The following is a 56825-nucleotide window of genomic DNA, read 5'->3' on the forward strand; positions in this document are numbered from 1 at the left end:
GTGCTTCCAGTTGACCTCGCGTCCGGTCGGTGCTCCGAAGTCGGACGGTTCGAACGAGTGCGGCCGCTCGGAGCGGGTCTGCACCGGGACGAAGCCCGCCGCCGCGACCTGAGCCGCAGGGTCGATGTGCGCGTTCGTGTGCTGCGCCTCACTGGGCGCTGTCGTCGAGGCCGCCATTTAGCCGACCGATCCTTCCATGCCCATCTCGATGAGCTTGTTCAGTTCCATGGCGTACTCCATCGGCAGTTCTCGGGCGATCGGCTCGATGAAACCACGCACGATCATCGCCATGGCCTCGTCCTCGGGCATACCGCGGGACTGCAGGTAGAAGAGCTGCTCCTCGCTGACCTTGGAGACCGTGGCCTCGTGGCCCAGCTGCACGTCATCGACGCGGATGTCGATGGCCGGGTAGGTGTCGGAGCGCGACTTCGTGTCCACGAGCAGGGCGTCGCAGCGCACGGTGTTCGCGGAGTGGTGCGCAGCGGCATCGACACGGACCTCGCCGCGGTAACCGGCACGGCCGCCTCCGCGTGCGATCGACTTCGAGACGATCGACGACTGCGTGTACGGCGCCATGTGGATCATCTTCGCGCCAGCGTCCTGGTGCTGACCGGGACCGGCGAAGGCGACGGACAGGGTCTCGCCCTTCGCGTGCTCGCCCATCAGGTAGATCGACGGGTACTTCATCGTCACCTTGGAGCCGATGTTGCCGTCGACCCACTCCATGGTCGCGCCTTCGTAGGCCACGGCACGCTTGGTGACGAGGTTGTACACGTTGTTCGACCAGTTCTGGATCGTCGTGTAGCGCACACGGGCGTTCTTCTTCACGATGATCTCGACGACGGCCGAGTGCAGGGAGTCCGACTTGTAGATCGGGGCCGTGCAGCCCTCGATGTAGTGGACGTAGCTGTCCTCGTCGGCGATGATCAGGGTCCGCTCGAACTGGCCCATGTTCTCGGTGTTGATGCGGAAGTAGGCCTGCAGCGGGATCTCGACGTGCACGCCCTTGGGGACGTAGACGAACGATCCGCCCGACCAGACAGCGGTGTTCAGCGCGGCGAACTTGTTGTCACCGGCGGGGATGACCGTGCCGAAGTACTCCTCGAAGAACTCGGGGTGCTCGCGCAGAGCCGTGTCTGTGTCCATGAAGATGACGCCCTGGGCCTCGAGGTCCTCGCGGATCTGGTGGTACACGACCTCGGACTCGTACTGCGCGGCGACTCCGGCGACCAGGCGCTGACGCTCGGCCTCGGGGATCCCGAGACGCTCGTAGGTCTCGCGGATCTCGGCGGGGAGGTCTTCCCACGTCTGCGCCTGCTTCTCGGTGGAGCGGACGAAGTACTTGATGTTGTCGAAGTCGATCTCGCTGAGGTCTGCACCCCACGTCGGCATCGGCTTGCGCCCGAAGAGCTGGTATCCCTTGAGTCGGGTCTTCAGCATCCATTCGGGTTCGTTCTTGAGGCTCGAGATCCCCCGGACGACATCTTCGGAGATGCCGCGTTTCGCGATGGCACCCGCAGCATCCTCATCGTGCCAGCCGAATTCGTACACCCCCAGACCGTCAAGCTCCGGGCGGTCGATCAGCACATCCGACATCCAACACTCTCCTCACAGGTCCCAAACGGTGTCATCCGCCCCGACACACCTGATCCCCGTCGAGTCTGCGGGAGCGGGTGCCGTTGGTGGGCCCTCATCACCGGCGCTTCCATCGCGCCTAAACTGTTGACGATGCTTCAGCGCTGTCAGCGCCCATCGCAACAATCCGATTCTACAGGTTCCGCCTGGCGGACGGGCCATGCCCGCCACGTCTCGCGCGGTCCGGAGGACTTATGCCCGAGACGTTGATCCCCACCACCTCGACGACGCGAGGGGTCGCTCCTCGTTCCGCGTCCTGGGGGCGTGCGTTGACGGTCTTCGCGTGGTTGTCGTTCCTCAGCGAGACCATCATCATCGGCACCGGCGGAGCCGTCCGCCTCACCGGTTCGGGCCTCGGATGCTCGGACTGGCCGCTGTGCACCCCGGACTCCCTCGTTCCCATCCTCGAGGTGCAGGGCATCCACGGGATCATCGAGTTCGGCAACCGCCTGATGACCGGTGTCGTCGGGATCATCGCCCTCGTCGTCGTGCTGCTGGTGCTGCACCTGTTCACCGGAAAGCGCGGCCTCGTCAACGCGCTCTGGTTCGCCTTGGGCGGGATCGCCGCGGCTGCCGCCGCGTTCGCCATCGCCGCTCCTCTGCACTTCCCCGCCTCGCCGATCGCCCTGGGGGTGCTGCTGGTCGCCGTGATCGCTGCGGCAGTCCGCTCCGTGCGCTCGACTCCCACCAGGCGCGACCTCGTCCTGCTCGCCTGGCTCGTGCTGATCGGCGTCGTCGCGCAGGCCCTCGTCGGCGGCATCACCGTCCTGACCGGGCTGAACCCGTTCATCGTCGGTTTCCACTACACGTCGTCGCTGCTGCTCGTCTGCATCACCGCGGCGTTCCTGGTGCGGCTCCAGACGCCCGCCGGCCCGCGAGAGCGCGCAGTGCCCGCCTGGTTCGCAGCCGTGACCCACGTGACGGGCCTCGCACTCGCCGTCACGATCGTGTTCGGCGTCCTCACGACGGGGTCGGGACCGCATTCCGGTGACGCCGACGTCCTGCGCCACGGCTTCGACGCGACGGTGCTTGCGCACGTGCACTCCTGGCCCGGCTACATCCTCGCCGCGCTGGTCGTCTTCCTGACGGTGACCGCCTGGGCACAGCGTCTGGAGCCCCGCCGCTGGCTCCTCGTCCTCGTGCTCGCGATCCTCGTCCAGGTCGGTGTGGGCGTGTGGCAGGCACGAGAGGGCCTCCCCCCGCTCCTCGTCGGGATCCACATGGTGCTGGCCTCGCTCTCGGCAGCCACCTACACGGTCGTCGTGCTGCATCTGAAGCGCACTGCCGCCGTCGAGGACTGATCTCCGCACAGTCGACTCATAGCTCCCGCATCGCGGGCTCATCAGCGCATCCGCAAGGGTGGGTGTCATGAACAAGTCACTCACTCGAAGCATCGGATTCTGGCTGCTCCTGGTCGTCTCCCTCGCCACGACGGCCGTCGGCGCCTGGCTGATCTCCGGTCAGATCGCCACGATGACGACCACGCTGCTGGATGGCACCGCCACCGGCGTCGAGGTCTACGTCGGACAGTCGCTCGTCGTCGTGGGTGCCGGAGTGCTCGCCGCAGGGATCGTCGGCATCCTGCTCACGCTCGGACTCGTCGCCGCCCGCGCGCTCGTCGCGTCCCCCGCTCCTGCAGTCGTCGAGGCGATCGACTGGACCGCCGCCCCCGACGAGACGCACGCTCCTGTCACGGACACCGCTTCGACAGTCACCGACACTGCGGCGGACGCCGACGCGGGGTCCGACGCCGCTGCGGCGCCGGCGGCCGCGCTCGATGACGCGCCGGCGAAGGACGCGAACTCAGACGACTCCCCGTCGATCACCCGCTGAGCGCCTGTGCGCAGGTGATCCCTGAGCACAGAACGACGGAGCGGCGCCGAGGACATCCTCGGCGCCGCTCCGTCGTTCTGGGAGACCAGCCTCCCTGCGTCAGGTCAGAAAGGAAGCAGCGGGTCGACCGCGACCGCGACGAAGATCAGCGTCAGGTATGTGATGGACGCGTGGAACACGCGCATCGGACGCGGCTCGGTCCCGTGGACGGCGCGGTTGTAGAGACGGTGCGATTCGTAGATGAACCATCCACCGAACACGGCGGCTGACACCGTGTACACGAGCCCCATGCCGGCGATCGGCACCAGGAGGAGCGAGCAGGCGACGGTGGCCCACGCGTAGAGGATCACCTGGAGACCGACCTGGGAGGCGTTGCGCGTGACACCCAGCATGGGGACGTCGACGTCTTCGTAGTCGTCCTTGTACTTCATCGACAGCGGCCAGTAGTGCGGCGGCGTCCACAGGAAGACCAGGAGGAACAGGATGAAGGCGGGCCAGTCGAGCGAGCCGGTGACCGCCGACCACCCGATCAGCACGGGGAAGCAGCCGGCGATACCGCCCCAGATGATGTTCTGCTCGGTACGGCGCTTGAGGATCATCGTGTAGATCACGACGTAGAAGAAGATGGCCGTCGCCGACAGCGCAGCGGTGAGCCAGTTGGTCGTCAGCAGGAGCCAGCCCGTGGAGGCGACCGCCAGCGTCCAGGAGAAGATCAGCGCGCCGCGCGGGCTGACCTCGCCCGTGACGAGCGGACGGTTCTCGGTGCGATGCATGTGCGCGTCGATGTCGCGATCGAGGTACATGTTGAAGGACGCCGCGGAACCGGCGCTCATCGAGCCGCCGATGACGGTGGCCAGCACGAGCCACAGGTTCGGCATTCCTCCCTGCGCAAGGAACATCACCGGCACGGTGGACACGAGCAGGAGCTCGAGGACACGCGGCTTGGTGAGGGTGATATAGGCCTTCACCGTGCGACCGACGGACGACTTCCTCACGGTCTGATCAGACATCGTCGAGATCTCGATCGCCTCCTCCGCACGTGTGACCGGACAACCTCTCCAGTGTATGACACGGGATGACGTGTTCCGGCTCCCGGTCCCGCGTAGTGCGACTCACGTCACCGCTATGCTGAAACCACTCGCGCGCCCGGCGATGTGCACCTCACCGTGAAGTCGCGGACCTGCCAGGGAATACGGGCGCCCTCGAAACTGTCGGAAAGGGCATGAACGTGTCGGAATTGCAGTGGGATGAGATCGATCGACGCGCGGTGGACACCGCACGGATCCTGGCGGCCGATGCCGTCGAGAAGGTCGGCAACGGTCACCCCGGCACCGCGATGAGCCTCGCTCCCGCCGCGTATCTCCTGTACCAGCGCGTTCTGCGCCACGACCCGACCGATGTCGACTGGCTGGGGCGCGACCGCTTCATCCTGTCGGCCGGCCACTCGTCGCTCACCCAGTACGTCGAGCTCTACCTCGGCGGCTTCGGGCTCGAGCTGGACGACCTCAAGGCCCTCCGTACGTGGGGTTCCCTCACGCCGGGCCACCCGGAGTACGGCCACACCAAGGGCGTCGAGATCACGACCGGTCCTCTCGGGCAGGGCCTGGCCTCCGCCGTGGGCTTCGCCTACGCCGCACGCTACGAGCGCGGCCTGTTCGATCCCGAGGCCGCGGCGGGCACGAGCCCGTTCGACCACTTCGTGTACGTGATCGCCGGCGACGGCGACCTGCAGGAGGGCGTGACCAGCGAGGCCTCGTCGCTCGCGGGCCACCAGCAGCTCGGCAACCTGATCGCGATCTACGACTCCAACCAGATCTCCATCGAGGACGACACGAACGTCGCCTTCACCGAGGACGTCGCCGCTCGCTACGAGGCCTACGGCTGGCAGGTGCAGGTCGTCGACTGGAAGAAGTCCGGCGAGTACGTCGAGGATGTCGCCGAGCTGTACGCGGCGATCGAGGCTGCGAAGGGTGAGACGTCGAAGCCGTCGCTGATCATCCTCAAGACCATCATCGGCTGGCCGTCGCCCGGCAAGCAGAACTCCGGGAAGATCCACGGTTCCGCGCTCGGTGCGGATGAGCTCGCCGCGACCAAGAAGGTCCTGGGCTTCGACCCCGAGGAGCACTTCGCGGTCGCCGACGACGTGATCGAGCGCACTCGCGGGCTCGCGGCCCGTGCCGCCGAGGTGCGTGCGTCCTGGCAGGAGTCGTTCGACGCGTGGGCCGCCGCCAACCCGGAGAAGAAGGCCCTTCTCGACCGCCTCGAAGCACGCGAACTGCCCACCGACATCGCTGCCGCGCTCCCCGTGTTCGAAGCCGGCAAGGAGGTCTCGACCCGCGCCGCGTCCGGTCAGGTCATCAACGCCCTCGCTGCGGAGCTTCCGGAGCTGTGGGGCGGTTCCGCCGACCTCGCCGAGTCGAACCTCACCACGATCAAGGGCGCCCCGTCGTTCATCCCCGCTGAGTGGTCGACGCATGAGTGGTCAGGAAACCCCTACGGTCGCGTGCTGCACTTCGGCATCCGTGAGCACGCTATGGGCGCGATCATCAACGGCATCGTCCTGCACGGCCCGACCCGGGCGTTCGGTGGTACGTTCCTGATCTTCAGCGACTACATGCGTCCGCCCGTCCGTCTGGCCGCCCTCATGAACGTGCCCAGCATCTTCGTCTGGACCCACGACTCCGTCGCCCTCGGCGAGGATGGCCCGACGCATCAGCCGATCGAGCAGCTCGCCACGCTTCGTGCGATCCCGAACTTCACGGTCGTGCGCCCGGCTGACGCGAACGAGACCGCTGCGACCTGGTTGGAGATCCTCCGTCGTCACGAAGGCCCCGCCGGCATCGCACTGACGCGTCAGAACATCCCGGTGTTCGAGCGCGGCGATGGTGCTGCCGAAGGCGACACCTTCGCCTCCGCCGACAACGCCGCAAAGGGCGCCTACGTTCTCGCCGAGGCGCCGAACGGCACGCCGGACGTCATCATCGTCGCCACCGGGTCCGAGGTGCAGCTGGCGGTCAACGCCCGTGAGGCTCTCGCCGCCGAGGGCGTGAACGTGCGCGTGGTCTCCGCTCCGTCGCTGGAGTGGTTCGACGAGCAGGACGCCGAGTACCGCGAGAGCGTGCTCCCGGCAGCAGTCACCGCCCGCGTGTCGGTCGAAGCGGGCTCCGTGCTCAGCTGGCGCGGCATCGTGGGCGACCGCGGCCGCTCGGTCGGCATCGACCACTTCGGCGCCTCCGCCGACTACAAGACCCTCTTCGAGAAGTTCGGCATCACCACCGAGGCCGTCATCGCGGCCGCCCGCGAGACCATCGCGGCCAACAGCACCAAGGAGAACGCATGAGCACCCCCACCGCGCAGCTCGCCGCCGCAGGCGTCAGCATCTGGCTCGACGACCTCTCCCGCACCCGCATCTCCTCCGGCAACCTGCAGAACCTCATCGACACGAAGAATGTCGTCGGCGTCACCACGAACCCGACGATCTTCGCCAACGCGATCACCGACAAGAACGACACGTCGTACGACGCGCAGGTCACTGAGCTCGCCGGCTCCGGTGCCACCGCGGAGGAAGCGGTCTTCGCTGCCACCACGCAGGACGTCGCCGCAGCCCTCGACGTGTTCCGCCCCGTGTGGGAGGCCTCCGACCACGTCGACGGCCGCGTCTCGATCGAGGTCTCCCCCGACCTCGCGCATGACACCGCGGGTACCGTCGCGCAGGCCAAGGAGCTGTGGGCCAAGATCGACCGCCCCAACCTGCTCGTCAAGATCCCCGCGACCAAGGCGGGGCTTCCGGCCATCGCCGAGGCCATCGGCGCCGGCATCAGCGTCAACGTGACGCTGATCTTCAGCCTGGAGCGCTACGCCGAGGTCATCGACGCATACCTGACAGGGCTCGAGACCGCGAAGGCGGCGGGCATCGACCTGTCGACCATCCACTCGGTCGCCTCGTTCTTCGTGTCGCGCGTCGACACCGAGACCGACAAGCGCCTCACCGCGATCGGCACTCCCGAGGCGGAAGCACTCAAGAGCAAGGCAGGCCTCGCCAACGCCCGCCTCGCGTACGAGCTGTTCGAGAAGACGTTCGCCGGAGATCGCGCCACGGCGCTGCTCGGCGCGGGGGCGAATCTGCAGCGCCCGCTGTGGGCGTCGACCGGCGTCAAGGACCCGGCTCTTCCCGACACCCTCTACGTCACCGAGCTCGTCGCCCAGGGCGTCGTCAACACCATGCCGGAGAAGACGCTCGACGCCACCTTCGACCACGGCGTCGTCACCGGTGACACCATCACCGGCGGCTACGACGACGCCCGCGCCGTGTTCGCGGGGATCGCCGAGCTCGGCATCGACTTCACCGACATCACACAGGTGCTCGAGGACGAGGGGGTCGCGAAGTTCATCGACTCCTGGCACGATCTGCTCGCGCAGGTCACCGAGGCTCTGGAGTCGCAGCGATGACCTTCTCGATCCACACGTCCGGCGCCGCGCGCGCCGCGATCGACGAGACGGTTCCCGCCCTCGTCCACGACCTCGTCGCCTCCCGCATCACCAGTGGCGACGCGACGCTCTGGGGTCCTGCGGCGGAGGCGGAAGCGTCTGTGCGACTCGGATGGGTGGAGGCCGTCTCCGTCTCGCGTCCCCTCGTCGCCGAGATCGTCGCGCTCCGCGCCGACCTCAACGCCAAGGGCGTCACCCGGGTCGTGCTGGCCGGCATGGGAGGCTCCTCGCTCGCGCCCGAGGTCATCGCGCAGACGGCCGGCGTGCCGCTGACGATCCTCGACTCGACCGCTCCCGGCCAGGTGCTCGCCGCCCTCGATGAAGGGCTCGCCGACACGGTGCTGGTCGTGTCGTCGAAGTCGGGCTCCACCGTCGAGACCGACTCCCAGCGCCGCACGTTCGAAGCCGCGTTCCGCGATCTCGGGATCGACCCCGTCGAGCGCATCGTGGTCGTCACCGATCCCGGCTCACCGCTCGACGCCTCCGCCCGCGAGGCCGGATACCGCGTCTTCAACGCGGACCCGAACGTCGGCGGCCGCTACTCGGCGCTCACCGCCTTCGGGCTGGTGCCGTCGGGACTCGCCGGCGTCGACATCGACGAGCTTCTGAACGAGGCCGAGGCTTCGCTGCTCGAGGTCGCCGTCGACTCGGCCGAGAACCCCGCTCTGCGACTGGGGGCGGCGATCGCGGCCACGAACCCGCGACGCGACAAGCTCGGTCTGATCACCGATGGCACGCACATCAAGGGCCTGCCGGACTGGATCGAGCAGCTCATCGCCGAGTCCACCGGCAAGGAGGGCACGGGGATCCTCCCGGTCGTGCTGCTCCCCGTCTCCCCCGAGCTCGATCCGGTCCCGGCCGACCTCCAGATCGTGCGACTGGTAGACGACGCCAACGAGTTCCACCTCCACGAGCGTCATGAGGGCGAGATCCTCGTCAGCGGGACGCTGGGCGCCCAGCTCATCGTGTGGGAGTACGCCACCGCGATCGCCGGACACCTGCTGCACATCAACCCGTTCGATCAGCCCGACGTCGAGTCGGCGAAGGTCGCCGCCCGCGGACTGCTCGACGCTCGCCCCGAGCCCACGGCGCCGGCGTTCGTCGAGAACGGTGTGGAGGTCCGGGTGTCCGACCCCGCCCTCGCCGCCTCTGGCACGGTCGAAGGCGTGCTGGACGCCCTCTGGGCCCAGCTCCCCGCCGACGGCTACGTGTCCATCCAGGCGTACGTCAACCGTCTCGAGGTTCCGCAGCTCCAGGGCCTGCGTGAGCTCGTCGCAGCAGACTCCGGGCGGCCGACCACGTTCGGGTGGGGACCCCGATTCCTGCACTCGACCGGCCAGTACCACAAGGGCGGCCCCGCGCAGGGAGTGTTCCTGCAGATCCTGGAGCGCACCGAGGTCGACCTCGAGATCCCCGACCGGCCCTTCACCTTCGGGCAGCTCATCCAGGCGCAGGCCGCCGGTGATGCCGCCGTGCTCGCCGAGCACGGGCGTCCCGTCGTCACCCTGACGATCACCGAGTCCTCGGACGACGTGCTCGCCCTCTTCGAAGCCGCACAGAAGTAACAGCAGGAGAATCCCCCACCGATGTCTGTTCCCATCTCGCGCGGGCACAACCCGCTGCGTGACCCCGATGACCGCCGTCTCAACAGGATCGCGGGCCCCAGCGCCCTCGTGATCTTCGGCGTCACCGGAGATCTCTCACGCAAGAAGCTGATGCCAGCGGTCTACGACCTCGCGAACCGCGGTCTGCTCCCTCCCGGGTTCGCCCTGGTGGGATTCGCCCGACGCGACTGGGAGGACCAGGACTTCGCCCAGGTCGTCTACGACGCCGTGAAGGAGCACGCCCGCACGCCGTTCCGCGAAGAGACGTGGACCCAGCTGCTGCAGGGCATCCGCTTCGTCTCGGGTGAGTTCGACAACCCGGACTCCTTCCGCAAGCTGCGCGACACCATCGAGAAGCTCGACGTCGAACGGGGGACGATGGGCAACCACGCGTTCTACCTGTCGATCCCGCCGAAGGACTTCCCGCTGGTCGCGAAGCAGCTCAAGGAATCCGGTCTCGTCGGCGAGAACAGCGACGATGACGAGCGCTGGCGTCGTGTCGTGATCGAGAAGCCCTTCGGACACGATCTCGAGTCCGCGCGGGCTCTGAACGCCGCTCTCGAGGTGGCCTTCCCCGCGGACTCGATCTTCCGCATCGACCACTACCTCGGCAAGGAGACGGTTCAGAACATCCTGGCCCTGCGCTTCGCCAACGAACTGTACGAGCCGATCTGGAACCGCAACTACGTCGACCACGTGCAGATCACGATGGCCGAGGACATCGGCGTCGGCGGGCGTGCCGGGTACTACGACGGTATAGGCGCCGCACGAGACGTGATCCAGAACCACCTGCTGCAGCTGCTGGCGCTGACAGCGATGGAGGAGCCGATCAGTCTCTCGGCCGAGCACCTGCGCGCCGAGAAGGAGAAGGTCCTCGCGGCCGTGCATGTGCCCGACGACCTGTCGCTCGCGACCGCCCGCGGGCAGTACGCGGGCGGATGGCAGGGTGGCGAGAAGGTCACCGGCTTCCTGGAAGAGGAGGGGATGAACCCCGAGTCGACCACGGAGACGTACGCCGCGATCAAGCTCGAGATCGACACCCGTCGCTGGGCGGATGTGCCCTTCTACCTGCGGACGGGGAAGCGTCTGGGCCGTCGTGTGACCGAGATCGCCGTGGTCTTCAAGCGCGCGCCTCAGCACCTGTTCGGCCGCGGCAACGCGTCCGAGCTCGGACAGAACGCGCTCGTCATCCGCGTGCAGCCGGACGAGGGCGTCACGATCCGCTTCGGCTCGAAGGTGCCCGGCAGTGGCTCCAACGTCCGCGACGTGACGATGGACTTCGGCTACGGCCACGCCTTCACGGAGGCGAGCCCTGAAGCGTACGAGCGTCTGATCCTCGACGTCCTGCTGGGCGATCCGCCGCTGTTCCCGCGGCACGAGGAGGTCGAGCTCTCCTGGAAGATCCTCGACCCGGTCGAGAAGTACTGGGCCGCCCAGGGCGGTCCGGTGGAGCAGTATGCGCCCGGCTCGTGGGGACCGGCATCCGCCGACGACCTGCTGGCCCGCGATGGACGAGTCTGGAGACGCCCGTGATCATCGACCTTCCCGACACGACCGTCAGCCAGGTCGCGAAGCAGCTGGTCAAGGTGCGCGAGGAGGGCGGAGCTGTCGCCCTCGGCCGCGTGCTGACCCTCGTCATCGCTGCCCGCAACGGAGTGGCGGAGGCGGCGATCGACGCCGCCAACGACGCTTCGCGGGAGCACCCGATGCGTGTGATCGTGATCACCACAGGTGAGGGCGAGTCCCGTCTCGACGCGCAGATCCGTGTCGGCGGAGACGCCGGCGCCAGCGAGGTCGTCGTCCTGCGCGCCTTCGGGGATGCCGCGAGCAACGAGGAGAGCCTCATCACGGGCCTCCTGCTGCCCGACGCCCCCGTGGTCGCCTGGTGGCCGGAGTCCGCGCCCGTCGCACCGGCGCAGTCCCCGCTCGGCAAGATCGCTCAGCGCCGCATCACCGACGCCGCGACGGCGCACGATGTCCGCGACCGGCTCGCGCTCCTCGGTGAGACTCATGCCCCCGGCGACACCGACCTGGCCTGGACGCGCCTGACCCACTGGCGCGAGCAGCTCGCGGCCGTGCTCGACCAGCCGCCGTACGAGCCGATCACCGGGGTCGAGGTGCGCGGAGCCTCGGCATCCCCGTCCACCGCGCTGCTGGCCGCGTGGCTGCAGATGGCTCTCGATGTGCCGGTGCAGTGGTCGTACGAAGACCCCGACCAGTGGGCTGAGGGCATCAAGTCGGTGCGCCTGACGCGTGATTCGGGAGACATCCTCCTCGAGCGCCCGACGCCGGGCGTCGCCGTGCTCACGCAGCCGGGCCAGCCGAACCACGACCTGCACCTTCCCCGACGCACACTTCGCGAATGCCTCGCAGAGGAGCTGCGTCGACTGGACCCCGACGTCCTGTACGGTCGGGTGATCACCGAGGGCTGGGAGAAGCTGGGTCCGCCCGAGACTGGAGAGTGACGTCGATGACGACATCGTCCGCAGAGAAGCGCGTGGTGGTGGAAGCCACCCCCGCTGCCCTCGCCACCCGTGTGGCCGACCGATTCCTGACGCGGGTGCGTGCGCGCACCCGCAACGGTCGGCTCGCACACATCGCCCTCACGGGAGGATCGATGGGTGGAGCGGTGCTGCGTGCCGCGTCCGAACACCCTCGTGCCGCCGAGATCGACTGGTCGCTGGTGCACTTCTGGTGGGGCGACGAACGCTTCGTCCCGCGCGACGATGTCGACCGCAACTCTCTGCAGTCGCGACAGGCGCTGCTCGACCACATCGCCGTGCCCGCGGAGAACGTGCATGAGGTCGCCGGCCCCGACAGCGGCCTGACCCTGGACGAATCCGCCGCGGCTTACGCCGAAGAGCTCGCACGGTTCGGCACCGACGAGCACCCGTGGCCCTCGTTCGCCGTGTGCTTCCTCGGTGTCGGCCCCGACGGCCACGTCGCCTCGCTCTTCCCTGATCGCGAGGAGGTCACGGTGACGGATGCCGCCGTTCTCGCCGTGCGGGACTCCCCCAAGCCTCCGCCGGAGCGCGTCACTCTGACCCGCCCCGTGCTCAACTCGTCCAAGCGCGTATGGCTCGTGCTGACGGGCGCGGACAAGGCCTCCGCGCTGGGCCTCGCTCTTGCGGGCGCCAGCTACACGAGTGTCCCTGCAGCCGGGGCGAAGGGCCGCAAGCGGACGGTCTTCTTCGTGGACGAAGCTGCCGCCTCCGAGGTCTCCGCCGACCTCATCGACCAGGCCTACTGAGTCCTGCGAGCACAGCCCCTCCCGGGGACTGCGTCACGGGTGTTCCGAGGATCCATCGCCCCGCTGCGGCGCATCCGGCCCGACGGTGCCGTCGGCGCGCTCGGGAGCGCCCATCGCCGAGGGCGATGCCGTGGAGTCCTCCTGCCCGCTCCGCCCGGGGGCGCCCGGCGCACTGCCGCGCGGTATCCCCAGTTCCTGGCTGTCGCTGAGCACCTGGGGATGGTACCGGGCGAGCCCGACGACACCCCATACGGCGATCCCGCCGGCCACGGCGAAGATCACGAGCACCCACCACGGCGCGGCGGCTGCTTCGCCCAGCACGACCATTCCGATGAGCACCGCCACGAGCGGGTCGACGACGGTGAGTCCGGCGATCACGAGGTCGGGCGGACCCGAGCTGTACGCCGTCTGCACGAAGTAGGCACCGACAGCCGCAGCCGAGATGAGGGCGAGCACGCAGATGGCGGTGATCCACTCGAACTGGCCCGCCTCGATGCGCTTGATGACGACCTTGGCGAGCGTGGCCACGAATCCGTAGAGGATGCCGGCGCCGATCACGTAGAACAGCGCACGCATGCGGCGACGCAGGATCAGCCAGCATGCGCCGAGGACGATGATGACGGCGAGCAGGAGCGCCAGGATGGTGAAGAGCTCGCGGTCGGTCACCTCTTGCTCTGTCGCGTAGATCGCGGCGAAGAACACGAAGAGGAAGATCCCGCCGACGCAGCAGATGATGGCGGTCAACGATTGCCGTGTCGGCGAGTGGCCGGAGATCCGCGCATTGAGCAACGTCGTGATCACGAGCGCGATCGCTCCGAGCGGCTGAACCACGATCAGCGGCGCCTGCACGAGCGCGGCGAGCTGACAGATGACGGCGAGCCCGAGCATGAGCGTGCCGATGAGCCACGACGGGCGGGTCAGGAGCCGCTTGAGCTGATCGAAGCTCAGTCCCGACGCACCGGTGGCACCGCTGAGACGCTCGACCTTCTCGACGCCGCGGTGCTGGTACTGCGCGCCGAGGGACATGAAGACGGCGCCGGCGAGGGCGAGCGGGATGCCGAGCAGCAGACCGGGGTTCTGGAACGCGCCGACGAGCTGATCGCCGACGTCCTCGACCGCATTCATCCACACCCCAGCACTCACAGTACGACCCTACCTGGCGCGCACCGCCGACTAGGGTTGTGACGTGGCTGTACTTCCGATTCGCATCATGGGCGATCCCGTCCTGCACTCCCCCGCCTCCCCCGTCGACGAGATCACCGACGACATCCGAAGCCTCGTCGCGGACATGTTCGAGACGATGGATGCCGCACCGGGAGTCGGCTTGGCCGCCCCGCAGGTCGGCGTGCCCCTGCGGATCTACACCTACGCATATGTCGATGACGACGACCAGCCGTGGCGTGGTGTCCTCATCAACCCCGAGCTCTGGATGGTTCCGCTCGAACCGGGCGAGCCCGATCCGGACCTCGAGTCAGAGGGCTGCCTCTCGTTCCCGGGCGAGCGATTCCCCCTGCGCCGGTCGGAGCGCGTGCACGTGACCGCGACGGACCTGGAGGGGCAGCCGGTCTCGATCGACGTGGACGGCTGGCGTGCCCGCATCATGCAGCACGAGTTCGATCACCTCGACGGCATCCTGTACGTCGACCGTCTCTCCGACGGGGGCTGGAAGACCGTGCAGAAGATCGCCCGCAAGCGCGGCTGGGGGCGGCCAGGCGCGAGCTGGATGCCCGGCGTCGACGACCTCGAGGGGTGAGCCGCTCCCAGCAGAACCACAGCCTCCTCCGAGTTGCATCACAGACTCGGTGACGGCTAACGTGTTCGCGGCGGGGGCTTTCATCGTGCCTCCACATCACGCTTCGGAGGGGAAACAATCATGATGAAGATGCGCGATCGACGGGCTCTGATGCTCGCAGGATCGGCAGTGGCGCTCTCGGTCGCCCTGACCGGTTGCAGCGCCCTCAACGGTATTCTCGGCAGCGGTTCCGGCGACGCCAACCGCGATGAGGAGACCGGCCAGGTCACCGAGAGCTCGAACGTCGGCGTCTTCTCGGTGAAGCTGGGCGACTGCATGCTCGACACCGGAACCGGCATGCTCACGGATGCCAACGTCCTCCCCTGCACCGACCCGCACGACCAGGAGGTGTACTACGAGATCACGATGCCGGACGGCGAGTTCTCCGACACCGACATCGACGCGGCGACGCAGGAGTGCGTCGGAGACGCGTACACCTCGTTCGTCGGCATCGCCTACGACGACTCCGCTCTCAACGTCACCACGCTCGTTCCCACCAAGGACTCCTGGGAGAAGAACAACGACCGCGTGATCCAGTGCATCATCTTCGACCCGGCCGGGCAGACCACCGGCTCGCTGGCCGGCGCCGCACGCTGACCCGCAGTCGCAGAGAAGGGCTCCGCCTCGTGGCGGGGCCCTTCTTCGTACCCGCGATGGTTCAGTCGTCCGAGGCGCGCAGAGCCAACCAGGCAGCCACGCGGTCGTCGGGGTCGGCCATGGACAGTCCCAGCAGATCCTCGATGCGTCGGATCCGCGCCGCCAGCGTCTGCCGATGGATTCGCAGTCGCGTCGCGCTCTCGCCCCAGGCGCTGTTCGTGGCGAGGAAGACACGCAGGGTCTCGATCAGCTCCGGGTGCTGTTCAGCACCCCTCAGCGGGTCGAGGAGCCTCCCGATGCGCTGCGTCTGATCCGGTCCCAGGTGCCCGAGCACCAGGGACACCGTGGGGATGGACTCGTACCTGACGACGCGCTCACCACCCGCCCGCGCGGTCTCGCTCGCCTGGCGGGCTTCGTCGACGCTGCGCGCGAGCGCGTCCGTCGCACTCGGACGACCGAGACCGAGGTAGAGCGTCGAGGCGAAGGTCCGCACACGATGCGCGATCTCCTCCGCGTGTTCCTCCCGGACGACACCGCGGATCAGTCCGCGCTGAGCGGCGAACACATGCTCGGCCCCGAGCTCGTCGAGCCACAGCGCGAGCAGATGCTCGGTATCGACGCCGCTCGTGCGCGAGACGAGGGCGAATCCCATGAGACTTCTCTCGTGCACACCCCAGCGGCGGAGGAGCCGGGCGGCCTCCTCCCCACCCTCGAGCACGGTCTCCAGCATCATCGAACGTCCGAGACGCTCGAGGTGGCTGCTGTCGCGCGTGCGCATCAGCAGGTCCAGCAGGGCCGCCGCTTGAGAGCTGAGCTCCCTTCCGCGCCCTGAGCTGTCGTTGCGCGGGGCGGTGACGAGCTGCGCGGTGATGTCTTGACCGGGGCCGACCGGATGCACCTGCAGGGCGCGATGGCGCACCCGGACGGGGCGACCGACGGCGACCGCGATCGCGTCGTCGATATGCAGGCTTCCCGCCCCGGCCGTCGTGATGACCTCGCCATGTCGGTCGAGAAGCACCGCCCAGCCGTCGATCCGGTGCGCGAGTTCGGCGATGACACCGGTGATCCCGCTTCGTCGAGCGGCGAGGGTCAGCACGCGCATCGCAGAGGTGATCGCCCTGGCTTCGGCTGCCTGGTCGACGGCGAGCAGCGCGGTCAGCGTCGGCGTCAACAGCTCGTCGGCGATACCCGCTCCGACGATCGACGTGATGCGTCGTTCCTCGAGCACCTGGTGCACCGCCGGCGTGTCCGCGGCGGTGACCACGACCGCGTCCTGGAGCAGTGCGAGCTTCTCCGGGTCGTCGACCAGTTCGCCGAGCTGAGCGACCTCGACGACGACCAGGGTGGTGAAGAGGTGCTCGGAAGGAGCACTGAAGGAGTCCAGACCGACGACGGAGTTCACGTGACGCGAGCTCGGCACCGCTCCGTCCAGAAGCCGTCCTTGGAGGTATCGCGCCACGGAGGCGACATCACGAGCCACCTGCCGATCATACAAAGTGTGACTCCCACGCAGTGAATCCACACATTCGTCGAATGCCTCCAGGTCGGCAGTCTCCTAGCATCGTCGGCATCCCCACTTACCCGAAGGATGTCATGAAAGCTGTTGTCTTCCGCGATCCGCAGTCTCCGATCGAGTTCGTCGACGTCGACCTCGCTCCGCCCCGCGCCGGCGAAGTGCGCGTCCGCATCGCCGCTGCGGGCGTCTGCCACTCCGACCTCCATGTGAAGCGCGGCGAGTGGGATGCTGCCGCGCCGCTGGTGATGGGGCACGAGGGCTCCGGTGTCGTGACCGAACTCGGCGAGGGCGTCACGACCCTGGCGGTCGGCGACCACGTGGTCCTGAGCTGGGTTCCGCCGTGCGGGGAATGTCGATACTGCCGCGCCGGCCATGAGGCGCGCTGCCAGAAGGTGGCGACGGTCGTCGCTCCCTTGGGCGTGCTCTTCGATGGCACATCGCGCCTGAGCCGCGATGGCGAGCAGCTCCACCACTACCTCGGCGTCTCCTCCTTCGCCGAAGAGGTCGTCGTGCCCGCGTCGGGTGCCGTCAAGGTCCGTGACGACGCCCCGCTCGATGTCGTCGCGGTCGTCGGTTGCGCCGTGGCCACCGGGGTGGGTGCGGTCCTCAACACGGCGGCGGTTGAACCGGGATCGACCGTGGTCGTGATCGGCTGTGGTGGCGTCGGCCTCAATGTGGTCCAGGGCGCGCGACTCGCCGGTGCGGAGCGCATCGTCGCGATCGACGTGCGTCCGGAGAAGACGCAGATGGCGTTGCAGTTCGGCGCCACGGACCGCATCGACGCCTCCCAGGGCGATGCCGTGGCGCAGCTGCGCGAACTCATCCCGGACGGTGTCGATTACGCGTTCGACGCGATCGGACGCACCTCCACCACCGAGCAGTCGATCCAGATGCTCGGCCTCGGTGGTGCGGCCGTGATCGTCGGGCTTCCCCCGACGGGCGCCCGCGCATCATTCGAGCCCCTCGTCCTCGCCGAGGCGGATCAGCGCATCCTCGGCTCGAACTACGGCTCGGTGCGCCCCTCCATCGATGTCCCGGCCCTCGTCGACCGCTACATGGACGGACAGCTCAAGATCGATCCGCTGATCTCGGGCCGCCGTCCTCTTGCCGAGGCCGCAGCAGCGCTCGACGACCTCGAGACCGGCTCGGCGCTGCGTACCCTGCTCATCCCCTGAGCACCCCATCCCCTGACCGCCCTTCACCCCCTCCACCCTGAAACCCGAATCCAGGAGAACCATGTCAGACACCGTCGTCGCCCCGCCTGGCGCACCCCGGGATGCCGGTCTTCGCACCGGCGTCATGAGCGGACCAGAGCTCGCCGCCCAGGCCATCGCCAACATCGCTCCCAGCGCCGTCATCGCCTTCACGGCGGCGGCCATCTTCCTCGGTGCGGGTAACGGCACCATCTACGCCTTCGCCCTCGCCACGATCGTGATCCTGTGCGTCGGGTACTGCGTGGTGGTGTTCGCCCGCAAGCACGCCTCCGCCGGGTCGCTGTACACCTACGTGTCCAAGGGCCTCGGCCCGTTCGGCGCGTTCCTCGCTGGTGTGACACTGCTGATCGGCTGCTTCGGCATCGCGGCGGCCTCCCTCAGCGGGTCCGTGAGCTACATGGCGCAGTTCCTCAGCATGCTGGGACTCCCCGCCCAGGGACTCGGCTGGGACATCGGCCTCGCGATCGTGCTCGGCGGCCTGGCGACGCTGTTCACCATCCGCGGCATCCGCCTGTCCGCGCGGGTGTCGCTCGTCCTCGAGCTCGTGTCCGTCGGCATCATCCTCGTGCTCCTGATCGCCGCGCTGGTCTGGGCCGGTCCCGCCGCCTGGGACCCCGCGCAGGTGCTCGCGACAGGATCGTCGTTCCAGGGAATCGCGTCCGGCATGGTGCTCGGCATCCTCGGCTTCGTGGGTTTCTCCTCCGCCGATGCCCTCGGGCGCGAGGCCAAGGAGCCGTACAAGGCGATCCCCCGCGCGATCATGTGGAGCGCTCTCGGCGTCGGCGTGCTCTACGTCTTCGCCGCCTACACGCAGATCACCGTGCTCGGTGACGATCTCGCCACCGCCTCCAGCCCGCTGGAGAGCATGTCGGCCCTGATCGGGATGCCCGGCTGGTTCGCCGCCGTGCTCACCTTCGGCGTCTCCGCGTCGTTCTTCGCCGTCGTGGTCGCACCCCTCAACGTGATCGGCCGCATCGTCTACGTGATGGGCAAGGAGGGCGTCGTCGCCGAGCGCTTCGGACGCACGCACGAGCAGCACCTCACACCCCACCGCGTCCTGATCATCGCCGGAGCGGCGGCCGTCGCAGTCGACATCGTGCTGCTGCTCTCGGGAGCGGCGACCGGCGAGATCCTCGTGTGGGTGAACACCTGGGGCACCTACGGCTACATGGTCGCCTACGCCCTCGTGGCGATCGCCTGCGTGGTCTACACGCAGCGGGCGAAGGTGCGCAACGGTCTCGTGAAGGTATGCGCGACCGTCGCGGTCGGCACCATGGGCTACGTCTTCTTCGCGAACGTGTGGCCGGTGCCGGCGTTCCCGTACAACGTGATCCCCTACGTGTTCCTGGTGACGGTCGCCCTGGCGCTCACCCGGTACGCCTATCTCGCCCGACGTCGTCCCGACGTCATCGCCCGCATCGGCAACACCGAGACGAGCGCGATGGAGGGCGTCGGCTGACCCGACACCGCCGATCGAAGGAGCCTCTCCCCACGGAGGGGCTCCTTCTGTCGAGTCTGGACTCGACAGGATCTCTCGGCCCGCCGGAGAACGAGAAAAGCCCCCTCCGTGGAGGGGGCTTTTCCGATTGGCTCCCCGGCTTGGACTCGAACCAAGAACCTGCCGGTTAACAGCCGGCTGCTCTGCCAATTGAGCTACCGAGGAATGTGCGCCGCTGAGCGGGCAACTCGTCAAGCTTAGCAAACTCCCGGAGGTGTTCACGACACGGCGGCACGGTTCCGGGATGCCGGGCGTGTCGGGGTCAGTGCCGTGAGTCCGACTCCGCGTTCGGCACCCAGAGCAGGTCCTTGCCGACTCCGCGGGCCACGACATGCCCGCTGCGGAGCATGAGGGTCTCGGCGTTCAGTTCGCGGATGAAGTCGGCGTCGTTGGTCACGAGGAGGGCCGCCATCGACTGCTCCCTGCGACGGCGGGTGATCGCGTCGAAGACCACCGGACGCACCTCGAGGTCGAGGTTCGCGAGCACCTCGTCGGCGATGAGCACCTTCGGCTCGAGCACGAACGACCGCGCGATGGCCACACGCTGGCGCATGCCGGCGCTGAGTTCGTAGGGGAACTTCGACGCGGTCCCGAGCGGCAGGTGCAGCTCGTCGAGCAGCATGGCCACGCGGATCGAGAGGGCCTTGGTGTTCACCCGGCGCTCCCGGATGAGGATCGGCTCCGCGATCACCTCGTTCACGGTGAGCCGAGGCGGCAGGTCTGCCCCGGCGCCCTGCGGAACGAAGCCGGTGCGATAGGTGAGGATGCGGTGTTTGCGACCGGGACGGCGCACATCGACGCCGCAGACCTGGGCGCTGCCTCCGACGACCTTGACCGAGGGGTCGGTGGAGCCGGCAAGGGCGGCGACCAACGTCGACTTTCCTGAGCCCGTGGGTCCGGCGACGCAGATGAGCCCACCGGGCGCCAGCGAGAACGTGACACCGTCGACCGCGCGCGTCGGCATCCCGTGGCCGATGCGGTCGATCACCAGATCGGAGCAGTCGATCGCGTTCGTTGATTCGGGCCTGCGGGACATGACTCCATCCTGCCGCCTGCCGGCCCCCGCTCCCCGTTACGACTCGGCGAAGCGCTGACGCTCTGCGTCGATGTCGCGCAGGCGCATCCGCAGCGCGCGACCACCATCGGAATCGGCAGGCACGCGTTGCACCGCACCGAGGAGCTCCTGCTTCTCGTGCTCGAGCTGCCGGAGCACGAGCCTGCGGGCGAGGTCGGCCACAGTGGCGACGGCCCGCTCCTCCGTCCGCTCGGGGAACGGCGTCATCAACAGCTCCCCCGCGAGGGAGCGGTAGGGTTCACGCACGCCGTTCACAGCCTCGGTCACCCAGCCGGCCCTGGTGCGGTCCGGAGCCGCCGCAACCGCCTCACGCACGGCGTCCAGCCCTGGAGTCCGGAAGGATGCCTCCAACGCCCGGTTGAGCAGCGCCTGATCGACCTGGTGTCCGTACTGGAGCGCACCCATCAGCGCGTCGCGTTCAACCGCGACGTCGGGGCTGCGCGGCAGACTCGCCAGCGTCACCGGGGCGACGAGGGGAGCCCCCGTGACCGAGTCGATCTGCGGGGCCTCCCGACGCGGCTGCTGCGGGGTCGAGGCTCCGCGAGCGGCGCGTTCGACCTCACTGCGCACTTCGGTGGGGTCCATCCCGAGCCGCCGCGCCAGTACGCGTTCGTACCCCGGGCGAAGAAGCTGATCGCGGATCTCCGCCACGATGGGAGCGGCCGCCCGCAGAGCACCGACGCGCCCTTCCACCGTGGAGAGGTCGAAGCCGCCGAGTTTGCGGTCGATCGCGAACTCGAACATCGGCTGCTTGGTGTCCATCAGCCCCCGAACCGCGGCATCTCCTCGCCGGAGTCGCAGGTCGCACGGATCCATACCGTCGGGCGCGACCGCGACGAAGGTCTGGGCGTTGAATCGGTCATCCTCCGTGAAGGCACGCAGGGCCGCCTTCTGACCGGCTTCATCACCGTCGAAGGTGAAGACCACCTCGCCTGAGGCGTTGTCGTCGCCCATCACGCGGCGCAGCACCTTGATGTGCTCGGTGCCGAACGCCGTACCGCATGTGGCGATCGCCGTCGTGAGTCCCGCGAGATGGCAGGCCATCACATCGGTGTAGCCCTCGACCACCACGACCCGGCGTGGGTCGCCTCTGGCGATGTCGCGCTTGGCGAGGTCGAGCCCGTACAACACCTGCGCCTTCTTGTAGATCGGCGTCTCCGGGGTGTTCAGGTACTTCGGCCCCTGGTCGTCGTCGAACAGCTTGCGGGCGCCGAAGCCGATCGTCTGCCCCGACACGTCCCTGATCGGCCACACGAGACGCCCGCGGAATCTGTCGTAGACACCGCGCTGTCCGGTCGAGACGAGGCCGGCATTGCTGAGCTCCTCGCGGGTGAACCCCTGCGCGGTGAGCGCCTTCAGCATGCCGTCCCAGCCACGCGGGGCGAAGCCGACTCCGAAATGCGCTGCAGCACCTGCATCGAACCCGCGCTCCCCGAGGAAGCGACGTCCTGCCTCGGCGTCCGGGGTGAGCAACTGCGCGCGGAAGAACTCCGCGGCTGCGGTGTTGGCTGCATACAGCCGACTCCGCCCGCTCGTCTCGGGGGCGGCTCCGCCGTCCTCGTAGTGCAGCGTGTACCCGATGCGGCCGGCGAGACGCTCCACCGCCTCCGTGAAGCTGACGTGGTCCATCTCCCGGAGGAAGGAGTACACGTCTCCGGACTCCCCGCATCCGAAGCAGTGGTAGTACCCCACCTGCTGCCGGACATGGAAACTCGGGCTCTTCTCGTCGTGGAACGGGCACAGGCCCTTGAGGGATCCGACTCCGGCGGGCTTCAGCGCCACGCGCTCGCCGATGATGTCGGCGATGTTCGTGCGCGCCTTCACCTCATCGACATCGGCCTGACGGATCCGCGGCATCAGTGCGCTCTTTCCGCGACGGGAACGCGCTCGGTGTGCGGCCGCGCACCGGGGCGGGCGTGACGGGGAGTCCAGATCCCCACCTCGGCCGGGTCGATCTCCCCGACGAGACGGTTGTGCCAGTCGATGGCGCTCTGATCGGTGAGGCTCGCGATCTGATCCACGACGACTCTGGCGCGCTGGGCGTCGGTCTCCGCCGCGATGAAGTCGGCGGCGAACGCGGGCTCGAGCACATCGGAACCCGCGGACCACAGCGCATCGGTCGACCAGAGGGCATCGGCGAGCCTCTTCAGCACGCGCCGCTGCTCCTTGTAGACGCCCTTGCGGGCTTCGATCGTGACGATGGCCTGGCCCATGATGCCCTTCAACACGGCGATCTCCACCTCGATCACCCGCGGGACGATGACATGGGCGTTGTACCGGACCAGCGCCTTCGTACCGTACACCTCCCTGGTGGCGGAGACCGAAGCACGGGCGAAACGTCCGATCAGGTCACTCGTGAGGTTCTTGAGCCGCGCGAGAGCCTGACGAGAACGATCGAACGAGGAGAGCCACATCGGCTGCGACGCCAGACGGTAGAGCGCGTCGGCGAGCTCGTCACGCGTGAAGTCGTACCCGACCCACTGCTGTATGCGCCCGACGAGTGCGTCGTGCTGAGCGGGGTCGGCGAGCTGGGCGACGTCGACGTAGCCGTTGACGATCGCATCCTCGAAGTCGTGGACGGAGTAGGCGATGTCGTCCGAGAGGTCCATGATCTCGGCCTCGATGCACCGGAGTCGACCAGGAGCGCCTTCGCGCATCCAACGGAACACGGCTTCATCCTCGGGGTACACGCCGAACTTCAGACGTCCACCGGGATCGGGGACCGGGCTGTCGACCGTCCACGGGTACTTGCACGTCGCGTCGAGGCTGGCGCGGGTCAGGTTCAGGCCGACCGAGCGGTCGCTGTCGTCGAGCACTTTCGCCTCGAGTCGGGACAGGATGCGCAGGGACTGGGCGTTCCCCTCGAACCCCCCGATGGGCTCTGCCCACTCGTTCAGTGCCCGCTCGCCGTTGTGACCGAAGGGAGGATGCCCCAGGTCGTGGCTGAGGCACGCGGTGTCGACGACATCGGCCGACACGTCCAGTGCGACAGCGAGCTCGCGCCCGACCTGAGCGACCTCGAGGGAATGAGTCAGACGGTTGCGGGCGAAATCCGCGGTACTGGCAGGGCTGAGCACCTGCGTCTTGGCGGCGAGTCGGCGCAGCGCCGCGGAGTGCAGGACGCGGGCACGATCACGAGCGAAGTCGTTGCGCTCGGATCGATGGGTCTCGGCGAAGAATCGTTCGGCATCTCGCGCGTCGTAGCCGTCGGCACGCAGGCCTGGCCGGGGGTCAACCGCCACTGTTCTCGATCTCCGCTCCACGCATCATCTCCGAGGTGTCGGATGCGATCTCCCGCGACTCCAACCACTTGTCCGGCAGGGCCGTGCGCTTCGGGTGTCCTGCCCGCCCGCGCTGCCCCTCGGCGTCCGCACCGGGATACGGTGCCGTGTGATCGAGCCGGCCGAGGAGGTCGTCGATCTCGGCGAGGCTGGACGCCGTGGCGAGTCCGGTGCGGATGTCGCCCCCGACCGGGTAGCCCTTGAAGTACCAGGAGACGTGCTTGCGGATGTCACGGCATCCGCGATCCTCATCCTCGAAGAACTCGACGAGGAGCTCGGCGTGGCGGCGGAAGGCGTCAGCGACGAAGCCGAGCGTCGCGTCGACCGTCTTCCCCTCCCCGCCGAACGCGGTCGCCAACTCGCCGAACAGCCAAGGGCGTCCGAGGCAGCCGCGCCCGACCACCACTCCGTCGCAGTCGGTCTGCGCCATCATGCGCACCGCATCGTCGGCCGACCAGATGTCGCCGTTCCCCAGCACCGGGATGCTCGTGACCGCCTGCTTCAGCTCGCCGATCGCGTTCCAGTCCGCGAACCCGGAGTAGTACTCGCCGGCAGTCCTGGCATGCAGCGCAACGGCGGCGACCCCGGCGTCTTCGGCCGCACGCCCTGCATCGAGGAACGTGAGGTGATCCTTGTCGATGCCTTTGCGCATCTTCACGGTGAGAGGGATGTCGCCGGCGGCTTTCACCGCCTGGTCGACGATGTCGGCGAACAGCTTCGACTTCCACGGCAGCGCCGCTCCCCCGCCGCGACGGGTGACCTTCGGCACCGGGCACCCGAAGTTGAGGTCGATGTGGTCGGCGTGATCCTCGGCGACGATGATGCGCACGGCCTCCGCGATGGTCTTCGGGTCGACGCCGTAGAGCTGGATGGACCGCGGTGTCTCGGACTCGTGGTGCCGGATGAGTCGCATCGTGGTCTCGTTGCGTTCGACGAGCGCCCGCGAGGTGATCATCTCGCTCACGTAGAGCCCGGCGCCGTACTCGCGACACAGACGTCGGAAGGCGGTGTTGGTGATCCCCGCCATGGGTGCGAGGACGACCGGCACGTCGAGATCGATCGGGCCGATGCGAAGAGGGCGGGCGGGGGCGGTGGCGAGAGTCATGTCCTGTCCATTCTCCCAGACGCGGAGCCCGGAGGGATGCGGCGATCTAAGCTGTGCATATGACCGAATCCTCGCTCCGCACCATCCCGTTCACCGATGCGAAGGGCGAGGAGAAGACGCTCGACGATCTGGGCGCCGATGTGGTGCTCGTCGTAAACGTCGCGTCCAAGTGCGGGCTGACGCCGCAGTACGAGCAGCTGGAGGAACTGCAGCGTCTGTACGGCGATCGCGGATTCACCGTCGTCGGCTTCCCCTGCAATCAGTTCTTCGGTCAGGAGCCCGGCTCTGTCGACGACATCCTCGAGTTCTGCTCGACGACCTACGGCGTCACCTTCCCCGTCAACGACAAGGTCAAGGTCAACGGCAAGAACGCCGCCGAGCTGTACAAGGCGCTCAAGGAGACTCCCGACGCCGGTGGCAAAGCCGGGCGCGTGGAATGGAACTTCGAGAAGTTCCTCGTGCTGCCGGACGGGGACGTCCTGCGCTTCCGGCCGAAGCAGAAGCCGGACGCCCCCGAGATCGTCAGTGCGATCGAAGCGGCGCTGACCCGCTAGAGCGCGCCGGCCCGTCAGACGGCCGCGGTCTCCGGCTCGGCCTCTCCGCGCTTGGACCAGAGGTCGCGGAGAACGTTCTCGAACGCCGCGGGCGGTTGCGCGCCGCTGATGCCGTACTGGCCGTCGACGACGAAGAACGGCACGCCCTGGATTCCGTAGGCGCGGGCCTGCGCCTGGTCCTGACGCACGGCGGGCAGGTACTGCTCGCTCTCGAGTGCTGCGCGGGCACGGTCTGCGTCCAGCCCGACCTCGACAGCCAGCTCGACGAGATCATCGATGCGACCGACGTGCTTGCCCTCGGTGAAGTAGGCGGACATGAGCCGCTCTTCCATCTCGTGCTGCAGCCCCTCTGCCTTGGCGAAGTGCAGCAGCTCGTGCGCCTTCACCGTGTTCGTGTGCTGCAGCAGATCGAACCGGTACTCGAGGCCGGCGTTCGCCGCCACACCCGTCACGTTCGAGAGCATCTGCTCGACCTGCTCGCGCGGCATGCCCTTGTGGCCTGCGAGGAAGTCGATCTCGTCACCGTCGAAGTCGACGGGGGTGTCGGGCGAGAGCTCGAACGAGTGGAAGGTGATGTTGACCTGCGGTGCGTCCTCGTCGGCCGCGACCGCTTCGAGCCCCTTCTCGAGGTTGCGCTTGCCGATGTAGCACCAGGGGCAGGCGATGTCGGACCAGATGTCGATGGAGATGGGTTCAGTCACACTGCTATGCAACCGCATGCACCTACGGGCTATTCCGAACCCGATCCGAGCCGCGGATAGGATTCTCGGATGCTCTCCGCCGAAGACCTGCTGCCCTCCGTCCCCGAGCGCGTGCTCGTCGCCGGCGTCTCAGGGTCCGGCAAGACCACGCTCGCCCGACGGCTGGCCCGCCTGTGGAACCTGCGCCATGTGGAGATCGACGGCCTGTTCCACGGCCCCGAGTGGACGCCGCGCCCCGAGTTCCTCGACGACGTGCGGGCCTTCGCAGCGGAGGAGCACTGGATCACCGAGTGGCAGTACACGAGCAAGGGAACGGACGACATCCTCCCCCCGCGCGCACAGCTCGCGATCTGGCTCGACTACCCGTACCGCGTGGTGCGAGGCCGTCTGATCCGGCGCACGCTGGCTCGAGGCGTGCTGCGGCTCGAGCTCTGGAACGGCAACCGCGAGAAGGGGCCGTGGACCATGTTCCGCCGTGATCCAGAGGAGAACATCCTCGCGTGGCAGGCAGCGACACTTCACAAGTGGACGGAGCGCTTCCCCGCGTTGCAGGAGCGCTTCCCGCACCTCACGATCGTTCGTCTCCGTCATCCGCGGGAGACGAGACGGTGGCTGCGTGCTCAGGCAGAGGCGTCGGGAACGTCGATCGCACCGCCGAAGCGACGGTCGCGCGACAGGTAGATCCCGATCGCCCGCCACAGCTCCTCGCGCGAGAAATCGGGCCAGAGCGTGTCGAGGAAGACCATCTCGGCGTATGCCGACTGCCACAGCAGGAAGTTCGAGGTACGTTGTTCGCCCGAGCTGCGCAGGAACAGATCGACGTCCGGCATGTCGGGGACGTACAGATGGCGGCGGATCATCTTCTCGGTGATCGCCTTGGGCTTCACGCGCCCTGCCGCGACATCGTCGGCGATCGCCCGCATGGCATCCACGAGTTCGACCCTGCCGCCGTAGTTGACGCACATCGTGAGCGTGAGCACGTCATTGTCGCGGGTCAGTCGCTCAGCGTGCTGCAACTCCTTGATGACGCTGCCCCACAGGCGCGGCTTGCGGCCGGCCCAGCGGATGCGCACACCCCATTCGTTGAGCTGATCGCGACGGCGGTGCAGGACGTCGCGGTTGTAACCCATGAGGAAGCGGACCTCTTCCGGCGAACGCGCCCAGTTCTCGGTCGAGAAGGCGTACACCGAGAGGTGCTTGACCCCCGCCTGGATCGCGCCGGCGACCACGTCGAGCAAGACCTCCTCCCCCGCCTTGTGCCCCTCGATGCGGTTGAGTCCCCGGCGGTTCGCCCACCGGCCGTTGCCGTCCATGACGATCGCCACGTGCTCGGGCACGGCCCGGAACGCGGGCGGGTACGAACCTGTCCAGTCCAGCGGTCGATAGGGGACGGCGTCCTTGTGCGTATAGGGCTTCGGGCTCACCGTGCTCCTTCTGAAGTGATGTCTGACACATGGGAGAGGGAGCGGATGCCGCGCTCCAGGTGCCATTGGGCGTACGCGGAGACAAGTCCCGAGGCTGCGGCGGTGTCGGCCGGCGCCGCTGCGTCGATCACGTCCCACTCCCCCGCGATGAGCGAACGGAGCAACGCCAGGGTCTTCTCTGCGACACGCGGGCTGCCTGCCGGGGCGCAGTTCTGGCAGACGAGCCCACCGAGCTGAGCGACGAATCGCGAGTGCGGCCCTGGGGTGCCGCAGCGGGCGCACTCGTCGAGCGATGGCGCCCAACCCGACAGCGACATCACCCGCAGCAGGTACGAGTCGAGGATGCTCCGTGCGACGTGCTCTCCCCGCGACAACGCCCGCAGCCCGCCGACGAGCAGCAGGTACTGATCGGGAGTGGCCTCCGCGTCGCTCAGACGGTCCGCCGTCTCCACCATGGCGTTGGCCGCGGTGAAGCGGTCGTAGTGTGCGGCGATGTCGGTGCCGTAAGAGCCGAGGGACTCGGCCTGCTGCACGATGTCGAGCGAGCGGCCCTGGTAGAGCTGCACGTCGGCGACCATGAACGGCTCGAGCCTGGCGCCGAACTTGGACGACGTCCGGCGCACTCCCTTCGCCACCGCGCGGACCTTGCCGTGCCGTCTCGACAGCATCGTGACGATGCGATCCGCCTCACCGAGTTTGTGGGTGCGCAGGATCACCGCTTCGTCTCGATAGGTGGGCACCCTTCGATTATCCTCCGTGCGCGAGAATGAACGGGTGACCGAACCGCTCTTCATCATTCCGCTCTGGGCGGACCTGCTCGGCGTCGGCCTCGGCGGAGTCCAGGGCGCGATGTTCGCATCGGGTTTCCAGGGTCAGAGACGGCTCGACTGGCTCGGGGTGGCCATCATCGGCATCATGATCGGGATGGGCGGTGGTCTGATCCGCGACATCCTGCTCGGGCAGACCCCCGCCACGCTGCAGAATCAGTGGTACCTGGTCACTGCGGCCGGCGCCGCGCTTCTGGGCATGCTGCTCGCCGGGCTCTTCACCCGCCTGAACACCGCCATCGTCGTCCTCGATGCCGTGGTGATCGGCATGTTCGGCGCCTTCGGCACGAGCAAGGCCCTCGCCTTCGGGATTCCCGAGGTGCCGGCGGTCTTCATCGGCGTCTGTGCCGCGGTCGGAGGAAGCGTGCTCCGCGACATGCTGATGGGCCTGCCGACCGCGATCATGCACGTCGGCTCGCTGTATGCGGTCGCTGCCGGAGCGGGGTGCACGTTCATCGTGATCGCCGTCGCACTCGGGATGCCGATTCCCCTCGCGGCGGTCATCGGCATCGTCGTGACGGCCGTGATCCGGATCCTCGCGGTGACGTTCGATGTCTCGCTCCCGGAGCAGCGCCGTCTCTACCGCCGTAAGGTCGCCGCGGAGACCGGCGCGATCGCGATCGTGAAGCCTCAGGACTGACCGGTTCAGGTGCCGCGGAGGCGTTCCGCGCCGCGTACCATGCCGGCGAGTCCGTCGATCACTCGCTCGAGACCGAAGTCCCACGCCGTTCGAGCGTCGTAGGGAACGCCCATGGCTTCCCCCGCAGACTGACCCACCGCCCTGGCGAGCGGCATCTCCTCACCGAGGTAGGCCGCCAGACGCGGTGCGGCCTCTGCCCACGATGCCGCGAACGCCGCTGCGCGCTGCTCCTCGCGCATCCGAGCCGCCGCAGAGAGAGTGAAGTCCAGCACGAAGCTCAGCGCCGCGTCACGCTCCACGTCGCTGAGACCGAGGTCGTCGAAAGCATGGAGTTCCCAGTCGTACTTGGCGATGGTGCCAGGGCCGAATGCGACACGGGGATCGTGGATGTCGATGAGCCATGGATGAGCGCGGAGGAGGCGCAGGTTGTCCTCGGCGACCGCCCGGACCGCCGCACGCCAGCCCGAGGCCTCCGCGGGCTCACTGCGAAGACTGGCGTGCATCGCATCCGCCATCAGCACGAGCAAGTCGGCACGGCTGTTGACGTGCGTGTAGATCGACATCGGGGTGAGGTCGAGGGACTGCGCCAGCGAGCGGATCGTCACCGCGCCGAGGCCGTCGGCGTCAGCCAGTGCGACGGCACGATCCACGACGTCATCCGCCGAGTGACGTGCCTTCGGCCCGCGCTGGCGGGTCACGGGAGCCGCGGGGCTGTGCCGCCAGAGCAGATCGACGAGATTCTTGGCCATCGGGAATAGCCTAGACCGCTTCCGCCTTAACCTTGTACACTGTACAGACTTTTGGAATGGAGAACCGTGAACATCACTCAGACCGCCCTCTCGTTCAACGTCCCCGACGTGGCGGCCTCCGCCGCCTTCGCCACGACGCACTTCGGCTTCGAGGAGGCGATGTCCGCGGACGGCTTCGTCTCGTTGCAGCACCCGGGGCCCGTCCCGAACATGATCTTCCTCCAGACCGGGCTCTCGACGTTCCGCCCACAAGAGATCGCCGGCTCCGCCGGTCAGGGCACCCTGATCGTCTTCGTCGTCGACGATATCGACCGGGAGTTCACCCGCATCGCCGACGCAGGCGCTCGTGTGGTCACCCCTCCGGAGACTGAACCCTGGGGTGAGCGCTATGGTCAGTTCGCCGACCCCAACGGCCTCATCTGGCAGCTGGTGCAGTGGGTGGACTGACCTCTACCTCGAATCGCGCGATCGGTCCCCTCCTGTCGACGGACACGACCGATCGCGCGATTCGAACCGGGATCAGACGGTTGCCAGCTCCTGCTGACGCGTGCGGATCGAACGGTTCACACCCGAGACGATCGCCTTGAGCGATGCGGTGGAGATGTCTCCGTCGATGCCTACACCCCACAGGCGCTGGTCGCCGACCTGCAGCTCGACGTAGGCCGCGGCCTGCGCGTCTCCGCCGGCGCTGAGAGCGTGCTCGACGTAGTCGTAGACCGTGATGTCGAAGCCCTGTCCACGCAACACCTCGACGAACGCCGCGACCGGACCGTTGCCGTTGCCCGTGACGGACACTTGCTGATCGTCGTCGCGGAGCACCACGTCAAGTGCCACGTCGCCCGACATGTCGCTCCGGGTCTGGGTCGCGAGCAGTTCGAAGCGCCCCCACTTGGCTGCGGTGTCGGCGGCGGGGAGGTACTCGTCGTTGAAGATCGACCAGATCTGCTCGCTGGTGACCTCGCCGCCCTCGGCATCCGTCTTGGCCTGCACGACTCCGGAGAACTCGATCTGCAGCTTGCGGGGCAGATCGATCGCGTGGTCGGCCTTGAGCAGGTAGGCGACGCCACCCTTGCCGGACTGCGAGTTCACGCGGATCACGGCCTCATAGGAGCGACCGAGGTCCTTCGGGTCGATGGGCAGGTACGGCACCGCCCACTCGATCTCGTCCACCGTGACGCCCTGCGCCTCGGCCTTGGCCGCCATGGCCTCGAACCCCTTCTTGATCGCGTCCTGGTGGGAGCCGCTGAATGCCGTGAAGACGAGGTCACCCGCCCACGGGCTGCGCTCGGGCACCGGCAGCTGGTTGCAGTACTCGACCGTGCGCTTGACCTGGTCGATGTCGCTGAAGTCGATCTGCGGGTCGATGCCCTGCGTGAACATGTTGATCCCCAGCGCGACGAGGTCGACGTTGCCGGTGCGTTCACCGTTGCCGAACAGGCAGCCTTCGATACGGTCGGCCCCGGCCATGTATCCGAGCTCGGCGGCCGCGATCGCGGTGCCGCGGTCGTTGTGCGGGTGCAGCGACAGAATCACGTTCTCGCGGTGCGCGAGGTTGCGGCTCATCCACTCGATCGAGTCGGCATACACGTTCGGCGATGCCATCTCGACGGTCGCCGGGAGGTTGATGATGACCTTGCGGTCGGGCGTGGGCTCGAAGACCTCGATCACCTGGTTGCAGATGTCCACGGCGAACTCGAGCTCGGTCCCCGTGTAGCTCTCGGGCGAGTACTCGTAGTACACCTTCGTGTCGGGGATCGTCTTCTCGAACTCCCGGCACAGCCGGGCGCCCTCGAGTGCGATGTCGATGATGCCCTGCTTGTCGGTGCGGAAGACCACCTCGCGCTGCAGCACGCTCGTGGAGTTGTACAGGTGCACGATGGCCTGCTTCGCTCCCGCGATCGCCTCATAGGTGCGGGCGATCAGATGCTCGCGCGCCTGCGTCAGGACCTGGATCGTGACATCGTCGGGGATGAGGTTCTCCTCGATGAGCTGACGCACGAAGTCGAAGTCGGTCTGGCTCGCCGAGGGGAAGCCGACCTCGATCTCCTTGTACCCCATGCTGACGAGCAGCTCGAACATGACGCGCTTGCGCTCGGGCGACATCGGGTCGATGAGCGCCTGGTTGCCGTCGCGGAGGTCGACCGCGCACCAGCGGGGCGCCTCGGTGATGCGGGCATCGGGCCAGGTGCGGTCAGGCAGCTGGACGGTGATCTGCTCGTGGAACGGCCGGTACTTGTGGATCGGCATCGCGGACGGGCGCTGAGTGTTCTGCATGATGGGGCTTCTTCTCTTCGTCAGGGTAAACGGGCCAACACAAGCGCCGCGACGAGGAAGGCCCTAGCTTTAGGACTCGTCGCGGCAGCTAAGAAGAAGCAGACCGCCGAAAGGCATGTGGTCATGCTAGCAGGGTTGACTCCGCCGATTCGACGGGTGTGAGACGTTTCCTTCGCTGTCGACACTCCCCGATATGAGCACATCGCCGCGTCGCCTGACCCTCGCCGTCGCCTCCGTCTTCGGCCTCCTGCTCCTGAGCGCCTGCACCTCCGGGCCCGGAGGCTCCGCGGCGCCGACGAGCACGTCTGCACCATCAGGGCAGGGGCTCGAAGACGTCCGGCCTGACCTCCCGGAAGGGCGCGTGATCGGCGTGGGCACGGTGCTCGATGTGGCGGGCGAGGTACAGCTGTGTCTGGGAGCGATCATGGAATCGCATCCGCCCCAGTGCAGCGGAGTGCCTCTCGCCGGCTGGTCCTGGGCCGGACTCGAGGGCAGCGAGTCCAGCGGAGAGACCACCTGGGGCGCCTACGCCGTCTACGCGACCTACGACGGTGAACGGCTCACCAACACCGATCCACCGATCATGCTCGCGTTGTTCGACCCGATCCCAACGGAGGATCCGACGGGCGGCGTCGACGGCACCACACCGGCCGACGAGCTCACGAGGATCCAGGACGACATCGCCACCCGTCTCGGTGGAGAGGCGCTCACCGTCAGCACGGACCGCGGCTACGTCCGGCTCAGCGTCACGTGGGATGACGGTGCCATCCAAGAGGCCGCTGACGCGGAGTACGGTGACGGCGTCGTGATCGTGACCTCAGCGCTTCGGGAGATCGACTGAGCTACGGGATCAACGCGAGCTTGCCTCCGGGGTGACCCGTGGCGAGGAGTCGGTGGGCCGCGCGTGCCTCGGAGAGCGGAAACGTGCGGGCCAGGGGAACGACGAGATCGCCGTTCTGCGCCAGAGCGATCAACTCGCTGCGGACCTCATCCCGGAAACGTGCGCTCTCGGGCATGGAGCCGGCGATGGCGAGGATGCCGTCGGCCGTCGCGCGGTCAGCCGCGGCGATGGTCACGATCCGCCGACGATCGCCTACCAGTTTGAGCGATGCATCCACCGCTTCATGCGTCCCCACGGCGTCCAATGCCGCAGCGATCGGCCCGTCCGCCAGAGCGCGCACACGTGCGGCGAGCCCCGAGCCGTAGCGCACCGGGAGCCCTCCGAATCGTCGCACCTCGTCGAACCGGGACTCGCTCGCCGTTCCGATGACGCGTATGCCGCGCAGGCGTGCCTGCTGCAGCACGCTCGCACCGACAGCACCGGAGGCACCGTGGAGCAGGATCGTCTCCCCCGGCGCCGCACCGGTGACGGCGAGCATCTCCGCGGCAGTCGTACCCACGAGGAGCAGGTTCGCCGCCTCCGGATGCGTCAGGGTGGAGGGCTTCGCGAAGACCTTCTCAGCCGGGACGGTGACCGCGGTCGCATAGCCGCCTCGCACGCGGAAGGCGATGACCTCGTCGCCGATGTCGACAGCGCCCGAACCGATGCGGGTACCCTGGCCGATGGCCGCGACCTCTCCCGAGACCTCATACCCGATCGGCACCGGCAGCTCGATGCCCGGTCGGGCAGCAGCGACATGTTTCGCATCAGCGGGGTTCACCCCGGCGGCGAGGACGCGAATGGTGACCATGCCCTGCTCCGGAGCCGGAATGTCGTGCTCGACGAACTCCCAGAGGTCGGGCGAACCCCACCCCGCGGCGACCCAGTGCCGCGCTCGAGAGACCACCACCGTCATCGCTCGGACCTGCTCAGAGGACGCAGCGGAGGTTGTTGACCGTGCCTGCGAGGTTCGCCCAGCTTCCCGCGTTGACGGTGGTGACCGTGGTGCTGCCGTTTCGCGCCTGCACGTGGCCGGAGCTCCGCGCATTGGCGACCGACTTCGCGATGAACGTGGAGGGAATCGTGTTGACGCTGCACACGCTGAACGTGAGCTTGTTGCCGCCGAGCGACCCGGCGCTGTAGGCGCAGAACCGATCGGTCGCACAGCTCCCGACCGAAAGCGCCGACCGGAGCGCGATGGTCCCGATCGCGAGTTCCATGCCGAGCGCGGGCCACGCCGCATGCGTCGAATCGATGATCACACCGCCGGGCACTTCCTCGAGCATCGCGATGATCTCGGGAGCGACAGCGTCGTCGCCCTCCAAAGCAGCCTGCGCCGGTGCCGCACTGAGAAGCAGTATTGCGCTCAGCATCGTCGCAGCGACGATAACCCTCGGCCTCATCTGATCTCCTCCTCATCGAGGTCCCACATCTGATACGAGATGATCGAACCGGCGGCGAAGACGTCGTCTGCGATCAACACGGTGCGTTCGACGCCCACGATCCTGCCGGTGTCACGGGAGACCAGGATCAGATCGCTGGCGGCGCCATCCGGCGATATGACCCTGACGCCGTTCACTTCCCGCCCCAGACGGTCCTGCGTCATCCCGAGCGCTTCCCCGCCCTGCCCCTCCTCGAGGAGCGCGAGCAGCTCGCGGTGCTGCGCGTTCGTCAGCGTCCACTGGTCGAGGACCGACGTGAAAGCCACCTCGACGTCGTACGCCGTCGGGTTCTCAGGCATGCCGAAGGCACGGAGGATGGCGATCATGTCCTGACGCGTCTCGCCCGGCACGTCCGTCCAGGGGGTGTAGAAATCGCCCGGCGCCATGACGAGGTCGGTGACGACCTCCCCACTGCTGGTCACCTCGGCGGCGTTGCTCGCCACCGCGTCCTCCGGATCGTAGGGGACGCCGGCGACGATCGTCATCCGGCCCGAGCCGTCCGGTTCCCACGTGAGCGTGGAGAGCTGCGGGACGACCTTGCTGACCTTCGCCTCGACCTCGACCGAGAACCCCCAGAAGGCGGTCCGCACGGCGCGCTCCGGCGCTGCGGGTCCGGTCGGACCGGCGAGAGCCGCGTCCGCGTCATCCACCGTCTGCGCGACCGTGGTCGAGCCTTCGAAGTCGAGAGGCGATGGCATCCCGGCCACCGCTGCGCCCTGGGGCGAGAAGACGGCGAAGGCCAGGGCGGTGGATGCGGCGACCGCCGTCAGCCCGGAGGCCCAGCCGATCGCCCGCCGACGTCTCCTGCGAGGCGCCGCGCTCGTGCGGAGGATACGATCCCTGGTCGCGAGAGCCCGGGCATCGGGTGCCGCCTCACGCGGCGTCGGTGCGGGATCGGCGTCGATCAGCATCCGTTCGAGTACGGCGTCGTCAATCATCACCCGTTATCAGCCCCTCCAGACCCAGCTCCGCACGCAGGCGTTCCCGCGCACGTCCCAGCGACTTCCGCACCCGGAACTCGGAAGTGCGCGACAACTCCGCGATCTCCCCCACCGTGAGTCCGTCCCAGTACGTGAGCATGATGATACGCCTCTGGCGGGGAGTGAGGACAGCCAAAGCCCGCATGACCGCCACCCTGCCGACAGGATCGGGTTCACCTTCCTCGCCGGAGACGCCGAGACGCACGGCATCGAACACACCGTGCGGTGCTGACGTACGACCGGAGCGGGCACCCAGTCGCCGATCAGCTGCCCGCAGAAGCCAGACCCGACTCGGCGGACGGGCAGGGCGCAGCTTCGTCCAGGCGAGCAGGAAGACCTCAGAGACGATCTCGGTGACCTCGGCCTCGGCGCCGACCACGCCCTCGATGTGGTGTCGAACGGCTGCCCAGTGTTCGTCGAACACCCGGCTGAAGACCTCGTCGCGCAGCGGATTCGGGTCTTCGCTGCGGCCGCTCATGTCGTCGGGGTCGGCGGCCTTCCCGCCGCCATCGACGTAGTGCCGGATGTCATCTCAGAACCCGAGTCTGCCGAGCTGTTTCGGGTCGCGCTGCCACTCCTTCGCGACCTTCACATGCAACCCGAGGAAGACGCGCGTCCCCAGCAGTTCCTCGATGCCCGCACGCGCTCGCGCGCCCACCTCGCTGAGACGCTTGCCCTTATGCCCGATGATGATCGCCTTTTGGCTGTCACGCTCCACGACGATGGATGCGTGCACGTCGGTGAGGTCGGTGCCCTCCCTCGGCGCGATGTCGTCGATGACGACGGCGATCGAATGCGGAAGCTCGTCGCGCACGCCCTCGAGAGCGGCCTCGCGGATCATCTCGGCGATCCGGTCCTCCTGCGACTCGTCGGTCGTGATGCCCTCCGGGTACAGCGCGGGCCCCTTCGGCATCAGCGTCAGGATCTCGTCCGACAGCACGTCGAGCTGCTCGCGGGTGAGGGCGGACAGCGGGACGACCGCGGCCCAGTCCTCGCGCAGCGAATCGACCTCCAGCAAACGCTCCGTGACCTCGTCACGGCCGGCCGCATCCATCTTGGTCACGATCGCGATCTTCTTCGCGCGCGGGTACCCGTCGAGGGATGCCGCGATCCGCCTGTCCCCCGGGCCCACCTTCTCATTCGCAGGAACGCAGAATCCGATGACGTCGACGTCGCCCAGCACCTGCTCCACGAGGTCGTTCAGCCGCTCGCCGAGCAGCGTGCGCGGCTTGTGGATCCCCGGGGTGTCCACGATGACCAGCTGCCCCTCCGGGCGATTGACGATGCCGCGGATAGCGCGACGTGTCGTCTGCGGCTTCTCGCTCGTGATCGCGATCTTCTCGCCGACGAGGGCGTTCGTGAGCGTCGACTTCCCGACGTTGGGGCGGCCGACGAAGGTCACGAAACCGCTTCGGGTGTCGTCAGTCATCGTCTCGATCTCCTTCATCCTGCGAAGCGTCGGGTTCCCCCGCCGCACGTTCCACGAACACCGTCGCGATACCTCGTCCACGCCCCCGCGATGCACCGCCGGTGAGCACCAGACCTTCCACGGTCGCCGTGGCGCCGGGCTGGGGAACCTGTCCCAGCGCCTTCCCGAGCAGACCGCCGATCGAATCCACGTCCTCGTCCTCGAGCTCGAGCCCGAACAGATCGCCGACGTCTTCGAGCGAGAGGCGAGCACTCACGCGGTATCGTCCGTGACCGAGATCGACGAACTCCGCCGATACCTGATCGTACTCGTCGGAGATCTCGCCGACGAGTTCCTCGATGAGGTCCTCGAGAGTCACGAGACCCGAGATCCCGCCGTGCTCATCGATCACCAGACAGACGTGCACGGCATCGCGCTTCATCTGCTGCAGGAGGGTCTCCGCTCGCATCGATTCGGGGACGAAGGTCGCCGGCCTCGCGATCGGACGGATCGACGCCGCGCGCCACGCACTGTCGTCGCGGTAGGCGAACTGCACGAGATCCTTGAGGTACAGCACTCCCACCACGTCATCGGCCTCGTCGTCGACGACGGGCATCCGGGACACGCCGCGGTTCAGGAAGAGTGCCATCGCCTCGTCGGTGGTCGCCGTGGCATCGACCGTCACCATCTCGGTGCGCGGCACCATCACGGCGCGGACGAACTGGTCGGTGAAGTCGAAGACGGAGTGGATGAGGTCGCGGTCGTCCTCTTCGATGAGATCGTTCGACGCTGCCTCGTCGACCATGCTCAGCAGCTGATCCTCGCTGGTGAAGGAGCTGCGCCCCGTGCCGGGGGTGACCCGGTTTCCCAGCAGGACCAGGCCTTGCGCGAGGGGGCCGAGGATGATGCGGAGCCCGCGCACGATCGACGCGGTGCCGCGGATCATGCCCTCGGCGTGCTGACGCCCGAACGACCGCGGGCTCGCCCCCACGAGCACGAAGGTGATCGCCGTCATGAGCACCGCGGCGGCGAGCATCGCCCACCAGTTGTTCTCGATCAGGATGGTGAAGGCGACCGTCACGAGCACGGCTGCCGTCACCTCTGCGAGGACGCGGATGAACGCCACCGCGTTCACGTGGGCGTCGAGATCTGAGGCGATACGCTCCAGTGCCCTGGCCCTGCGGCCCTCGGTCGCCATGTCGGCGAGTCCGGCACGCGAGGTCACCCCGTACGCCGCATCGATCGCGGCCATGAGACCGCCGAACGCCACCAGCAGCACGGCGGCGATCAGGAGGAGAACAGCAGTCATCGTCGGCGTTCAGCAGCCGCGAAACCCTGGATCAGCTCCTTCTGCAGTCCGAACATCTCACGCTCCTCGTCGGGCTCGGCGTGATCGAAGCCGAGGAGGTGGAGCAGACCGTGGGTCGTGAGCAGGATGAGCTCATCCATCAGGGTGTGTCCTGCCGCCTGCGCCTGCGTCTCGGCCACCTGGGGGCAGAGCACGATGTCGCCGAGCAGGCCGGGGGCGGTCGGACGGTCCTCGGTACCGGGGCGCAGCTCATCCATCGGGAAGCTCAGCACGTCGGTGGGGCCGGGCTCGTCCATCCACTGCACGTGAAGCGCCTCCATGGCGCCCTCGTCGACGAGGACGATGGCCACCTCGGCGTCAGGGCTGACGTGCAGCTGCGCGAGATTGAAATCGGTCAGTCGCTGCAGCACGGTCTCGTCGACGTCGATGGCCGACTCGTTGTTGATCTCGATCATGAGAGTCCTCGTTTCGGGGCGCGATCACGCGGTCCAGGTCGTTGTGCTCCCCGGCGATCGGCACGGTTGGCGAACTCCGCCGCCTGCTCGCGCTCGAATCGCGCTGCGGTGCGCTTCTCGTCGTACTCGCTGTACGCGTCGACGATGCGTCCGACCAGCGAGTGCCGTACCACGTCGTCGCTGGTGAGACGGGAGAAATGGATGTCGTCGATGCCGTCGAGCACTCGGGTCACCAGGCGGAGCCCCGACGACCCCTGCGGAAGGTCGACCTGCGTGATATCGCCCGTGACGACCATCCGCGTGCCGAAACCGAGACGCGTGAGGAACATCTTCATCTGTTCCGGCGTGGTGTTCTGAGCCTCGTCGAGGACGACGAACGAGTCGTTGAGGGTGCGCCCGCGCATGTAGGCGAGGGGTGCCACCTCGATCGTGCCGGTCGCCATCAGGCGAGGGACGATCTCGGGGTCCATCATCTCGTTGAGAGCGTCGTACAGCGGGCGGAGGTATGGATCGATCTTGTCGGTGAGCGTGCCGGGGAGGAAGCCGAGCCGCTCTCCCGCTTCGACCGCGGGGCGCGTGAGGATGATCCTGGTGACCTCCTTGCGCTGGAGCGCCTGGACGGCCTTGGCCATCGCGAGGTAGGTCTTGCCCGTACCGGCCGGACCGATGCCGAACACGATCGTGTTCTCCTCGATCGCGTCCACGTACTCCTTCTGCCCGAGGGTCTTCGGACGGATCACCTTGCCGCGCGTGGTCAGGATCGCCTCGCCGAGAACCTCGCTGGGGCGCGGTCCTCCTTCCTGGCGCAGCATCCGCGCGGAACTGGACACGTCGCTCGGTGCCAGGTCCTGCCCGGCCTTCGTCATGGCGAGCAGCTCCTCGACCAGCGCCCTCGCCTTCGCGACCGCATCGGTGCCACCGCTGAGTGTGATCTCGTTGCCACGGACGAGCACCTGCACATCGCGGTGCTCACGCTCCAGCATCCGCAGCAGCCGGTCCTGCGGTCCGAGCAGCTGCACCATGGCGACGCCGTCCGCGTAGATCTTCTCGACCGCCTCGGGAGGCCGGCCGCCCAGACTCCGCTCCTGGGGCTCGTGGTTCTCAGGCACCGACACTCTTCTCAGTCAATCCGCCGGCCAGCACGTGCGCGTGGACGTGGAAAACGGTCTGTCCGGCGTTCGCGCCGGTGTTGAAGACGAGGCGGAAGTCGCCGTCCTCCGTGTGCTCCGCCGCGAGCTCGCCCGCGAAAGCGACCATCTCGGCGAGCAGAGAGGGATCTGCGGCCGCGACCTCGACGACATCTCGATACTCTGCCGACTTCGGCACCACGAGCAGATGCACGGGCGCCTGCGGGGCGATGTCGCGCAGCGCGAACAGCCGGTCGGTCTCGCCGATGATGTCGGCAGGGATCTCCCCGTTCAGAATGCGCGTGAAGATCGAGGGTTCCGTCATACCGTCAAGTCTACTGACCGGAGCGTGACGACGACCTCGGGCCCGTCCCGTGCCGGTCGGGCGGGGTCACCATCGACCGAGTGCCACCGACAGCACGGCGATCGCGGCCGGGCCCGCCGTCGAGGTACGGAGCACCGTCTCGCCGAGGAGCACACGCTCTGCCCCCGCCTCCGTCAGGTGACGCAGCTCCTCGTCGGAGATCCCGCCTTCCGGTCCGACCACGAGCACCAGGTCGCGTCCGTCCGGCTCGATCTCCGACAGTCGCGTGGGCGCCGTCGGGTCGAGCAGCAGGAGGCGCTGCGAGGCCGCGCGCTCCCTGAGCTGAGCCGTCGAGACGGGTGATGCGACGGCGGGCACCCAGGCGCGGTGGGCTTGCTTGGCGGCCTCGCGGACGATCGTCGCCCAGCGCTCCCGTCCCTTCACCGCCTTCGGGCCCTCCCACCGCGAGACGCTACGACTCGCCTGCCAGGGGACGATCTCGTCGACGCCGAGTTCGCACGCCGCCTGCACGGCGAGCTCATCGCGGTCTCCTTTCGCGAGCGCCTGTACCAGAACGACCCGAGGCGTCGGAGCGGGGTGCTCGATGCGCTCCGCGACACGGACCTCCACTCGGGAGGGAGACACCTCCTCTGCCACACCGGTCAGCCACACGCCCGCGCCGTCGCCGACGGTGACAGCCTCGCCGACGCGAAGACGACGGACGACGGCCGCGTGCTTGGCTTCGGCTCCGGTCAACGACACCAGGTCGTCGACTCGGGCATCCGTCGACGATTCGACGAGGAAGTGCAGTGCCATGATCAGTGGCTGCGGAAGCGGTCGCGGAGCTTGGAGAAGAGTCCCTGCTGGAACTGGGCGAGCTGGGGCTCCGGGGACTTCGCCTTCTTCGCGAAGTCCTCGATCAGCGCACGCTGCGCGGAGTCCAGCCGAGTCGGGGTCAGCACCTGGACGCCGACCCGCAGATCGCCGCGCTGCGTGCCGCGGAGCGGGGTGATTCCCCGTCCCTTGATCGTGAGCACGTCACCGGACTGCACTCCGGGACGGATCTCGAGGTCGACCTCGCCGTCGAGTGCCTGGATCTTGGTCTCGGTACCGAGGATCGCGTCGGTCATCGACACCTCGAGGGTCGCGAGCAGGTCGTCTCCCTCGCGGCTGAACGCCGCGTGCGGGTTGACGGTCACCTCGACGTACAGGTCACCGTTCGGTCCGCCCGCCTTGCCGACCTCACCGGAACCGGGAAGCTGCAGGCGGAGCCCCGTCTCGACACCGGCGGGGATGTCGAGCGACACCGTTCTGCGCGAACGCACGCGACCCTGCCCCCCGCAGGTGCCGCAGGGATACGGGATGGTCGTGCCGTAGCCCTCGCAGGTGCCGCAGGGCTGAGAGGTGACCACGTTGCCGAGCAGGCTGCGCACCTGACGCTGCACGTGGCCGGAGCCGCCACAGATGTCGCACGTGACCGGCGAGGTACCCTCCTGACAGCACGACCCCTGACACGTCTCGCACAGCACGGCGGTGTCGACCTCGATGTCCCGATGCGCCCCGAACACGACGTCGCCGAGGTCGAGCGTGACCCGGACGAGGGCGTCCTGGCCCCGCTCCCGACGCGACCGCGGACGCGCACCGCGCCCTCCCCCTTGAGAAGCACCGAAGAACGTCTCGAAGATGTCGCCGAAACCGCCGAAGCCGCCGAAGTTCCCCGCGGCGCCGTCTCCGCCGCCCATGTCGTAGCGGCGGCGTGACTCGTCGTCGCTGAGGACGTCGTACGCATGGGTGACGAGCTTGAACTTCTCCGCAGCGTCGTCCCCGGGGTTCACATCCGGGTGCAGCTGCCGGGCAAGGCGTCGGTACGCCTTCTTGATCTCATCGGTGGAAGCGTCCCGGGACACCCCGAGAACCTCATAGTGGTCCGCCACAATCGCCTTTCTGCGTGTGTTCTCGTGGCGACCGCGTCAGCGGCCGGCCTCGTCTTCGTCGAGCATCCGCGACAGGTAACGGGCCACGGCCCGCGCTGCGGCGAGATTGCTCGGGTAGTCCATGCGCGTCGGCCCCATCACGCCGACTCGCGCCGTGCCGCTGGGGGCGGCGTAGTTGCTGGCCACGATCGACGCCTCACCGAGGCCGAAGGGGGCGTTCTCTGTGCCGATGCTGGCCGCGAGACCGTGCTCGTCGGTCACCATCTCGCTCATCAGTCGCAGCAGCGTCACCTGCTCCTCGATCGCCTCGAGAAGCGGATGGATGCTCCCGCGGAAGTCCTGTTCCCGACGCGCGAGGGTGGCCGCCCCCGCCATCACCAGACGTTCCTGACGGAAGCTGCCGAGCTCGTCGACGACGACGCCGGCGAGCGTGCGGAGCACCGCGTCCTGAGGCTTGTCCTCCGCCCCGAGCAGCAGCTGAAGACGGTCGGATGCCTCACCGATGCCCTGTCCGGTGATCAACGACGACAGGCGTGCACGCAGCACCGCGAGGTCGGACTCGTCGATGATCTCCGGCAGGGGGGCGATCCGCTGTGACACGCCGCCGGCATCGGTGACCAGCACGATCAGCAGCCGGTTCGGTGCCAGGGCCACCAGTTCGACATGCGTCACGTGCGCACGCGCGAACGACGGATACTGTGCGAGCGCGACCTGACCCGTCAGCTGCGTCAGCACCCGCACCGTGCGCACCATCAGGTCGTCGAGATCGGCCGGTTCGCCCAGGAACGACTCGATCGCCGAGCGCTGTGCCGAAGAGAGCGGGCGCAACTGGGCGAGATGATTCACGAAGACGCGGTAGCCCTTGTCTGTGGGAACCCTTCCCGACGAGGTGTGCGGAGCGGTGATCAGCTCTTCATCCTCGAGCAGCGCCATGTCGTTTCGGATCGTGGCGGCCGAGACGCCGAAGGAATGCCTGTCGACGATCGACCGGCTGCCGACGGGTTCGTGGGTCTCGACGTAGTCCTGCACGATCGCGCGGAGAACCTGCAGCCCTCGCTCTGTGACCATCGCCCTTCCCTTCCGCTGGCACTCGGACGTTCAGAGTGCCAATCCTACCCCGTGCAGCTGCGGGTTCTCCGTACCGCGGACCGACGACTCTAGGATGACGCTCATGACCTCCTCCCCGCATGCCACGCTGTCGACCGGCATCGTTCGTGGCGTCGAGGAGGCGGGGATCGTCCGCTACCTCGGCATCCCGTATGCCATGGCGCCGTTCGGCGAGCACAGGTTCCGCGAGCCGCAGCCTGTCGCGACCTGGGACGGCGTGCGCGACGCACTGGAGTTCGGCCCCACTCCGCCTCAGGTTCCGTATGCGGGCGCCATCGGCGAGCTGCTCGGCTCGGTGCGGATCGACGGAGACGACATCCTCACGGCGAACGTCTGGGCTCCGTCCGACGCCTCCGGCGCCCCCGTGCTGCTCTGGATCCACGGCGGCGCGCTCGAACGCGGCACCGCCGCTCTTCCGCTCTATGACGGCGCGGTCTTCGCGCAGGCGGGAATCGTCTTCGTGTCGATCAACTACCGACTCGGCTCGGAGGGGTTCTCCGTCTTGGAGGGCGCCCCACGGAACCTCGGCCTGCGCGATGCGGCTGCGGCCCTCGAGTGGGTGCACCGTGAGGTCGCCGCTCTCGGCGGCGACCCGACACGGATAACGGCGATGGGCGAGTCCGCCGGTGGAGCCATCGTCGCCGGACTCCTCGCTCGGGCGGACTCCCGCGCACTCGTCAGTCGCGCCATCATCGAGTCCGGACCACTCCAGGCGCAGACTCCGAAGAAGGCCGGACGTGTGACGGCTCGACTCGCGAAGCGACTCGGAGTACGAGCCGACCGCGTCTCTTTCGCCGCTCTGACGCCCGAGAAGCTGTTGGACGCACGGAAAGCTCAATCCGCCGGATCGTCTCCCCTCGGCGGGGCTCCGGCGTTCCAGTTGGCGATCGACCCCGAGAGCCTTCCCCGGTCACCGCACGAGGTGCTTCGCGAGATCGACACGCCGCTACTCATCGGGAGCAACACCGACGAGTATCGGCTCTGGTTCCCACCGGAGGTGCTGGCAGGCATCGGAGAGTTCAAGCTGCAAGCCGCGCGACTGCTCTCCCGCATCCCTCGACGTGCGGTGGCGGCCTATCGATCCGCGTTCCCCGACGCCGGCGCTGGAGAGATCCTGGGGCAGCTCGTCACGGACGTGATGCTGCGTGCTCCGTTGAGCCGGGTGGCAGCCGCGCGTCCGGAGAAGACGCACGTCTACGAGTTCGCCTGGCCGAGTCCCGTCCGCGATCTCCGCGCGGCACACGCGCTCGAGCTCGGGTTCGTGTTCGATCGCCTCGATGACGAGGAAGCCGCGCGTCTGGCAGGTCCCGACGCTCCGCGTGATCTCGCCGCCGAGATGAACGCGTCGTGGGTCGGGTTCGTGACGTCGGGCGATCCTGGCTGGCCGGCCTACGGTGACGATCGCCTCACGCGGGTGTTCGATGCCAGGAGCACGACGGTGCCCCAGAGGCGTGCGGCGGCGATGGATCTGCTCCCCGGGTGACGAACGCTTCAGCCTTCAGTCGGTCAGTTCGCGGACGACGGCATCGGCGAGCAGGCGACCGCGTAGCGTCAGCTGCACGCGCCCTTGAAGCGCTGCGAGTGGTTCGACGAGACCGTCGGCGATGAGTCCGGCGACCCTGCTCCTGTTCGCCCTCGGGACTTCGTCGATCGCGATCCCCTCGCGGATGCGGCTGAGCAGCAGTATCCGCTCGAGCGTGCGCGAGTCGTCGTCCGGACGCTCGGTGCCTGCTGCCGGCGACTCGGATGCGGCAAGGCGCTGGGCGTACGCCGCGGGGTGCTTCACGTTCCACCAGCGCAGACCGGCCACGTGGCTGTGCGCTCCGGGACCGAAGCCCCACCAGTCGTTCCCCCGCCAGTACGCGAGGTTGTGTCGGGAGCGACGATCGGGCGTGCGCGCCCAGTTGCTCACCTCGTACCAGTCGAAGCCGCCGGCAGCGAGTCGGGCGTCGGCGAGCTCGTACATGTCGGCCTGGAGATCGTCGTCGGGGGTCGGCACCTCCCCGCGGCGGATCTGACGCGCGAGCTTGGTTCCGTCTTCGATGATGAGCGCGTAGGCCGAGATGTGGTCCGGCTCCAGCGCGAGTGCGGCATCGAGCGACGCCTGCCAGTCGGCGAGGGACTCCCCCGGTGCGCCGTAGATCAGGTCCACGCTCACGGCAAGGCCCGCATCCTTCGCGGCGGCGACGGCCGTGCGCACGTTCTCCGGGCGGTGCGTGCGATCGAGGGCGGCGAGCACGTGGGGAACGGCAGACTGCATGCCGACCGACATCCTCGTGACTCCTGCTCGTGCCAAGGTGTGCGCCACTTCGGGCGTCACCGTGTCGGGGTTCGCCTCGACCGTGACCTCCGCGCCCGCTGCCAGGCCGAACGCATCTGTCGCCGCTCCGAGCATGCGTGCGAGGTCGCCGGCGGGGAGAAGCGTGGGAGTACCGCCGCCGAAGAACACGGTGTCCATCGGCCGCAGCGCTCCCGCGTCATCCAGCACTCGACGAGCGAGGGCGATCTCCGCGATCAACGTCGACGCGTAGTCCTCCTGCTTCGCCCCGCGCAGCTCGGTCGAGGTGTACGTGTTGAAGTCGCAGTAGCCGCAGCGCACGGTGCAGAACGGGATGTGCAGGTAGGCGGAGAACGGCACATGCTCATCGATCCGAAGATCTGCGGGCAAGCGTCCGTCCGCCGGGGCGGGGTCTCCGAGAGGAAGTGGTCCCGCCATCAGACGGGAGTCGCGTACAGCGGGGAGATCGCCCGAAGATAGCGCGCGAAGAGCTCGCGGCGGCGACGCTTCACGAGAGCAGGGATCGTGCGGTAGAGCAGGCCGTTCGGCGCGTCGAAGGCGCGCACGGTGAACCACACCTCGTCGTTGTCTTCACGCCAGTCCACGTCGAACGACTCTTCTCCGCTGACCACCGATCCGCCGACGGTTCCGAGGACGAACCCGACACGACGGGTCTCCTCCGTGACGGAGATCACGCGGAGCTCGGAGTCGGCGCGCATGCCCGCGACGCGCCCGCGGAGGTGCAGGGTCATCCCCGCGCCGACGAACGGCATGCCCTCCGCGTCGTAGCGCTGCTCGACGTCGCGCTTGCTCGGAGCGATCGGGTTGCCCTCGGCGTCGAAGCTCACGCCCGCATAGGCAGGTCCCGGTGCGGGGCGCACGTCTTCGACCGTCAGGCCGGCAGCGCGCTGTGCCGTCCACGACAGAAGCGCTTCGCCGGCGGTCTGGAAGCGTTCGATCCCGCTGCCGATCCGCCAGGATTCCTCCGCCGGGATGCTGCGCTCCGGCGGGTACTGCATCAGATCCGGAGCATGGGTCGCACCCACGGCCGCATAGTCCACCGTGTCGTCTCGGAAAGTCCCGCGCCGCATGACTTCCACCCTACTTCGGGTTACCTGAGCGAACACCCCCACGCGCCGCGGAGCGTCACATCGTGGCTCGGCGCGAGACCGACGACGCCCCCGCCTCATCCTGAACGATGCGGACATACCGGTCGTGCGTGGCTCGCTGCAGCAGCAGGAGCGCCGGCGCCAGCAATCGCCAGAACCACGTCGAAGGACGCGAGACCGATCGCGCGACGAAAACGCCGGGCTCGTCGATCAGGAACGACTCCTCGCCGTAGATCGGATGCCCAGGACGGGTTTCGTAGCCGAAGCCGTTCTCATCCGCCCATACGACCCGTACGGGCTCCACGAATCGAATACCGAGCAGACGCTTCGCGAGCACGCCCTCGACGCCTGCGGCAGGCGCACCGACAGGGACTTCGAATCCCGCACGGCGCTTGAAATCCCACGAGCTCACCAGCGCGGCGACCGCAGTTCGCGCGGCAGGGCCGACGACCGTTGAACGCTCGGAGAGGCGCATCCCCTTCGGCACCGCGCGGATCGGGCCGCGCGTCATCCCCCGCTCATACGCCGGGAACGGCACCGGTTACTTCTTTTCCTTGCCTTCGACATCGCCGGAGAGCGCAGCGATGAACGCCTCCTGCGGCACCTCGACACGGCCCACCATCTTCATGCGCTTCTTGCCCTCCTTCTGCTTCTCGAGGAGCTTGCGCTTGCGGGTGATGTCACCGCCGTAGCACTTGGCCAGCACGTCCTTGCGGATCGCGCGGATCGTCTCGCGGGCGATGATGCGTGCGCCGATCGCGGCCTGGATCGGCACCTCGAACTGCTGGCGAGGGATGAGCTTGCGCAGCCGCTCCGCCATCATCGTGCCGTAGGCGTAGGCCTTGTCGCGGTGCACGATCGAACTGAAGGCATCGACCTTCTCCCCCTGCAGGAGGATGTCGACCTTCACCAGGTCGGCTTCCTGCTGCCCTGAGGGCTCGTAGTCGAGCGACGCATACCCCTGGGTCTTCGACTTCAGCTGATCGAAGAAGTCGAAGACGATCTCGCCGAGCGGCATGTTGTAGCGCAGCTCGACGCGCTCCTCGGAGAAGTACTCCATGCCGAGCAACGTGCCTCGACGCGACTGGCACAGCTCCATGACGGTGCCGACGTAGTCCTTGGGCAACAGGATGGCCGCCTTGACCATGGGCTCCGACACCGAGCCGATGCGCCCATCGGGGTACTCGCTCGGGTTCGTGACGGTGACGGTTTCGCCGGTGTCGCTCGTGAGCACCTCGTAGATCACGCTGGGCGCCGTGGTGATGAGATCGAGTCCGAACTCCCGCGCAAGACGCTCGGTCACGATCTCCAGGTGCAGGAGTCCGAGGAAGCCGCAGCGGAATCCGAACCCGAGGGCGACCGAGGTCTCCGGCTCGTACTGCAGGGAGGCATCGGAGAGCTTCAGCTTGTCCAGGGCCTCGCGGAGCTCCGCATAGTCGCTGCCGTCGATCGGGTAGATGCCCGAGAACACCATCGGTTTCGGGTCGGTGTATCCGGGGAGCGCTTCGGATGCGGGCTTGCGGGCGTTCGTGATCGTGTCGCCGACCTTGGAGAGACGGACGTCCTTCACGCCGGTGATGAGGTAGCCGACCTCACCGACCCCGAGCCCCTTGGTGGGAGTCGGTTCCGGGCTGGACACGCCGACCTCGAGAGCCTCGTGGTTCGCGCCTGTCGACATCATCTGGATGCGCTCGCGGGGTGACAGGCTGCCGTCGATCATGCGGACGTACGTGACGACGCCGCGGTACGCGTCATAGACCGAGTCGAAGATCATGGCGCGGGCCGGAGCATCCGCGTCACCCCTCGGCGCCGGGATCTCCTGGACGAGCCTGTCGAGCAGGTCCTCCACGCCGGCGCCGGTCTTACCGGAGACCCGCAGCACATCCTCCGGCTTCCCGCCGATGAGGGAGGCCAGCTCCTTCGCGTACTTCTCCGGGTCGGCCGCCGGGAGGTCGATCTTGTTCAGCACCGGGATGATGTGGAGATCGTTCTCGAGCGCGAGGTACAGGTTGGCGAGGGTCTGCGCTTCGATGCCCTGTGCGGCGTCGACGAGCAGGATCGCTCCCTCGCAGGCGGCGAGGGACCGGGACACCTCGTACGTGAAGTCGACGTGACCCGGGGTGTCGATCATGTTCAACGCGACGGTCTGCCCATCCAGCTCCCAGGGCATCCTGACCGCCTGGCTCTTGATGGTGATGCCGCGCTCACGCTCGATGTCCATACGGTCGAGGTACTGCGCGCGCATGTCGCGATCCGAGACGACGCCCGTGATCTGGAGCATGCGGTCGGCGAGCGTCGACTTGCCGTGGTCGATGTGGGCGATGATGCAGAAATTACGGATCTGCGCAGCCGGCGTCGCAGCAGGCTGAAGAGGAGTGAGAGCGCGTGGGGACATGTCCACTCGATTGTACGGTCAGGCGAGGCTAATCCCCGATTCGGCCATACCGGTGATAGTCTCCCGAAGTTGCCAGGGAAAATCCGTGACACCGGATCCCGCAAGCGATAAGACTCCGTCATACACCCCGTGATGGTCGTCGCGTCGCAGAGTTCGGTGGATGGCGATTGTGTATCCAACTGACTCAGCGTTGCGTCGGCAGATCCCGAGCGCGTCTGTAGAAGAGAAAGACTTACCCCCCTTGATCAAGTACCTCTTGCGCCGAGCACTCGGCTGGCTGCTCATGATCGTGGTCGCCACGAACCTCACGTTCTTCCTGGCGTGGGGCTTCCTCGATCCGCGCAGCAACTATGTCGGGCGCCGACCTCCGCTCACCCCGGAGCAGATCGACAACGTCCTGATCCCACGCAACCTCAGCGACAGCGTTCCGCTCATGGAGCGCTGGTGGAACTGGTTCAGCAGCATCCTGTTCCGGTGGGACTGGGGCCTGAGCCCCACGGGCCAGTCGGTCAACGAACAGGTGTCTTACCGCATGTGGGTCAGCGCCGAACTCGTGCTCGGTGCGACGATCATCGCCGCGCTGCTCGGTATCTGGCTCGGTGTCTACACGGCCTCACGCCAGTACAAGCTCGCCGACCGCATCGGGCAGGCGACATCGATCATCACGATGAACCTGAACATCATCGTGGCCGGTCTCGGCGTGGTCCTCCTCGCGATCTCGCTCAACGAGTGGACCGGGGTGCGGATCTTCTACGTCACCGGTTCATCGAGTCCCGGCGTGACCGGATTCTTCCCCGTCATCATCGACACCCTGCAGCACCTGACACTTCCCACGATCGCGCTCGTGATCGTCGGCTACGCCCAGTACCACTTCCTGCAGCGGTCGCTCCTGCTCGACAACATCAACGCCGACTACGTGCGCACCGCCCGCGCCAAGGGCCTCACGAAGGCGCAAGCCGTCCGCAAGCACGCGCTTCGCACCTCGCTCATCCCGGTCGCGACACAGGTCGCCTTCACGATCCCCACGATCTTCACCGGCGCGATCCTGACCGAGCAGATCTTCGCCTGGCAGGGCATGGGCCGGTACTTCCTCGACACCATCAACCAGAACGACATCAACGGCGTGGTGGCCGTCGCCGCCTTCGGCGCCGTGCTGACCGCGATCGGCGCAGTGCTCGCCGACATCGTCGTCGTCGTCCTCGACCCGCGAGTGAGGGTGAGCTGACCATGACCGCCGAAATGATCGATCCTCTCGTCGAGCCGCCAGCGGCCCCGCCGACCGCGGACCGCGCCACGGGGAAGTCGCTGTCCAAGTGGACGCTCTACACCCGACGCTTCATGCGCAACAAGGCCGCTGTGGGCGGTGTGGTCGTGCTCATCGTGCTGGTCCTCTTCTCGACACTGGGGCCTCTCCTGTCTCCGTACGCCGTCGACAGCATGGACTTCCTGGCGCTGAGCCAGCCGCCGTCCGCTGCGCACTGGTTCGGCACCAACGGCGCCGGCAACGACACATACACGCAGACGGCCGTGGGACTGCAGCGATCGCTCATGATCGCCATCACCGTGTCCGTCGGCACGACGGTGCTCTCCGCACTCGTGGGAACGGCGGCCGCCTACTTCGGTGGCTGGTTCGAGCGGTTCGCTCTGCTGTTCATCCACTTCATGATGGTGGTCCCCACCTTCCTGCTGCTGTCGATCATCTCGAACGACTCCGGTGGCGTGTGGTGGGTCATCGCGCTCGTGATGATCTTCGTCGGTTGGTTCTTCCCCGCCCGCATCATCTGGACCATGACGCTCTCGCTGCGTGAGCGCGAGTACGTGCAGGCGGCGCGCTACATGGGCGTGCGTGGCCTGCGCATCGTGACGCGTCACCTGATCCCGAACATCGGCTCGCTGCTGGTGATCAACTTCACCCTGGGCATCGTCGCCGCAGTGACGACCGAGACGGGCCTTTCGTTCATCGGGTTCGGCGTCAAGATCCCCGACGTCTCGCTCGGCTCCCTGATCGGCGAGGGAAGCACGACGATCACCAGCTCACCCTGGCTGTTCTACTTCCCCGCTCTGATCCTCACGTTGCTCACCGTCTCGATGGCGCTCATCGCCGACGGACTGCGCGACGCTCTCGATCCCACTTCGGCTGCAGGAGGCCGCGCATGAGCCCTGTACTCTCCGTCCGCGACCTCACGGTCAGCTTCGCCTCCGAGGCCGGCAGGGTCGACGCTGTCCGCGGCGTCTCGTTCGACCTCGAAGCCGGAAAGACCCTCGGGATCGTCGGCGAGTCGGGTTCTGGCAAGTCCGTCACCTCCCTCGCCGTGATGGGACTGCTCGACGAGAACGCCAAGGTCTCAGGGTCCATCGTGTTCGACGGTCAGGAACTCCTGGGAAAGACGGACTCGCAGCTCTCGGCCATCCGCGGCAACGGCATCGCCATGGTCTTCCAAGACCCGCTCACCTCGCTCACCCCCGTGTACACGATCGGCGCGCAGCTCATCGAAGCGCTGACGGTGCATCGCAGCCTCAGCATCAAGGAGGCGACAGCGCGTTCGATCGAGCTCCTGAAGCTCGTCGGGATCACCGAGCCCGAGAAGCGGATGAAGTCCTTCCCGCACGAGTTCTCCGGGGGCATGCGTCAGCGTGTCGTCATCGCCATCGCGATGGCCAACAACCCGAAGCTGATCATCGCCGACGAACCCACCACGGCTCTCGACGTCACGATCCAGGCGCAGATCCTCGACCTGATCGAGAAGGCCCAGGCCGAGACCGGCGCCGCCGTCATGATGATCACCCACGACATGGGCGTCGTCGCCCGCACCGCAGACGACGTGATGGTCATGTACGCAGGCAAGCCCGTCGAACAGGCACCGGTGCGCGAGCTCTTCCATCAGACGCGCATGCCCTATTCGATCGGCCTCCTCGGCGCGATCCCCCGCGTGGACAAGGCCGAGAAGGAGCCGCTCACTCCGATCAAGGGCAACCCGCCGCTGCTGATCAACCTCCCGGATGCGTGCCCGTTCGCCGACCGCTGCCCCATCGTGATGGACGCCTGCCGCACGCGTGAGCCCGAACTGCTGCCCGTGCTCACCGGCGGCGGTGAGGAGCACCGCGCCGCGTGCATCCGCGCGAACGAGATCGCCGATGGCGGCCTCCTCGGCGGCCTGCCGGTGTATCCGGTGCGCGAAGCGCCGGAGAGCGCGCTGACCCGCCTGCCCCGCGAGGAGCGACCCATCACGCTCGAGGTGAAGAACCTCACCAAGACCTTCCCCCTGCTCAAGGGCGCGTTCCTGAAGCGCAAGGTCGGCGAGGTGCACGCGATCAAGGGCATCAGCTTCGACGTGCGCGAAGGTGAGACCCTGGCCATCGTCGGCGAGTCCGGTTCCGGCAAGACGACGACACTGCTGCAGATCATGGACATGGTGAAGCAGACCGATGGCGACATCATCATCGCCGGAACGAGCGTCAACGACATCCACAGTCACAAGGTGGAGCGCGCGCTGCGTCGCGACATCCAGATCGTGTTCCAGGACCCGATGGGAGCGCTCGATCCCCGCATGACGGTTGCGGACATCATCTCGGAGCCGCTGTCAGCGATCGGCACGTCGAAGGTCGAGGCTCATCGACGGGTCAAGGAGCTGATGGATCTCGTCGGCCTTAACCCCGCACACAGCGACAGGTTCCCGCAGGCCTTCTCCGGCGGCCAGCGCCAGCGCATCGGCATCGCCAGGGCTCTGTCCACCAACCCGAAGATCCTCGTGCTCGACGAGCCGGTCTCCGCGCTCGACGTGTCCATCCAGGCCGGCGTGATCAACCTCCTTGACGACCTCAAGGTCGAACTCGGCATCTCGTATCTGTTCGTCGCGCACGATCTGTCCGTGGTCCGGCACATCGCCGACCGCGTCGCAGTCATGTACCTCGGCGACTTCGTCGAGCACGGCGACGTCGACGACGTCTTCGACAACCCCCAGCACCCGTATACGAAGGCGCTGCTGTCGGCGATCCCGGTTCCGGACCCCGATATCGAGCGCACGCGCGAGCGGATCGTGTTCGACCCGGCGACGGCGACGTCCCGCGCCGTCCCGTCCTGATCGGCCACGGTCACCGTCCGGTAACGGTTAGTCCGGATTCACTTGCCGCAGGCGCATTCGTGCACCCGGCGAACTATTCTCCCCTTATGACACGCCGCAAGGCGAAAGGAGCACCATGAAGCAGTACAAGCTGATGGGAGCGCTGGCACTCACCGGCGCTTTCGCACTCGCACTCAGCGGGTGCGCTGCCGGCAACACCGGCAGTGGCGACAAGAACGACGAGGGCGACGCCGCCGGGGTCGAGATGTCCAACTACAACCCGCAGCCGCGCGAGAACCTCAAGGAGGGCGGCGAGGTCAACTTCGCGCTCACCGAGATCCCCGCCCAGTTGAACGCCTTCAACAGCGATGCGAGTGCCAACACCACGCGCGTGGCCGCCTGGTACATGCCGCAGATCATCCTCATGAAGCCGGATGGCACGCAGTACAAGAACGACAACTACCTCTCCGAGTGGAAGAACGAGGTCAAGGACGGCAAGACCGTGCTGACCTTCACGTTCACCGACGAGGCGCACTGGAACGACGGCACCGACATGGACTGGACTGCCATCGACGCCACGTGGAAGGCCAACCGCTCGTACGACGAGGGCTTCAACCCCAACGCGACCGACGGCTACAAGGAGATCGAGTCCGTCGAGCAGGGCGACACCGCGAAGACTGCGATCGTCACGTTCAAGGGCGAGTTCGCCTGGCCGCAGATGCCGTTCAACGGCGGCGTCATCCACCCGGCCCTCGCCGACCCGACCGCGTTCAACGAGGCGATGAACGAGAACCCGCACCCTGAGTGGGGCGCAGGTCCGTACACGGTCGACGAGTACGACGCCACCAAGGGCTACATCTCGTTCAAGCCGAACCCCGAGTGGTGGGGCGACGCTCCGCTGCTCGACAAGGTCACGATGACGGGCATGGACTACCCCGCCGGCGTCAACGCCTTCAAGAACGGCGAGGTCGACATGACCGAGACCGGATCGCAGGAGCTCATCGATCAGGTGAAGGACGTCGATGGAGCCGTGATCTACCGCGCTCAGCAGACGGCCAACACCATCCTCCAGGTCGACTCGACCAAGCCGCAGTTCGAGGACGTCAAGGTCCGCGAGGCGTTCTTCAAGGCCATCAACATCGACCAGCAGAAGCAGATCGCCTGGAACGGCCTGGGCTACAAGGAGGACCCGGCCGGTTCGCTGACGCTGTTCTCGTTCCAGCCCGGCTACTCCGACTCCATGAAGGAGGCCGGTTGGAAGTTCGACGTCGAGGGCGCCAAGAAGCTCCTTGACGAGGCAGGCTGGGAGGAGGGCTCCGACGGCATCCGCGAAAAGGACGGCGTGAAGCTCTCCGTCGTCTACCCGATCTGGAGCGACTCCGCGACGCAGAAGGCTCTCGCGCAGTCGCTGCAGGCTCAGGAGAAGGCGGTCGGCATCGACGTCAAGGTCGAGGTTCGTCCTTCGAGCCAGTTCTCCGACGACTACACGTCGAAGAACTGGGACGTCTCGGGTCTCCGCTTCACGTCCTCCGACGCCTTCGGTGCTGCCTGGTTCTGCCAGCTGTACTGCTCGGACTCGGGTCTCAACCTGTCGGGTGTCGGTGACGCTGAGCTGGACGCCGAGATCAAGGACAAGGTCGAGTCGCAGAGCGACCCCGAGGCGCAGACCGCTGCCGCGATGAAGCTCGAGCCCGAGATCTACAAGCGCTGGGGCCTCATCCCGCTGTACAACGGACCGCAGATCTACACGGTCCGCGAGGGTCTCGCCAACCTGACGCCTGAGCCCTACCTGGGTCTGGATCTGTTCGGCATCAGCCCGGTCGAGAACGTCGGCTGGGAGAAGTAACACCCTCTGACACGAATCGTGTCGAAGCGGGGCCGGTGGTTCATCCACCGGCCCCGCTTTCCTTATGCTGAACCCGTGAGCGCACAGATCGTCTTCGTGCACGGCATCCGCACCTCGGCCACGATGTGGCGATCGCAGGCCGTCTATCTCGAGGAGCGGGGACACGCCTTCACCGCCGTCGACCTTCCCGGCCACGGATCACGGATGCAAGAGGATTTCACGCTGCACGAGGCGCTGCACACGATCGACGTCGCAGTGCGCGCGGCCGCTGACAAAGGACCCGTCGTCCTCGTCGGCCATTCCATGGGCGGACTGCTCTCGCTCGCCTACGCCGGCGGTGCCGAGGCTCCGCCGATCGCTGCCCTGGTCGCCGCCGCCTGCACGTCCCTGCCCCGCGGCACCGGTCTCGCCGCCTACCGCCTGTTCGCCCGCGCCGTCGACTCCCTCCCCGATCGCGGGATGTGGCTGACACGCCAGATGCTCGCCGCCACCATCCCTCTCGAGAACCGTTCGGACTTCGCCGCCGGCGGCTACGCGCTCGACACGCAGGACGCCGCACTGCGCAGCCTCGCCGCACTCGACATCGCCGCAGCCGTTCCCCGCATCACTGTTCCGCTGTGGTTCGTGAACGGGCAGTACGACCAGTTGCGGCTGAACGAGCCTCTGTTCCGGCAGCTCGCACCACATGCGGAGCTGATCGTCGTGCCGCGCACCACCCACCTGGTCACCGCGATGCGTCCGGAGATCTTCAACGCCGTGCTGCAGCTCGCCATCGCGACCGTCGAGCAGGCGGATGCAGCGCAGGCGGATGCAGAAGACGTGGACGTAGAGGAGCTCGCGGCGCGCTCACGCCGCCGTGGACGGCTGCCGAGCGAACGCCGTGAGGAGTCCGCCGACCAGTGACAGCACGGCGGCTGCGACGAACACGAGCCAGAACCCGCCCACGAGTGCGACCAGGCCGGCTCCCAGCACCGGACCGATGAGTTGTCCGAGGGCGGCCGTCACGTTGACGATTCCCAGATCCCTCGCGTGGTCCTGCGCATCCGGGAGGAGATCGGCGGCGAAAGCGAGGCCGACCGTCGAGAACGCCCCGTATCCGAGCCCCATGAGGGCCGCGGCCACCATGGTCATCTCGAACGTCGGGACGAGCGCGATCGCCACCCCGGACGCCGCTTGCACGACCGTCGCGGCGACCGTGAGCGTTCTCCTGTTCCCGGTGCGGTCGGACACGATGCCGGTGACCACGGAGGCGAGGACGACGAAGACCGTGTACACGACAACGAGCAGCAGCAGGTTGTCCTGGGCTGTCGCGCTGGGCTGCCCGAGGCCGTGCAACAGGAAGAACAGGAACAGCGCGGTGCCGAGGGCATTCCCCACGTTCGTCACCAGTCGACCGGAGAGCATCCACGCGAAGTCGCGGTCGCGGAGCGAGGCGAGCCGGCGCCCTCCGTTGCGCTTAGGCCGCAGCGCCTCCGTACTCGGCGGATCCGGCAGCAGGAGTGCGGTCGCCGTGCCGACGACCGCGATGATCCCGGCGAGCAGCCAGTACCCCTCGCGGATTCCGAGGCCGAGGAGTACCACGAGCCCCACTCCGACGACGATGCCGACGGCCTGGCTGGAACCGACCGCGGCAGATGCGGCACCTCGCTGCGTCGTCGGCAGCTGATCGGCGATGAGCGCGGTGAAGGCCGCCGATGACACGGCGACGCCGATCGACACGCCCACCCAACCTGCGCCCACGGTCCACGGACCGTCGGCGTAGCCCGTGAGCACGAGGCACACCGCCGTCAGCAGAACCCCGCCGACCGCCCAGGGGCGACGGCGGTGTCTGCCTGCAGCCGCACGGTCCGAGAGCGCACCGGCGGCGGGACCCGCGAGGATGCCTGCGAGCCCGCCGATGCCCAGAACCAAGCCCGAGGAGACGACCCCGCGAATCCAGTCGTCTTCCGGAGTGTCGAGCTGCAGCGGGAGGAGGAGCTGCACCGGAGTGAGCTGCACGGTCCAGATCGCCAGCCAGGCGAGCGTGAACAGCGACATCCATCGCGCGCCGGCTCGTATGGTGCGGGGGTGCTCGGAGGTGTTCATCGCTTTTCCCCCGCTGCACGCGAACTCCGGATGACCTCTCGGTACCAG

55 protein-coding genes and 1 tRNA gene (2 of these 56 running past the window's edge) are annotated in these 56825 nt (G+C 67.6%); 23 read left to right on the plus strand and 33 right to left on the minus strand.

Annotated elements, in window-relative coordinates; all coding sequences use genetic code 11:
- Together sufD and sufB are read right to left on the minus strand one after the other, a co-directional pair.
- A protein-coding gene (gene sufD / locus ILP86_RS10495) for a Fe-S cluster assembly protein SufD (protein ID WP_058631012.1) crosses the window boundary here: on the minus strand, nucleotides 1-177 show its 5' end (the start). The gene continues 1029 nt to the left of window position 1, outside the view; the window shows 177 of its 1206 coding nt (coding positions 1-177); the start codon lies at nucleotides 175-177; its stop codon lies beyond the left edge, outside the window.
- Nucleotides 178-1596: a Fe-S cluster assembly protein SufB gene (gene sufB, locus ILP86_RS10500; RefSeq protein ID WP_021200759.1), complete on the minus strand. Its 1419-nt coding sequence runs from the start codon at nucleotides 1594-1596 to the stop codon at nucleotides 178-180.
- Nucleotides 1597-1829: 233 nt separating this feature from the next.
- On the opposite strand from sufB, the gene ILP86_RS10505 reads away from it, so the two are divergent.
- Both ILP86_RS10505 and ILP86_RS10510 read left to right on the plus strand, forming a co-directional pair.
- Nucleotides 1830-2936 (plus strand): heme A synthase, encoded by a 1107-nt coding sequence (locus ILP86_RS10505; protein WP_193761888.1) that lies wholly within the window; start codon nucleotides 1830-1832, stop codon nucleotides 2934-2936.
- A gap of 67 nt (nucleotides 2937-3003) precedes the next feature.
- A complete protein-coding gene (locus tag ILP86_RS10510) occupies nucleotides 3004-3468 on the plus strand; it encodes a hypothetical protein (RefSeq protein WP_193761889.1) in 465 nt (154 codons plus the stop codon).
- A 104-nt stretch (nucleotides 3469-3572) separates the two neighbouring features.
- Here the strand turns inward: ILP86_RS10510 and ILP86_RS10515 are convergent, their stop codons facing one another.
- Complete coding sequence (locus ILP86_RS10515) at nucleotides 3573-4478, minus strand: heme o synthase (RefSeq protein ID WP_046749149.1); 906 nt, start codon at nucleotides 4476-4478, stop codon at nucleotides 3573-3575.
- A gap of 218 nt (nucleotides 4479-4696) precedes the next feature.
- Here ILP86_RS10515 and tkt point away from each other — a divergent pair, with 218 nt between their 5' ends.
- From tkt to pgl, 6 genes are read left to right on the plus strand one after another with little or no spacing between them, the layout of a single operon-like run.
- Nucleotides 4697-6808, plus strand: a complete 2112-nt coding sequence (tkt, locus tag ILP86_RS10520) for a transketolase (RefSeq protein WP_193762020.1) — start codon at nucleotides 4697-4699, stop codon at nucleotides 6806-6808.
- The gene (gene tal / locus ILP86_RS10525) at nucleotides 6805-7917 is read left to right on the plus strand and encodes a transaldolase (protein WP_113681601.1); all 1113 of its coding nucleotides are present in this window, start codon (nucleotides 6805-6807) and stop codon (nucleotides 7915-7917) included. The genes tkt and tal overlap by 4 nt, the downstream gene beginning before the upstream one ends.
- Nucleotides 7914-9521: a glucose-6-phosphate isomerase gene (locus tag ILP86_RS10530; RefSeq protein ID WP_046749151.1), complete on the plus strand. Its 1608-nt coding sequence runs from the start codon at nucleotides 7914-7916 to the stop codon at nucleotides 9519-9521. The genes tal and ILP86_RS10530 overlap by 4 nt, the downstream gene beginning before the upstream one ends.
- 21 nt (nucleotides 9522-9542) lie before the next feature.
- Nucleotides 9543-11093, plus strand: a complete 1551-nt coding sequence (gene zwf / locus ILP86_RS10535) for a glucose-6-phosphate dehydrogenase (RefSeq protein WP_046749152.1) — start codon at nucleotides 9543-9545, stop codon at nucleotides 11091-11093.
- Entirely contained in the window at nucleotides 11090-12025 is a 936-nt protein-coding gene (locus ILP86_RS10540; RefSeq protein WP_046749153.1) for a glucose-6-phosphate dehydrogenase assembly protein OpcA, read from the plus strand. The genes zwf and ILP86_RS10540 overlap by 4 nt, the downstream gene beginning before the upstream one ends.
- A gap of 5 nt (nucleotides 12026-12030) precedes the next feature.
- Nucleotides 12031-12810 (plus strand): 6-phosphogluconolactonase, encoded by a 780-nt coding sequence (gene pgl, locus ILP86_RS10545; protein WP_058633218.1) that lies wholly within the window; start codon nucleotides 12031-12033, stop codon nucleotides 12808-12810.
- A gap of 33 nt (nucleotides 12811-12843) precedes the next feature.
- Here the strand turns inward: pgl and ILP86_RS10550 are convergent, their stop codons facing one another.
- Nucleotides 12844-13935: a DMT family transporter gene (locus ILP86_RS10550; protein ID WP_058633217.1), complete on the minus strand. Its 1092-nt coding sequence runs from the start codon at nucleotides 13933-13935 to the stop codon at nucleotides 12844-12846.
- A gap of 61 nt (nucleotides 13936-13996) precedes the next feature.
- Between ILP86_RS10550 and def the strand changes: the two genes are divergently transcribed.
- Both def and ILP86_RS10560 read left to right on the plus strand, forming a co-directional pair.
- On the plus strand, nucleotides 13997-14563 hold the full coding sequence (gene def, locus ILP86_RS10555) for a peptide deformylase (protein ID WP_193761890.1): 567 nt from the start codon (nucleotides 13997-13999) through the stop codon (nucleotides 14561-14563).
- 120 nt (nucleotides 14564-14683) lie between these two features.
- Nucleotides 14684-15199, plus strand: coding sequence for a hypothetical protein (locus tag ILP86_RS10560; RefSeq protein WP_193761891.1), 516 nt, complete (start codon nucleotides 14684-14686; stop codon nucleotides 15197-15199).
- A 61-nt stretch (nucleotides 15200-15260) separates the two neighbouring features.
- On the opposite strand, the gene ILP86_RS10565 is transcribed toward ILP86_RS10560, so the two are convergent.
- The gene (locus ILP86_RS10565; protein WP_058633212.1) at nucleotides 15261-16679 is read right to left on the minus strand and encodes a CdaR family transcriptional regulator; all 1419 of its coding nucleotides are present in this window, start codon (nucleotides 16677-16679) and stop codon (nucleotides 15261-15263) included.
- Nucleotides 16680-16792: 113 nt separating this feature from the next.
- Between ILP86_RS10565 and ILP86_RS10570 the strand changes: the two genes are divergently transcribed.
- Nucleotides 16793-17890, plus strand: a complete 1098-nt coding sequence (locus ILP86_RS10570; protein ID WP_058633211.1) for an alcohol dehydrogenase catalytic domain-containing protein — start codon at nucleotides 16793-16795, stop codon at nucleotides 17888-17890.
- Between the two features lie 61 nt (nucleotides 17891-17951).
- Nucleotides 17952-19388, plus strand: a complete 1437-nt coding sequence (locus ILP86_RS10575; RefSeq protein WP_061015336.1) for an APC family permease — start codon at nucleotides 17952-17954, stop codon at nucleotides 19386-19388.
- A 128-nt stretch (nucleotides 19389-19516) separates the two neighbouring features.
- On the opposite strand, the gene ILP86_RS10580 is transcribed toward ILP86_RS10575, so the two are convergent.
- From ILP86_RS10580 to dusB, 5 genes are all read right to left on the minus strand, one after another.
- Nucleotides 19517-19592 (minus strand) — tRNA-Asn (locus ILP86_RS10580).
- A gap of 97 nt (nucleotides 19593-19689) precedes the next feature.
- Complete coding sequence (locus tag ILP86_RS10585) at nucleotides 19690-20463, minus strand: ATP-binding cassette domain-containing protein (protein ID WP_141369407.1); 774 nt, start codon at nucleotides 20461-20463, stop codon at nucleotides 19690-19692.
- A gap of 36 nt (nucleotides 20464-20499) precedes the next feature.
- Nucleotides 20500-22359 (minus strand): DNA primase, encoded by a 1860-nt coding sequence (dnaG, locus tag ILP86_RS10590; protein WP_193761892.1) that lies wholly within the window; start codon nucleotides 22357-22359, stop codon nucleotides 20500-20502.
- A complete protein-coding gene (locus ILP86_RS10595) occupies nucleotides 22359-23744 on the minus strand; it encodes a deoxyguanosinetriphosphate triphosphohydrolase (RefSeq protein ID WP_193761893.1) in 1386 nt (461 codons plus the stop codon). Before ILP86_RS10595 ends, dnaG begins: the two co-directional genes overlap by 1 nt.
- Nucleotides 23734-24888: a tRNA dihydrouridine synthase DusB gene (gene dusB / locus ILP86_RS10600; protein ID WP_193761894.1), complete on the minus strand. Its 1155-nt coding sequence runs from the start codon at nucleotides 24886-24888 to the stop codon at nucleotides 23734-23736. The genes ILP86_RS10595 and dusB overlap by 11 nt, the downstream gene beginning before the upstream one ends.
- Nucleotides 24889-24947: 59 nt before the next feature.
- Between dusB and ILP86_RS10605 the strand changes: the two genes are divergently transcribed.
- Nucleotides 24948-25442: a glutathione peroxidase gene (locus tag ILP86_RS10605; RefSeq protein ID WP_046749183.1), complete on the plus strand. Its 495-nt coding sequence runs from the start codon at nucleotides 24948-24950 to the stop codon at nucleotides 25440-25442.
- A gap of 14 nt (nucleotides 25443-25456) precedes the next feature.
- On the opposite strand, the gene ILP86_RS10610 is transcribed toward ILP86_RS10605, so the two are convergent.
- A complete protein-coding gene (locus tag ILP86_RS10610) occupies nucleotides 25457-26143 on the minus strand; it encodes a DsbA family protein (protein WP_058631369.1) in 687 nt (228 codons plus the stop codon).
- 69 nt (nucleotides 26144-26212) lie between these two features.
- On the opposite strand from ILP86_RS10610, the gene ILP86_RS10615 reads away from it, so the two are divergent.
- Nucleotides 26213-26824, plus strand: a complete 612-nt coding sequence (locus ILP86_RS10615; RefSeq protein WP_058631370.1) for an AAA family ATPase — start codon at nucleotides 26213-26215, stop codon at nucleotides 26822-26824.
- Here ILP86_RS10615 and ILP86_RS10620 read toward each other — a convergent pair.
- Both ILP86_RS10620 and recO read right to left on the minus strand, forming a co-directional pair.
- Complete coding sequence (locus tag ILP86_RS10620) at nucleotides 26764-27567, minus strand: isoprenyl transferase (RefSeq protein WP_058631371.1); 804 nt, start codon at nucleotides 27565-27567, stop codon at nucleotides 26764-26766. The two genes, ILP86_RS10615 and ILP86_RS10620, sit on opposite strands and share 61 nt — an antisense overlap.
- Complete coding sequence (gene recO / locus ILP86_RS10625; RefSeq protein WP_046749187.1) at nucleotides 27564-28307, minus strand: DNA repair protein RecO; 744 nt, start codon at nucleotides 28305-28307, stop codon at nucleotides 27564-27566. The genes ILP86_RS10620 and recO overlap by 4 nt, the downstream gene beginning before the upstream one ends.
- Before the next feature lie 34 nt (nucleotides 28308-28341).
- On the opposite strand from recO, the gene ILP86_RS10630 reads away from it, so the two are divergent.
- The gene (locus ILP86_RS10630; RefSeq protein WP_046749188.1) at nucleotides 28342-29034 is read left to right on the plus strand and encodes a trimeric intracellular cation channel family protein; all 693 of its coding nucleotides are present in this window, start codon (nucleotides 28342-28344) and stop codon (nucleotides 29032-29034) included.
- Between the two features lie 5 nt (nucleotides 29035-29039).
- Here the strand turns inward: ILP86_RS10630 and ILP86_RS10635 are convergent, their stop codons facing one another.
- On the minus strand, nucleotides 29040-29783 hold the full coding sequence (locus tag ILP86_RS10635; protein WP_193761895.1) for a TetR/AcrR family transcriptional regulator: 744 nt from the start codon (nucleotides 29781-29783) through the stop codon (nucleotides 29040-29042).
- Between the two features lie 66 nt (nucleotides 29784-29849).
- On the opposite strand from ILP86_RS10635, the gene ILP86_RS10640 reads away from it, so the two are divergent.
- Nucleotides 29850-30230, plus strand: a complete 381-nt coding sequence (locus ILP86_RS10640) for a VOC family protein (RefSeq protein WP_046749190.1) — start codon at nucleotides 29850-29852, stop codon at nucleotides 30228-30230.
- Nucleotides 30231-30302: 72 nt separating this feature from the next.
- On the opposite strand, the gene leuA is transcribed toward ILP86_RS10640, so the two are convergent.
- Nucleotides 30303-32057, minus strand: a complete 1755-nt coding sequence (leuA, locus tag ILP86_RS10645; RefSeq protein ID WP_046749191.1) for a 2-isopropylmalate synthase — start codon at nucleotides 32055-32057, stop codon at nucleotides 30303-30305.
- Between the two features lie 193 nt (nucleotides 32058-32250).
- Between leuA and ILP86_RS10650 the strand changes: the two genes are divergently transcribed.
- On the plus strand, nucleotides 32251-32898 hold the full coding sequence (locus ILP86_RS10650; RefSeq protein WP_113681132.1) for a hypothetical protein: 648 nt from the start codon (nucleotides 32251-32253) through the stop codon (nucleotides 32896-32898).
- A gap of 1 nt (nucleotide 32899) precedes the next feature.
- Here the strand turns inward: ILP86_RS10650 and ILP86_RS10655 are convergent, their stop codons facing one another.
- From ILP86_RS10655 to hrcA, 12 genes are all read right to left on the minus strand, one after another.
- Nucleotides 32900-33853, minus strand: a complete 954-nt coding sequence (locus ILP86_RS10655; RefSeq protein WP_193761896.1) for an NADP-dependent oxidoreductase — start codon at nucleotides 33851-33853, stop codon at nucleotides 32900-32902.
- A gap of 13 nt (nucleotides 33854-33866) precedes the next feature.
- Complete coding sequence (locus tag ILP86_RS10660) at nucleotides 33867-34340, minus strand: hypothetical protein (protein WP_058631377.1); 474 nt, start codon at nucleotides 34338-34340, stop codon at nucleotides 33867-33869.
- A complete protein-coding gene (locus tag ILP86_RS10665) occupies nucleotides 34337-35317 on the minus strand; it encodes a hypothetical protein (protein ID WP_193761897.1) in 981 nt (326 codons plus the stop codon). The genes ILP86_RS10660 and ILP86_RS10665 overlap by 4 nt, the downstream gene beginning before the upstream one ends.
- Nucleotides 35310-35837, minus strand: a complete 528-nt coding sequence (locus ILP86_RS10670; RefSeq protein ID WP_113681134.1) for an RNA polymerase sigma factor — start codon at nucleotides 35835-35837, stop codon at nucleotides 35310-35312. The genes ILP86_RS10665 and ILP86_RS10670 overlap by 8 nt, the downstream gene beginning before the upstream one ends.
- A 54-nt stretch (nucleotides 35838-35891) precedes the next feature.
- Nucleotides 35892-36788 carry a GTPase Era gene (era, locus tag ILP86_RS10675; protein WP_046749411.1) on the minus strand — a complete coding sequence of 299 codons (897 nt, stop codon included), beginning with the start codon at nucleotides 36786-36788 and terminating at the stop codon, nucleotides 35892-35894.
- On the minus strand, nucleotides 36781-38076 hold the full coding sequence (locus ILP86_RS10680; RefSeq protein ID WP_046749196.1) for a hemolysin family protein: 1296 nt from the start codon (nucleotides 38074-38076) through the stop codon (nucleotides 36781-36783). The genes era and ILP86_RS10680 overlap by 8 nt, the downstream gene beginning before the upstream one ends.
- Nucleotides 38073-38531 (minus strand): rRNA maturation RNase YbeY, encoded by a 459-nt coding sequence (gene ybeY / locus ILP86_RS10685; RefSeq protein ID WP_017202321.1) that lies wholly within the window; start codon nucleotides 38529-38531, stop codon nucleotides 38073-38075. The genes ILP86_RS10680 and ybeY overlap by 4 nt, the downstream gene beginning before the upstream one ends.
- Nucleotides 38528-39553 carry a PhoH family protein gene (locus ILP86_RS10690; protein WP_227751189.1) on the minus strand — a complete coding sequence of 342 codons (1026 nt, stop codon included), beginning with the start codon at nucleotides 39551-39553 and terminating at the stop codon, nucleotides 38528-38530. Before ILP86_RS10690 ends, ybeY begins: the two co-directional genes overlap by 4 nt.
- A gap of 79 nt (nucleotides 39554-39632) precedes the next feature.
- The gene (locus tag ILP86_RS10695; RefSeq protein ID WP_046749197.1) at nucleotides 39633-39983 is read right to left on the minus strand and encodes an HIT domain-containing protein; all 351 of its coding nucleotides are present in this window, start codon (nucleotides 39981-39983) and stop codon (nucleotides 39633-39635) included.
- Nucleotides 39984-40049: 66 nt separating this feature from the next.
- Nucleotides 40050-40778, minus strand: coding sequence for a 16S rRNA (uracil(1498)-N(3))-methyltransferase (locus tag ILP86_RS10700; RefSeq protein ID WP_061018468.1), 729 nt, complete (start codon nucleotides 40776-40778; stop codon nucleotides 40050-40052).
- Between the two features lie 2 nt (nucleotides 40779-40780).
- On the minus strand, nucleotides 40781-41896 hold the full coding sequence (gene dnaJ, locus ILP86_RS10705; protein WP_061018470.1) for a molecular chaperone DnaJ: 1116 nt from the start codon (nucleotides 41894-41896) through the stop codon (nucleotides 40781-40783).
- A gap of 36 nt (nucleotides 41897-41932) precedes the next feature.
- Nucleotides 41933-42964 carry a heat-inducible transcriptional repressor HrcA gene (hrcA, locus tag ILP86_RS10710; RefSeq protein WP_058631383.1) on the minus strand — a complete coding sequence of 344 codons (1032 nt, stop codon included), beginning with the start codon at nucleotides 42962-42964 and terminating at the stop codon, nucleotides 41933-41935.
- Between the two features lie 103 nt (nucleotides 42965-43067).
- Between hrcA and ILP86_RS10715 the strand changes: the two genes are divergently transcribed.
- A complete protein-coding gene (locus tag ILP86_RS10715) occupies nucleotides 43068-44486 on the plus strand; it encodes a carboxylesterase/lipase family protein (RefSeq protein WP_227750948.1) in 1419 nt (472 codons plus the stop codon).
- 15 nt (nucleotides 44487-44501) lie between these two features.
- Here ILP86_RS10715 and hemW read toward each other — a convergent pair whose 3' ends face one another.
- Genes hemW through lepA form a run of 4 tightly spaced genes read right to left on the minus strand, consistent with a single transcriptional unit; the run spans nucleotide 44502 to nucleotide 48785 of the window.
- Nucleotides 44502-45719, minus strand: a complete 1218-nt coding sequence (gene hemW, locus ILP86_RS10720) for a radical SAM family heme chaperone HemW (RefSeq protein WP_141369388.1) — start codon at nucleotides 45717-45719, stop codon at nucleotides 44502-44504.
- Nucleotides 45719-46372, minus strand: a complete 654-nt coding sequence (locus ILP86_RS10725) for a DUF1990 family protein (protein ID WP_046749203.1) — start codon at nucleotides 46370-46372, stop codon at nucleotides 45719-45721. Before ILP86_RS10725 ends, hemW begins: the two co-directional genes overlap by 1 nt.
- A 55-nt stretch (nucleotides 46373-46427) precedes the next feature.
- Complete coding sequence (locus ILP86_RS10730; RefSeq protein WP_193761899.1) at nucleotides 46428-46901, minus strand: DUF1990 family protein; 474 nt, start codon at nucleotides 46899-46901, stop codon at nucleotides 46428-46430.
- 30 nt (nucleotides 46902-46931) lie between these two features.
- A complete protein-coding gene (gene lepA, locus ILP86_RS10735; RefSeq protein ID WP_058631387.1) occupies nucleotides 46932-48785 on the minus strand; it encodes a translation elongation factor 4 in 1854 nt (617 codons plus the stop codon).
- Nucleotides 48786-49026: 241 nt separating this feature from the next.
- On the opposite strand from lepA, the gene ILP86_RS10740 reads away from it, so the two are divergent.
- From ILP86_RS10740 to ILP86_RS10760, 5 genes are all read left to right on the plus strand, one after another.
- A complete protein-coding gene (locus ILP86_RS10740; RefSeq protein ID WP_058631388.1) occupies nucleotides 49027-50010 on the plus strand; it encodes an ABC transporter permease in 984 nt (327 codons plus the stop codon).
- A gap of 2 nt (nucleotides 50011-50012) precedes the next feature.
- Nucleotides 50013-50942 (plus strand): ABC transporter permease, encoded by a 930-nt coding sequence (locus ILP86_RS10745; protein ID WP_058631389.1) that lies wholly within the window; start codon nucleotides 50013-50015, stop codon nucleotides 50940-50942.
- The gene (locus ILP86_RS10750) at nucleotides 50939-52867 is read left to right on the plus strand and encodes an ABC transporter ATP-binding protein (protein WP_179516052.1); all 1929 of its coding nucleotides are present in this window, start codon (nucleotides 50939-50941) and stop codon (nucleotides 52865-52867) included. The genes ILP86_RS10745 and ILP86_RS10750 overlap by 4 nt, the downstream gene beginning before the upstream one ends.
- A 115-nt stretch (nucleotides 52868-52982) precedes the next feature.
- Complete coding sequence (locus ILP86_RS10755; RefSeq protein WP_058631391.1) at nucleotides 52983-54692, plus strand: ABC transporter family substrate-binding protein; 1710 nt, start codon at nucleotides 52983-52985, stop codon at nucleotides 54690-54692.
- A gap of 75 nt (nucleotides 54693-54767) precedes the next feature.
- Nucleotides 54768-55595, plus strand: a complete 828-nt coding sequence (locus ILP86_RS10760) for an alpha/beta fold hydrolase (protein WP_193761900.1) — start codon at nucleotides 54768-54770, stop codon at nucleotides 55593-55595.
- Here the strand turns inward: ILP86_RS10760 and ILP86_RS10765 are convergent.
- Nucleotides 55539-56777, minus strand: a complete 1239-nt coding sequence (locus ILP86_RS10765) for an MFS transporter (RefSeq protein WP_193761901.1) — start codon at nucleotides 56775-56777, stop codon at nucleotides 55539-55541. The genes ILP86_RS10760 and ILP86_RS10765 overlap by 57 nt on opposite strands.
- Nucleotides 56774-56825: the 3' end of a glycoside hydrolase family 1 protein gene (locus ILP86_RS10770; RefSeq protein WP_193761902.1), read on the minus strand. It continues 1310 nt past the right edge of the window; only the last 52 of its 1362 coding nucleotides appear in the window; the start codon falls outside the window, past its right edge; the stop codon is at nucleotides 56774-56776. Before ILP86_RS10770 ends, ILP86_RS10765 begins: the two co-directional genes overlap by 4 nt.

This window comes from Microbacterium sp. R1, assembly GCF_015159725.1.
Taxonomy (GTDB): Bacteria; Actinomycetota; Actinomycetes; order Actinomycetales; family Microbacteriaceae; genus Microbacterium; species Microbacterium oxydans.

Coding starts and splice junctions, on each gene's coding strand:
- ILP86_RS10615 (WP_058631370.1), top strand. CDS start 26,213: ATGCTCTCCGCCGAAGACCTGCTGCCCTCCGTCCCCGAGCGCGTGCTC.
- ILP86_RS10700 (WP_061018468.1), bottom strand. CDS start 40,778: ATGGCACTGCACTTCCTCGTCGAATCGTCGACGGATGCCCGAGTCGAC.
- lepA (WP_058631387.1), bottom strand. CDS start 48,785: ATGTCCCCACGCGCTCTCACTCCTCTTCAGCCTGCTGCGACGCCGGCT.
- hrcA (WP_058631383.1), bottom strand. CDS start 42,964: ATGGTCACAGAGCGAGGGCTGCAGGTTCTCCGCGCGATCGTGCAGGAC.
- ILP86_RS10725 (WP_046749203.1), bottom strand. CDS start 46,372: ATGCGGCGCGGGACTTTCCGAGACGACACGGTGGACTATGCGGCCGTG.
- tal (WP_113681601.1), top strand. CDS start 6,805: ATGAGCACCCCCACCGCGCAGCTCGCCGCCGCAGGCGTCAGCATCTGG.
- ILP86_RS10570 (WP_058633211.1), top strand. CDS start 16,793: ATGAAAGCTGTTGTCTTCCGCGATCCGCAGTCTCCGATCGAGTTCGTC.
- ILP86_RS10690 (WP_227751189.1), bottom strand. CDS start 39,553: ATGGTGCAGCTGCTCGGACCGCAGGACCGGCTGCTGCGGATGCTGGAG.
- ybeY (WP_017202321.1), bottom strand. CDS start 38,531: ATGATCGAGATCAACAACGAGTCGGCCATCGACGTCGACGAGACCGTG.
- ILP86_RS10680 (WP_046749196.1), bottom strand. CDS start 38,076: ATGACTGCTGTTCTCCTCCTGATCGCCGCCGTGCTGCTGGTGGCGTTC.
- ILP86_RS10695 (WP_046749197.1), bottom strand. CDS start 39,983: ATGACGGAACCCTCGATCTTCACGCGCATTCTGAACGGGGAGATCCCT.
- zwf (WP_046749152.1), top strand. CDS start 9,543: ATGTCTGTTCCCATCTCGCGCGGGCACAACCCGCTGCGTGACCCCGAT.
- ILP86_RS10655 (WP_193761896.1), bottom strand. CDS start 33,853: ATGACGGTGGTGGTCTCTCGAGCGCGGCACTGGGTCGCCGCGGGGTGG.
- ILP86_RS10660 (WP_058631377.1), bottom strand. CDS start 34,340: ATGAGGCCGAGGGTTATCGTCGCTGCGACGATGCTGAGCGCAATACTG.
- ILP86_RS10665 (WP_193761897.1), bottom strand. CDS start 35,317: ATGATTGACGACGCCGTACTCGAACGGATGCTGATCGACGCCGATCCC.
- hemW (WP_141369388.1), bottom strand. CDS start 45,719: ATGGCGGGACCACTTCCTCTCGGAGACCCCGCCCCGGCGGACGGACGC.
- ILP86_RS10650 (WP_113681132.1), top strand. CDS start 32,251: ATGAGCACATCGCCGCGTCGCCTGACCCTCGCCGTCGCCTCCGTCTTC.
- ILP86_RS10670 (WP_113681134.1), bottom strand. CDS start 35,837: ATGAGCGGCCGCAGCGAAGACCCGAATCCGCTGCGCGACGAGGTCTTC.
- ILP86_RS10515 (WP_046749149.1), bottom strand. CDS start 4,478: ATGTCTGATCAGACCGTGAGGAAGTCGTCCGTCGGTCGCACGGTGAAG.
- dusB (WP_193761894.1), bottom strand. CDS start 24,888: ATGACTCTCGCCACCGCCCCCGCCCGCCCTCTTCGCATCGGCCCGATC.
- ILP86_RS10575 (WP_061015336.1), top strand. CDS start 17,952: ATGTCAGACACCGTCGTCGCCCCGCCTGGCGCACCCCGGGATGCCGGT.
- sufB (WP_021200759.1), bottom strand. CDS start 1,596: ATGTCGGATGTGCTGATCGACCGCCCGGAGCTTGACGGTCTGGGGGTG.
- ILP86_RS10635 (WP_193761895.1), bottom strand. CDS start 29,783: ATGGCCAAGAATCTCGTCGATCTGCTCTGGCGGCACAGCCCCGCGGCT.
- ILP86_RS10560 (WP_193761891.1), top strand. CDS start 14,684: ATGATGAAGATGCGCGATCGACGGGCTCTGATGCTCGCAGGATCGGCA.
- ILP86_RS10505 (WP_193761888.1), top strand. CDS start 1,830: ATGCCCGAGACGTTGATCCCCACCACCTCGACGACGCGAGGGGTCGCT.
- dnaG (WP_193761892.1), bottom strand. CDS start 22,359: ATGCCGCGGATCCGTCAGGCCGATGTCGATGAGGTGAAGGCGCGCACG.
- ILP86_RS10550 (WP_058633217.1), bottom strand. CDS start 13,935: ATGAATGCGGTCGAGGACGTCGGCGATCAGCTCGTCGGCGCGTTCCAG.
- ILP86_RS10605 (WP_046749183.1), top strand. CDS start 24,948: ATGACCGAATCCTCGCTCCGCACCATCCCGTTCACCGATGCGAAGGGC.
- leuA (WP_046749191.1), bottom strand. CDS start 32,057: ATGCAGAACACTCAGCGCCCGTCCGCGATGCCGATCCACAAGTACCGG.
- ILP86_RS10530 (WP_046749151.1), top strand. CDS start 7,914: ATGACCTTCTCGATCCACACGTCCGGCGCCGCGCGCGCCGCGATCGAC.
- ILP86_RS10510 (WP_193761889.1), top strand. CDS start 3,004: ATGAACAAGTCACTCACTCGAAGCATCGGATTCTGGCTGCTCCTGGTC.
- ILP86_RS10730 (WP_193761899.1), bottom strand. CDS start 46,901: ATGACGCGCGGCCCGATCCGCGCGGTGCCGAAGGGGATGCGCCTCTCC.
- ILP86_RS10715 (WP_227750948.1), top strand. CDS start 43,068: ATGACCTCCTCCCCGCATGCCACGCTGTCGACCGGCATCGTTCGTGGC.
- ILP86_RS10755 (WP_058631391.1), top strand. CDS start 52,983: ATGAAGCAGTACAAGCTGATGGGAGCGCTGGCACTCACCGGCGCTTTC.
- ILP86_RS10750 (WP_179516052.1), top strand. CDS start 50,939: ATGAGCCCTGTACTCTCCGTCCGCGACCTCACGGTCAGCTTCGCCTCC.
- ILP86_RS10585 (WP_141369407.1), bottom strand. CDS start 20,463: ATGTCCCGCAGGCCCGAATCAACGAACGCGATCGACTGCTCCGATCTG.
- ILP86_RS10765 (WP_193761901.1), bottom strand. CDS start 56,777: ATGAACACCTCCGAGCACCCCCGCACCATACGAGCCGGCGCGCGATGG.
- pgl (WP_058633218.1), top strand. CDS start 12,031: ATGACGACATCGTCCGCAGAGAAGCGCGTGGTGGTGGAAGCCACCCCC.
- era (WP_046749411.1), bottom strand. CDS start 36,788: ATGACTGACGACACCCGAAGCGGTTTCGTGACCTTCGTCGGCCGCCCC.
- ILP86_RS10745 (WP_058631389.1), top strand. CDS start 50,013: ATGACCGCCGAAATGATCGATCCTCTCGTCGAGCCGCCAGCGGCCCCG.